This window comes from Actinokineospora sp. PR83, from assembly GCF_021056305.1.
In the GTDB taxonomy this organism is placed as follows: Bacteria; Actinomycetota; Actinomycetes; order Mycobacteriales; family Pseudonocardiaceae; genus Actinokineospora; species Actinokineospora spheciospongiae.
The window spans coordinates 1-55,440 of sequence record NZ_JAJCXD010000032.1; the positions used below are offsets into that span (position 1 = coordinate 1).

Consider the following 55,440-nt stretch of genomic DNA (forward strand, 5'->3'; position numbering starts at 1 on the left):
CCCCCCGCACCGCTGTCCAGTTCCGCGCGCAGGAAGGCCGCTTGCCGCTGCACACCGGGCGGTTCGCCGGTCGCACCGGCCGTGGCGGGCACGAGCAGGCGGACCACCCCGAGCAGAGCGCAGGCGGTCACCAGGGCAGCGGCCGACCAGCGCGACCACCGCAGCACTCGACGCCCCGTGGGCGGTCGCTCGGACACGCGTTGATCATAACGAGCCCGCGGGTGCGCTCAGCGCGGTGCGGCGAAGGCGGTGATCGCCTCGGCGGTGGCTTCCGGGTCGCTGAGCTGCGGGCAGTGCCCGACCGCGTCGAGGGTGACGAGGGTGCTGCCCGGGATGCGGGACTGGACGTACGCGCCCACCCCCGTCGGCGCGATGGCGTCGCGGGCGCACTCGACCACCAGGGTCGGCACGGTCACCGTCGCCAGGTCCTCGCGGTTGTCCGAGAGGAAGGTGACGCGGGCGAACACCGAGGCGATGTGCGGGTCGGTGCTGCAGAACAGGTCGGTCAGCTCCGCGCCCAGTTCGGGGCGGTCGGGGTTGTCCATGATGACCGGGGCCATCGCCGCCGACCAGCCGAGGTAGTTGCTGTCGAGCGAGGTGAGCAGTTCGTCGATGTCCTCCGCGCTGAACCCGCCCCGGTAGTCGCCGTCGTCGAGGTAGTGGGGCGACGGGGTCAGCAGCACCAGCTTGGCGAAGCGCTCCGGCTCCGCGGCGACGGCCAGCACCCCCATCATCGCGCTGACCGAGTGGCCCACGAACACGACGTCGCGCAGGTCGAGTTCGCGCAGCAGGGTGAGCACGTCGTCGGCGTAGCCGCGCAGCGACGAGTAGCGCTCCCGCGTCCACGCCGACAGGTCGGAGCGCCCGGCGCCGACGTGGTCGAACAGCACCACCCGGAACCGCTCGGCGAGCAGCGGCACCACCAGGCGCCACAGGTTCTGGTCGCAGCCGTAGCCGTGGGCCAGCACCAGCACCGGGCCGTCCTCGTTGCCGGTGATCACGACGTTGTTCCTGCTCCGCACGTCCACGCGCACAGCATCCCAGGCGGCCGATCCACCCGTACAGGTACCAGCCGTTGCGCGACGGGTGGTCAGGGCGTGTGCGTGGGTCTCGCAAATGAACAGGCGCCGACCACTCCGCCCTCACCGTCACCACGATCCTCACCCCCACCCACCGCTGCTACCGTCGGCCCCCGTCAACCCGGCCCACCACTGGTGGGAACTCCCCGGCGGCGGCATCGACCCCGAGGAAACCCCCGAACACGCCGCCCCCGCGCGAACTCACCGAGGAAACAGGGCTCACCACCATCACCCTCGGCCACCACCTCTACACCCGCGAATCCCGCTTCCACTACCGCGGCACCGACCACCACCGCACCGATCACGTCTACCTCGCCCACACCCACACCACCACCCTTGCCCCCCCCAACACACCGCCAACGAAAAAGCCGGGCTCATCGAACACCGCTGGTGGCACCCACACGACCTCACCGCCACCACCGACAAACTCCTTCCACCCACGCTCCCCAGCACCCTCGACGACCTCCATCGCGCTTCCGAAGGCCCGGTCACCTGCTTGAGACGCGCCGGTAGCGGGCCACCGACAGCGACATGAACAGGGCGACCAACCCGACCGACCAGAGGGCGGCGTAGAGCGCCGCGTGTTGGGCGGGCCACGCCTGCGGTTGCAGCAGCCCGGCCGGGGTGGGGTTGGCGAACAGCGACCGCGCGGCGTTGGCCAGTGCGGTGATCGGGTTCCACTCCGCGACGGTGGCCAGCGGCTCGGGCATCGCGGCGACGGAGACGAAGCCGGAGGAGATGAACGTGGCCGGGAACAGCCAGATCAGCCCGAGGCTCTGGGCGACCTCGACGCTGCGGGCGGTGAGGCCGATGAAGGCGCCGACCCAGGACATGGCGAAGGCGAACAGCAGGATGAGCAGGTACGCGAGCACGGCGTCGAGCACGCTGCCGCGGATGCGCCAGCCGATCGCGAGGCCGCACAGGCTGGTCACGGTCAGGCTCACCACGCTGGTGGTCAGGTCGGAGGTGGTGCGGCCGAGCATGACCGCGACCCGCGACATGGGCAGCGCCCGGAACCGGTCGACGATGCCCCGTTGCAGGTCGTTGGCCAGGCCGATGGTGGTGAACGAGGCGTTGAAGGTGACCGTCTGGGCGAAGATCCCGCCCATGATGAACTCGCGGTAGGCGTCGCCGCCGAGGCTGCCGCCGAAGACGTAGCCCAGCAGCAGCACGAACATGATGGGTTGCAGCACGCTGGCGAAGATCGACCCGGGGGTGCGGCGGATGTTGAGCAGGTTGCGCCAGGCGACCGTGCCGCTGTCGCGCGCGACCCTGGTGAGGACCGTCATGCGCCCACCCCGCCCCGGTTGAGGTGGCCGTGGTGGCGGGGCCACTCCAGGACCTCCGGCAGGACCGCGGTCTCCTCCGCGGCGCCGGAGTCCATGACCTCGCCGGTCAGGGCGAGGAAGACGTCGTCCAGGGTGGAGCGGCGCAGGCCCATGTCCAGGACCCGCACGCCCTCGGCGGTGAGCCGGTTCGCGGCGGCGGCCAGCGCGCGCTGACCCGCCGTGCCCGCGCCCACCGCGACCTCGATCCGGCGGGCCCGCCGGTCGACCGCGGGGGTGCCGGAGCCGACGGTGGCGAGCACCCGGTGTGCGGTGGCGAGTTCACCGGGGGTCGCGGTGACGACCTCCAGCCGTTCCCCGCCGGTGGCCGCCTTCAGCTCGTCGCTGGTGCCCTCGGCGATCACCTTGCCCTTGGCGATCACCGCGATCCGGTCAGCCAGTTGGTCGGCTTCCTCCAGGTACTGGGTGGTGAGCAGCACCGTGGTGCCCTGGCCGACCAGTTCGCCGACGACGTCCCAGGTGTCGAGCCTGCTCTGCGGGTCCAGTCCGGTGGTGGGTTCGTCGAGCACGACCACCGGCGGCGCGGCGACCAGGGCGCCCGCCAGGTCGAGCCTGCGGCGCATGCCGCCCGAGTACGTCCCGGCGGCCCGGTCGGCGGCGTCCTCCAGGTGGAACCGCGCGAGCAGGTCCCGCGCGGTGCCCGCCGCGACCCGGCGGCGCATGCCGTAGAGCTTGGCGACCAGGTACAGGTTCTCGTAGCCGGTCAGCTTGTCGTCGACCGCGGCGTACTGCCCGGACAGCCCGATCCTGCGGCGGACCCGGTCGGGCTCGCGCACCACGTCCTCGCCCGCCACCAGCGCCCGCCCGCGGTCGGGGCGCAGCAGGGTGCTGATGATCCGCACGGTGGTGGTCTTCCCGGCGCCGTTGGGTCCCAGCAGGCCGAACACCTGACCGGCGGGCACCTGCAGGTCGACGCCGTCGAGCGCCTTCTTCGCGCCGAAGGACTTGCCGAGACCTTCGAGGACGATGGCCGCCCCGGTCATCGCGGTGCCTGCCCGTCCCTGGCGCTGGCGGGGGTGATGTCGGTCCAGTTCCGCTCGATGTGGTCGAGGCAGGCGGTGCGCTCGTCGGGGCCGAAGGTCACCGCCCAGCCCGCCGGGACCCTGGCGAAGAAGGGCCACAGGGAGTGCTGGTTCTCGTGGTTGACCAGGACCAGGTACTGCTCGTCTTGGGCGTCGAACGGGTTGGTCATCCTCGGTCTCCTGCTCCGGTTCGGGTCTGCTGGGCGCGGTCCTGGCTGTCCGCGAGCCTGCGGGACAGGATCGGGCCGATGACGTCCAGCGCGTGGGGTTGGGTGAGTTCGACGTGGGTCGCGTCGACGCCGTGGACCTCGACGTCGCCGGTGAGGTAGGGCGACCAGTCGGCCACCTCGGGGCCGTCGGGCGCTCGGTTCTCCGTGGCGGAGAAGAACAGCACGTCCGCCTCGACCACGTGCGGGACGAAGTCGGGCATGAGCACGGCCTGGCTGACGAAGGCGCCGACCATCCCGCCGAGCGCGTCCTCGGTCAGGCTGCCCATCGGGCTGTCGGTCTCCCGGAAGACTTCGAGCACGGCGGCGCGGTCGAGGACTGCGCCGGGCTCGACGGGGTGGCCCAGGTTGTCCAGCAGCGCGGCGAAGATGTCGGCTTCGCTCGCAGCTTCCAGCCCGTCGCGCGGGGCCTGGGGGAAGGCGTCGAGCACGGTCAGCAGCCCGACCCGCTCCCCCACCGCCTCGAACTGGGCCGCCACCTCGTGCACGAGGTTGCCGCCGAAGGACCAGCCCAGGAGGTGGTAGGGGCCGTGCGGCTGCACCGAGCGGATGTGCTCGACGTAGTCGGCGGCCACCTCCTCGATGCTGGCGGGCGCGTACCCCGGTTGCGTCAGCTTCCGCGACTGGAGCCCGTAGAGCGGCTGGTCGGGTTCGAGGTGGCGCAGGAGACCGGAGTAGGTCCACGACAGGCCGCTGGCGGGGTGCACGCAGAACAGCGGCGGCCGGTCGCCCGTGGTGCGCAGGGGCAGCAGCACGTCCAGATCGCTCCCGGAACCGCCCGCGTCCAGCCGCTCGGCCAGCCCGGCCACGGTCGGGGCCTCGAACAGCCTGCGGATCGGCAGGTCGACGCCGAGGGCGGTGCGGATGCGCGACATCAGGGCGTTGGCGAGCAGCGAGTGGCCGCCCAGGTCGAAGAAGCTGTCGTCGATCCCCACCCGCGGCAGGCCCAGCGTCTCCGCGAACAGCGTGCAGAGCAGGTCTTCGCGCGGTGACCGGGGACCGCGGTGGGCGGTCCCGGTCTGGGGGCCGGGCAGCGGCAGTGCCCGCTGGTCGAGCTTCCCGTTGGGGGTCAGCGGCATCCGGTCCAGCACGACGAAGGCCGAGGGGACCATGTGGTCGGGGAGCTTCGCGACCAGCGCCGAGCGCAGCGCGTCGGCCCGGGGCTCGGTCTCGCCCGCCACCACGTAGGCCACCAGGGCCGTGTTGTCCACCCCGGTCTCCCGCAGGACGACCGCCGCCTCGGCCACGGAGGGGTCGTCCTCCAGCGCGGCGATGACCTCGGCCGGTTCGACCCGGAAGCCGCGCACCTTCACCTGGTCGTCGCCCCGGCGGAGGAATTGCAGGGTGGCGTCGGAGCGCCAGCGCACGAGGTCGCCGGTGCGGTACATGCGGTCGCCGCTGTCGCCGAAGGGGTCGGCGACGAAGCGCTCGGCGGTGAGCCCGGTGCGGTTGAGGTACCCGCGGGCGACCCCGGCCCCGGACAGGTACAGCTCCCCCGCCACGCCGGGCGGGACGGGCCGCAGCCGGGTGTCGAGGACGTAGGCGCGGGTGTTGCGCACCGGTTTGCCGATCGCGGGCCGCTCGGTGTCGTCGACGTCGGCGATCACCGAGTCCACAGTGGACTCTGTGGGCCCGTAGAAGTTGTACGCGGTGACCCCCTCGGTGGCCCGTAGCTGCGCCCAGAGGGCTTCGTCGACCTGCTCGCCGCCGAGGGCGAGCACGCGGGGCCGGTGCCCGTCCCCGCTCAGCAGCCCGGTCGTGATGAGCTGCCGCAGGTACGACGGGGTGGTCTCGACGACGTCGATGGCCCGCGTGCGCAGGTGCTCGGCGAGCGCCCCGGCGTCGCGCCGGGTGTTGTCGTCGACGATGTGCAGCTCGTGCCCGGCGACCATCCACAGGAACGGGTCCCAGGAGGCGTCGAAGGCGACGGCGGCGGTCAGCGCGACCCGGAGCCCGCGACCGCCGAGGCGGCGCGCGGCGGGCTCGAACACGTGCTCGCGGTGGTGGCGCAACAGGTTTGCCAGTGAACGGTGTTCGACGACGACGCCCTTCGGGCGCCCGGTGGAGCCCGAGGTGTAGATGACGTACGCGGGCTGCCCGCCGTCGAGCGGGCGCCGCAGCTCCGCGTCCGCCAGGCGGACGGGCGGGGTGGCGGCGAGTTCCGCCTCCACCCGGCTGTCGTCGAGCACGAGGGTGCGGACCCCGGGCAGCCGCGCGGCGACCGCCCCGGTCGTCAGCACCAGCGCCGGGGCGGCGTCGGCCAGCATCAGGCCGATGCGCTCGGCGGGGTAGGCGAGGTCGACCGGCAGGTACGCGGCACCCGCCTTGAGCACGGCGAGCAGGGCCGCGGCCGTCTCGACCGAGCGCGGGACGGCCACCGCGACGATGTCCCCGGCGCCGACGCCGCGCACGCGCAGCAGCCGGGCGAGCCGGTTGGCGTGCGCGTCGAGTTCCCCCGCGGTGAGCGCGCGGCCCGCGGCGACCACGGCGGTGCGGTCCCGGCCGGGCCCACCGGCCCACCGCTCGAACTCCGCCGCCACCGTCTCGGCGGGCAGTTCGCGGTCGGTGTCGTTCCAGGTCTGGAGAACGGTTTCCAGTTCCGCGCCGGAGAGCAGTTCGAGGTCGGCGACGGGCCGGGCCGGGTCGGCGAGGGCGGATTCGAGCAGCCGGGGCAGCCAGCGGGCGAGCCGGTGCGCGGTGCCCGGCTCGAACAGGTCGGCGCTGTACTCCACGGTGCCCGACAGCCCGGCCGGGGCGCCATCGGGTCCGTGGTGCTCGGCCACCGAGAACGAGAGGTCGAACTTCACCGCGGCCACGTCGTCGTCCCCGGCCGCGGTCACCGCCAGCCCGGGCAGCGCGAGGTCCGGCCGGGCGGCGTTCTGCACGGTCAACATCACCTGGAACAGCGGGTGGCGGTTGAGCGTGCGCGGCGGAGACAGTTCCTCCACGACGCGTTCGAAGGGGACGTCCTGGTTGTCGAGCGCGGCCAGGTCGCCCGCCCGCACCCGCCGCACCAGCTCGGCGAAGCCGGGGGCGCCGGACAGGTCGGTCCGCAGCACCAGGGTGTTGACGAAGAAGCCGACCAGTTCCTCCAGCCGTTCGTCGGTGCGGCCCGCGACGGCGGTGCCGATCGCGACGTCCTCCCCCGCCCCGAGCCTGGACAGCAGGGTGGCGAGCCCGGCGTGCAGCACCATGAAGAGGCTGGCGCCGTGCTCGGCGGCGAACTCGGCGACCCGGGCGTGCAGGTCGGCGGGGACGGTGAGCGGCACGGTCCCGCCCGCGTAGGTCGACTCGCGGGGCCGGGGGTGGTCGTGCGGCAGCGACAGCTCGTCGGGCAGCGCGGTCAGCGCCTCGCGCCAGAAGGCGAGCTGCCGGTGCGCGGTGCTGTCCTCGGCGTCCTCGTCACCGAGCAGTTCCTGCTGCCACAGCGAGTAATCGGCGTACTGCACCGGCAGTTCGGGCTGCTCCGGTGCTTCGCCGCGCAGGCGCGCGGTGTAGGCGGTCGCCAGGTCGCGGGCCAGCGGCGCGGTGGACCACCCGTCACTGGCGATGTGGTGGGTCACGACCTGGAGCACGTGCTCCCCGGGGCCCACCCGGACCAGCACGGCGCGCAGCGGCAGCTCCGCGTCGAGGGCGAACGGGCGGGCCGCGTGCTCGGCGAGGACCGCGCGCAGCCGCGCCGGGTCGGCGTCGAGCACCGGCAGCGGGACACCGGCCTGCTCGACGGGGAGCACGAGCTGGTGGGGAACCCCGTCCTCCACGGGGAAGACCGTGCGCAGGACCTCGTGGCGCGCGGTGAGGTCCGCGAGCGCGGCGCGCAGGGCGTCGTGGTCGAGTTCCCCGCTCAGGCGCAGGGCCATCGGGATGTGGTAGCCCGCGCCCGTGCCCTCGAAGCTGGTGAGGAACCACATGCGGCGCTGTGCGTGCGACAGCGGAACCCGGTCGGGCCGCTCCCGCCGGGTGAGGCGGGCGCGGGTGGAGCCGTCGGGGGTGATCCGGGCCGCGAGCGCCGCCGGGGTGGGGGCCTCGAACACGGTGCGGATGGCGACCTCGGCGCCGAGGACCGCGCGCACCCGGCTGGTGAGCCGCGTGACGAGCAGCGAGTGCCCGCCGAGGTCGAAGAAGTCGTCGTCCACCCCGACCCCGGGCAACCCGAGGACTTGGGCGAACAGCGCGCACAGCTCCGCCTCGACCCGGGTCCCGGGTGCCCGGCCCGCGGGTGCGGCGGCGAGGTCGGGTTCGGGCAGCCGGGTCCGGTCCAGCTTGCCGTTGACGGTCAGCGGCAGCTCGGGGACCACCACGACCACCTGCGGCACCATGTAGTCCGGCAGCAGCCGCGCGGCGTGCTCGCGCACGGCGAGCGGGTCGGGGTCGGCTCCGGTCACGTAGGCCACGAGCCGGTCGATCCCCCCGGGGCCGCGGTGCACGAGCACCGCCGCCGCGGTGACCCGTTCGGCACCGGTGAGCGCCGCCTGCACCTCCCCCGGCTCCACGCGGAACCCGCGGATCTTCACCTGGTCGTCGACGCGGCCGACGAACTCCAGGACACCGGAGGGGGTCCGGCGCACGAGGTCGCCGGTCCGGTACATCCGCGCCCCGTCGTCGAACGGGCAGGCCACGAAGCGCTCGGCGGTCAACCCGGGGCGGCCGTGGTAACCGCGGGCCAACCCGGCCCCGGTCAGGTACAGCTCCCCGGTGACACCGGGCGGCACCGGTCGCAGACCGGGGTCGAGCACGTGGGCGCCCACGTTGGCGATCGCCGTTCCCACCGCCGGGCGGTCGTGGTCGTCGAGCCGGGCGACGACGGAGTCCACTGTGGACTCGGTCGGGCCGTAGAAGTTGAAGGCCAGCACGCCGGGCACCCCGGACAGTTCCCGCCACAGGGCGGGGTCCACCGCTTCCCCGCCGAGCGCGACGAGCAGGGGGCGGTGCCGGTCCGCGGCGAGCAGGCCCATGGGCAGCAGGTGGCGGACGTAGGAGGGGGTGGTCTCCACGACGTCGATGCGGTGTTCGGCGACGTGGTCCAGGAGGGCTTCGGGGTCGCGGCGGACGGCGTCGGCGAGCAGGTGCAGCTCGTGGCCGTCGGCGAGCCAGAGGATCGGGTCCCAGGACGCGTCGAAGGACACCCCGGCGGTGTGCGCGACGCGCAGCACGTCACGACCGGCGGCGGCGGTCGCCGGGGCGAAGACCTGTTCCCGGTGGCTGGCGAGCAGGTTCACCAGGCTGCGGTGTTCCACCGCCACGCCCTTGGGGCGCCCGGTGGAACCCGAGGTGTAGAGCAGGTACGCGAGGTCGTTGGGACGGGGCGGGGCGAGCGGCTGCCCGGTACCCGAGTGCGGCGGGAGGTCGTCGAGGAGCACCACCGCAACGCCGGTGCCACAGCGGCTCGCGGTCCCCGAGGTGCTCAGCACCAGGGCCGGGGCGGCGTCCTCGATGAGGTGGGCGATCCGGTCGTCCGGGTACTCCAGGTCCACCGGCAGGTAGACCGCCCCGGCGCGCAGGACGCCCAGCAGCGCCACCACCGTGCCGAGGGAGCGCTCCAGCACCACCGCGACGACCTGCCCGCGACCGACACCGCGGGCGGTGATCTCCCGGGCCAAGCAGTCGGCGAGGTGGTCCAGTTCGGCGAAGGTGAGGGTGCCGTCGGCGGCGACCACCGCCGTGCGGTCGGGGTGCAGCCGCGCCCGCCGCCCGAAGACCTCCGGCAGCGTCTCGGCACCGACCTCCCGGCGCGTCCCCGCGCCTCGGGCGATCACCTCGTGCAGTTCGTCGTCGGTGAGCACGTCGGCGGTCCGCAGCGGCTCGTCCGGCCGGGCGAGGACGTTCCCCAGGAGGGTCACCGCGCCGTGGGCCAGGCGCGACGCCGTGGCCCGGTCGAACATCGCCGTGCTGTACTCCAGCTCCCCGGTGATGCCCGCGGGTGCCCCGGTCGGGTCGTACCGCTCGGTCAGGGTGAGGGAGAGGTCGAACTTCGCCGTCGAGGTCCGGGCCGCGGGCCCCGCCTCCACCCGCAGGTCGCCCAGCTCGATGCGCGGCGCCGGGTTGTTCTGCAAGGTGAGCATCACCTGGAACAGCGGGTTGCGCCCGGGTGCGCGCTGCGGGGCCAGTTCCTCGACGACCCGCTCGAACGGCAGGTCCTGGTGCTCGAAGGCGGCCAGGTCGGTCTCCCGCACGCGGCGCAGCAGTTCGGTGAAGCTGGGGTCGCCGCTCAGGTCGGTGCGCAGGACGAGCGTGTTGACGAAGAACCCGATCAGGTCGTCGAGCGCGGGGTCGGTCCGCCCGGCGACGGGGGTGCCGATCGGGATGTCCGCCCCGGCGCCGAACTTGGCCAGGGTGGCCCCGAACAGCGCGTGCAGGGCCATGAACAGGCTGGTGCCGCTCTCGGCGGCCAACCGCGAGAGGGCGGCGTGCGCGGCGGCGGGCACCTCCACCGCGACAGCGGCGCCCTCCCCCGTCGGCCGCGGCGGGCGGGGGCGGTCCACCGGGAGGGTCAGCTCGGTGGGCAGGTCGCGCAACGCGGTGCCCCAGAACGCCACCTGCCTCGCGGCGCGGCTGTCCGCGTTGTCCTCCGCGCCGAGGACCTCGCGCTGCCAGCGGGCGTAGTCGGCGTACTGGACCTCCAGCGGCGGCAGACCGGTCTGCACCCCGTCGACGCGCAGCCGGTAGGCCGAGGCGAGGTCGCGGGCCAGCGGGCCGAAGGACCAGCCGTCACCCGCGATGTGGTGCAGCACCAGCACGAGGAGGGCTTCGGAGTCCGCGACGCGCAGCAGCGTCGCGCGCAGCGGTGCCTCGGCGGCCAGGTCGAACCCGCGCCCGGCCTCGGCGGTCAGCCGCTCGGTGACCCCGGCACGGGGGACGTCCTCGACCGCCAGGGTGATCCCGGTGTGCTCGGGGTCGAGGACGCGCTGGTACGGCTGGCCGTCCGACTCGGCGAAGGTCGTGCGCAGGCTCTCGTGCCGGGTCACCACGTCGGCCAGCGCCGCGCGCAGGGCGGCCTGGTCGAGCGCCCCGGTCAGGCGCAGGACGGCGGGCATGGTGTAGCCCGCGGCGCCGGGGTCGAGCCGGTTGAGGAACCAGAGCCGCTGCTGCGCGGCGGACAGCGGTTCCCGCTCGCACCGCGGCGCGGCGACGAGCCGCGGCCGGTCGGCGTTGCCGCCCGCCTCGACCCGCTCGGCCAGCAGCGCCGGGGTGGGTGCCTCGAACAGGTCGCGGATGGCGATGTCGGCGGCGAGTTCGGCGCGGATGCGGCCCGCCACCCGGGTCGCGACCAGGGAGTGCCCGCCCAGCTCGAAGAAGTCGTCGTCCGGGCCGACCCCGGTGCGGCCCAGGGACTCGGCGAAGATCGCGCACAACCGCGCCTGCAACCAGGTGGCCGGTCCGCGACGGCCCTGCCCCGCGGCCCCGCCCGCCGAAGCGGGGTCGGGCAGGCGGGTGCGGTCGAGCTTGCCGTTCACCGTCAGCGGCAGTTCGGCCAGGGTGAGCACCACCTGGGGGACCATGTGCTCGGGCAGCCGGTCGCGCAGGCGCGTCCGCAGCTCGGCGGGCTCCACCGAGGACACCGCGTAGGCGAGCAGCCGCGCGGATTCCCCGCTCCCGTCGGCGAGCACCGCGGCGTCGTCCACGTCGGGGTAGGCCGCCAGTACGGCTTGGACCTCACCGGGTTCGACGCGGTGGCCGCGGATCTTGACCTGGTCGTCGGCCCGGCCGAGGAACTCCAGCACGCCCTCGCCGGTCCAGCGCGCCAGGTCGCCGGTGCGGTAGAGCCGCTGCCCGGGCCCGCCGAACGGGTCGGCCACGAACCGCGTCGCCGTCAGCGCGGGCCGGTTGTGGTAGCCCCGGGCCAGACCCGCGCCCGCCAGGTACAGCTCACCGCGCGCGCCCGGGGCCACCGGCTCCAGCGCGTGGTCGAGGACGTAGGCGCGCACGTTGTCGACCGGCCTGCCGATGACCGGGGAGCCGTGCCCGGGCATCGCCGTCATCACGGCGTCCACAGTGGACTCGGTCGGTCCGTAGAGGTTCACCCCCAGCACCCGGTCCCCGTCGGTCAGCTCGCGCCACAGCGCGGGGTCCACGGCCTCGCCGCCGAGCGCCACCACCGCCGGGTGCCGCCGGGGTTCGGCGAGCAGGCCCGCGGTGAGCAGTTGCCGCAGGTAGGACGGGGTCGTCTCGACCACGTCGATGCGCCCGTCGCACAGGTGGCGGGCACACGCCTCGGGGTCGCGGCGCACGGCGTCGGGCACGACGTGCAGTTCGTGCCCGGCCACCAGCCACAGCACCGGGTCCCAGGCGGCGTCGAAGGCCATTCCGGAGAGGTGGGCCACGCGCAGCACCGCGCGCCCGGCGGCGGTGCGGCCCGCGGGGAACAGCCTGGTGCTGTGGCTCGCCAGGAGGTTCGCCAGGGCACCGTGCTCCACCGCGACCCCCTTGGGCAGACCGGTGGAGCCCGAGGTGTGGATCACGTACGCGAGGTCGCCCGGCGCGGCGGGGGTCGGGTCGGCCTGCGGGGCCGCCGCGAGGTCGACCTCGTCGAGCACGACGTCCACCGCGGGGAGGAGGTCCCGGGTCGAGGAGTGGGCGATCACCAGGTGGGGTTCGGCGTCGGCGAGCAGGAACGCCAACCGGTCCACCGGGTGGGAGACGTCCAGCGGCAGGTAGGCGGCACCCGCGCGGCCCACCGCGAGCAGTGCGACCACGCTGTCGACCGAGCGCGGCAGCGCGACCGCCACCACGCGGCCCGGACGGGCCCTGCGGGCGGCCAGCACCCGGGCGAGCCGGTCGACGCGCCGGTCCAGTTCGGCGAAGGTGAGCGTCGTCCGCCCGTCGCAGACGGCGACCCGCTCGGGGGTCGCGGCGGCCTGGCGGGCGAACGCCTCGGGGACGGTGGTCTTCGGCGTCTCGACGGCGGTCGCGTTCCACCGCTGGAGGACGAGGCAGCGCTCCGGTTCGTCGAGCAGTTCCAGCTCGCCGATGGGGACCATGGGGCGCGCTGTCGCGGCGCGGAGCAGCCGGACCAGGCGCTCGTGGTGCCCGGCCAGCTCTTCTTCGCTGTAGCGCAGGGGGTTCGCGGTCACGTCGACGCGCAGCCCGTGCTCGGCCGAGATGCCCTGGACCACGATGGACAGGTCGTCGACCGGTCCGACCGACAGGTTGTGCAGCGACGCCTCGTGCGAGCCGAACTCGATCTCGGGGGCGAACGGGAGGATGTTCACCGTGGGCCCGTGCAGGCGCCGGGACCGGGGCAGCGCGAGGTCCCGGCGGAGGTCTTCGGCGCGGTGGCGCTGGTGCTTGAGGGCGTCGCGCACCTGGCGGGAGGTCTGCGCCACCAGGTCGGCGGTCGTGGTGGCCGGGGTGACCCGCAGCCGCAGCGGGACCACGTTGGACAGCATCGCCGGGGTGGCGCGCTGCGCGGCGGTGCGCCGGGCGGTGACCGGCAGGCCGAGGACCACGTCCCGGGCACCGGTGCTGCGGTGCAGGTAGGCGGCGGCGACCGCGATCACCACCGGCGACCAGTCGGTCCGCAGCGACCGGGCGAGGGCGCGCAGCCGCTCGGCTTCCCCGGGGCCGACAGCGGCGCAGCGGTGCAGCGACCACGTGGCCAGGCTCGCGGCCGAGTCCGTGAGCTGGGTGGGCTCGGGCAGGTCCGCGAACCGCGTCCGCCAGTACTCCGCGTCGACACCGCGGCGCTCCGAGGTCGCGTACGCGCCGTCCTCGGCGATCACCTCGGCGAAGGACCCGAACCCGGGGTCCGCCACGGGCTCACCCCGCTGGAGGGCCCGGTAGTCCTCGGCGATGCGGCGGAGCACGAGCACGGCCCCGTAGCCGTCGAGGAGCAGGTGGTGGGCGCGCTGGTAGAAGAAGAACTCCTCCGGTGCGAGCCGGATCAGCGCGGCGTGGAACAGCCTGTCGCCGAAGACGTCCGGCGGTGTCGCCAGGTCCCGGCGCATCCAGGACCGGGCGGCTTCCTCCGGGTGCGGCTCCTCCGCCAGGTCGACCACGGGCAGTTCCCAGTGGCCCGGCTCGGCGATGAACTGCATCGGCTCGCCGTCGTGCTCGACGAAGCGCAGGCGCAGGGCTTCCGTGGCGCCCAGCACCCCCCGGACCGCCCCTTCGAGCGCGGCGACGTCCAGGGCACCGCGCAGATGGAGGTATTGGGAAACGGTGAACACGGGATTGCCCGCGTCGAGACGCTGGGCGAACCAGATCCCCCGCTGCGCCTTGGACAGGTTCAGCACGTCGTGCTGTTCGGCAACCATTCCCGCTCCTTGCTCCGTGAGCCCCGAGTGACCGGGCGCACAGCCCGAAATCCCACCCTCCGCGTGGAGGTCGATCTCCCGTGCGCGGTGATACGCCGCGTCACTTAATCAGGCATTCGGGGTAACCCGACACACCGGACGGGTGAAAGTGACGTGTAACACTGCGGAAATTTTCTCGAATTGCTCCACCGCAGGTGGAGAGCCGTCCACACATCAAGAACACGAAAAAACCACGGCCACCTGAGCCCAGGTGGCCGTGGTCGGTTCCGACGGTCGATCAGGCCGAAGCCCGCCGAACCCGGAAAGGGTTTCAGAAAATGTTGATGTCACCGATGGTGAGGAACAGGGTCACGATCGACTGGATGAAGTTCATGGTGTCTACACTCCGATTTTACCTGGTGGGGGACGTTTCCCGCGAGTGCGCCTCCCTCTGCGGGAGGTTCAACAGGCGGGGGAAAGGTTCGTTCGCCGCAGCGGAGTCCCCGGTCACCCGGGCGCCCGACACAAACCGGCAGAACCATACATCCGACCACACCATCCCACCCGACGGGGTTCCACAATGGTCGTTTCAGACCATCCGGGCGCCCGCGCTCATTTTGGGCAAACAACCGGTTCTCCGATTGTTCCACGCGCCCCCGGGCGTATACACCACCAATACCGGTTCGACCACAGGATCCTGCTTCCGCACTTTGACTTCCCCCTCACACCGCGCCTGCTACCACCGCAGGAGGCAAATCAGTGGAGCGCCAACTCACCGGAATGCCGCTGCGGTGGATCAAGAAACCCCCGGGGCGCCGAACAAAAGACCACCGGCCGGAAAGTGATGCTTGGTCGAGTTGTTCCGACCAAGTTCCGAGGTAGGCCGGGAGGCCGGGATTTCGGCTTCAGCGAGTGGCCGTGGATCCGGCTGCCGGAGCCCCACCCGGACACCCGGTCCCAGCCCAGTGGTTGTGTTGGAGTCCAGTTGGGAATACTCCGCCTGCGGCCGCCCCGGGCGGGGATGCGCGAACAGGGGGATGCGGTGGCCTTCCAGGCGGACGACGGCGTCACGGTCGGGATCGAAGAGGAGTTCCTCCTGCTCGACGAGGCGACCGGGCTCCCCGCGCCCCGGTCGGCCGAGGTGTTGGGGCGGGCGCGGTTGACCCGCGGCGCGCTGCACGCGGAGCTGATGCAGAGCCAGGTGGAGACGGCCAGCGGCGTGTGCCGGACGCTCACCGAAGTGGGGTCCCAGGTCTGCGAGGCGCGACGAGCACTCACCGCGACCGCTGCCGAGCTGGGGATGCGCCTGGCGGCGTGCGGCGTGCCGGTCGTCGAGAGCCCCGCACCGGCGCGCTCGGTCGGGCCGCGGTTCGCGGAGATCTTCGAGCGGTTCGGGCCGGTGTTCGGCGACTACCAGGTGTCCGGGTGCCACGTGCACGTCGGGGTCGGCGACCGGGACACGGCGGTCGCCGTGCTCAACCACGTCTCCCCCTGGCTGCCGACGCTGCTGGCCCTGTCGGCGAACTCCGCGGTGCGGTACGGGCGGGACCACCGGCAGGCCAGCCTCCGCGTGCTCGACCAGGCCCGGCTACCCGGTTTCGGGCTGCCGCCCTGGTTCGCCTCGGCCGCCGACCACGACCGGCAGGTCGACCGCCTGGTCGACCTGGGGGTGCTCGTGGACGACCGGATGACCTTCTGGATGGTCCGGCCTTCCGCGCACCTCCCCACGGTGGAACTGCGGGCAGCGGACACCGTGGTCGAGCCCTGGGAGGCGGTGGTCCAGGTCGCCTTGTCGCGCGCCCTGGTCCGCACGGCGTTGACCGAGCTGGCGGCGGGCCGCGAAGGACCCCGGCTCGACCCGCAGGTGGCCGCGGCGTCGGTCTGGGCGGCGGCCCGGCACGGGTTGACCGGGCCCGCCATCGACCCGGTGCGCGAAACCCCCAGCACCGGGCGGCAGCGAGTGGCCGACCTGCTGGACCGGGTCGGCCCCGCCCTGGAGGACATGGGCGACTTGGCCTTCACCACGGCCGCGGCCGACGTGCTCGTCCGCGGCGGTTCCGGCGCCGACCGGCAGCGGGCCGCGTTGACCGCGGGGGGCGTCGATCGCGTGGTCGACTCCGTCATCGCGGGGCTGGAAGACCCGAGCGCCGCCATCGCCCGACTCGGTGCGGCCGTGGCCACGTGAGCTGAGCGCCACGGTGATCACAGCCGTGGCCGCTCTGCCTCAGGTGGAGCGATCGGGTTCCAGACCGCTGCGGTATTCGAGGAGTCCTTCGACCCCGCGCAGGAACGTCGCGCAGATGGGTTCCGGGTCGGTCAGGCAGCCCGCGGCCATGGCGCCGTCGCGCAGCATCACGAAGTGCCGGGCGGCGGGTTCCGCATCGGGTTTCCCGGTGTCGGAGAAGAGTTCGGCCGTCGTGGCCAGGAACCACTGCCGGTGCCTGAGCACCGCCCGGTGGACCGGGTGGGCCGGGTCGGGGTACTCGGCGGCGGCGTTGAGGAACGCGCAGCCCCGGAAGCCGGGGCCGCGGATGTCGTCGGCGATGGACTGCCCGACGGCCCGGATGACGTCGTCGGGGGACGCGTCCCGCGCCCGCGCGGCGTCCACGCGCGCGCGGATCGCCTCGTCGGCCAGGGTCAGGTAGGCGACGACGAGGTCGTCCTTGCTCGGGAAGTGCCGGTACAGCGTTGCCCGGGTCACCCCGGCGGTGGCGATGATGCGGTCGATGCCCACGGAGTGGAGCCCTTCGGCGTAGAACAGCCCGCTGGCCGTGCCGAGCAGGCGCGCTCGCGCTTCCGACATGCACCTCTCCCTCCGAGATCCCGCCACGACGTTAGCAGACAGAACGATCGGTCTTGACAGCGTCGCCACCGTGCCCCAAGGTTTAGTAGACCGATCGTTCTATCCACCTGATGTGGCCGAAAGAGGACTCCGATGTCGAGCACCACCCACACCGATGCCCCCGTGACCGATGCCGCAGGCACGACCACGGGTTTGCGAAACCTGTACTACGCCCGATTCGGCTTCGCCGTCGTCTGGGCGGCTCTGGTGGCGCTGACCGCTTCGGCACTCACCCCGCTCAGCACCGCCCTGCTGGTGGTCTACCCGCTGTTCGACGTCGCCGCGGCCGTGGTCGACTTCCGCTCCTCGGGCACCGCGCGACCGCGGGCACCGCTGTACGCCACCATGGCGCTGAGCCTGCTCGCCGCCATCGGGTTGGCCGTCGCCGTCACCTCCGGCATCCCGGACGTGCTGCGGGTGTGGGGTGCCTGGGCGATCACCGCGGGCGTCGTGCAGCTCATCGTCGCGGTCCTGCGCCGCGGGCTCGGCGGCCAGTGGGCGATGATCCTCAGCGGCGGCATCTCCGCCGTCGCGGGTACGAGCTTCATCCTCCAGGCCGCCGGGGCGGACGCGTCGCTCACGACCCTTGCCGGGTACGCGACGCTGGGCGGCGTCTTCTTCCTGGTCTCGGCGATCCGCCTGCACCGCCGCGGCTGAGGTCCGGTCGCCCCCGGTCAGCTTGTCAGGATCTGCGGCGAGAGCACCTTGAGCGTGGCGTTGGTCCACTTGAGTTGGCGCAGGGTGTCCGGGTGGCAGCGCTGGGCCAGTGCGAGCAGGTCCGGTTCGCGCGCCGCCTGGGCGGCTTGGGCGAGCAGTTCCCAGTCGACCGACAGGCCCGCGGTCGCGCGGTGCAGGGCGCGGAGGTCGCGCAGCAGGAGCAGGCCCGGCTCGGGGCGGTGGACGGCGAGTTCGCTGATGGTGGTGCGCAGCGGGGCCGGCAGCCCGGGGTGGTCGGCGGTGTGGGCGTCGAGGCTCAGGCCGTGGCCGCGGGCGGTGGCGGCGAGGTCGCGGACGTGCCGCGCGGACCACTCGGCGAGGTCGAGGGCGACGTGGTGGACCTCGTGCTCCACCTTGTGCCGCTCGGCCGCCCGGCGGAGGTTGCGGGCCAGCGCGGTCTCGGCGCGGTGCAGTTCCCGCAGGACGAGGTTCAGCTTCACCGGGCACCGCCGGTGGGCTGCTCCGCGGAGTGGGTTTCCTGGACCGTGGCGGCCGAGCCGCCCGTGGTGGCGGGAACGGTCGGGTCGAGCGGTGTGGCCGCGCCGGTGGTGGGGGCGGCTGAGGGGTGATCACCCGCAGCGATCCGGGTCAGCGCGGCGGCGGCGGTCTTGAAGAGGGGCTGTTTCGACACCGGGTCCCAATCGGTCATGGTCAGCTCGTTGGCCGCGCGGTGGTGCTCGCGGTCGCCTTCCGGTGGTGCTTCGGTGTCCCAGTAGCCGTAGTGGAAGGGAAGGAACAGCACGCCGGGCCGGATGGCGGACACGCGGGCGTGGGCGCGGACCGAGCCGCGCGGGGTGCTCACCTCGACCAGATCGCCCTCAACGATGCCGTGGGCCTCGGCGTCGGGGGCGGAGACCTCCACCCACACCTCGGGAGCGGCGTCGCGCAGCTGGGGGGTGCGACCGGTCTTGGTGCGGGTGTGGAAGTGGTAGACGGTGCGACCGGTGATCAGCGACAGCGGGAACTCCTCGCCGGGGCGCTCGTGCGGTGGGACGTAGTCGGCCGCCTTGAGCATGGCCTTGCCGTCGGGGTTCATGGCCCGGTACTCGGTGGCCTCCACCGGGGCGCCGGTCACCAGGTCGCGCCCGTAGCTCTCGCAGTAGTCGGGGTCGGCGAAGAACGTGCCGTCCGCGTAGAGGCGTTCGGTGCCGTCCGGGTGTTCGGCGTTGCACGGCCACTGCACGCCGCTGCGTTCGGCGAGCATGTCGTAGTCCAGCCCGGAGTAGTCGCACGGCCTGCCCGCGCTCGCCCGCTGCCAGGCGGCGAACGCCGACTCCGGGTCGTGCCACGGCGGGAACTGTGCGCCGTCGCGGTCGCGGAAGTCCATGCGGCGGGCGTAGTCGAGGAAGATGTCCAGGTCGGGGCGGGCCTGCCCGGGTGGGTCGACGGCCCGGCGGGACAGGTGCACGGTGCGGTCGGCGTTGGTGAAGGTGCCGGTCTTCTCCCCCCACGCCGCGGCGGGCAGCACGACGTCGGCCAGCTCGGCGGTCTCGGTGCGGAAGATGTCCTGCACGACCAGGAACAGCCGGTCCTGGCCGAGGATCGACCGGACCCGGCTCAGCTCGGGCAGGGACACGGCGGGGTTGGTGGCGCTGACCCACAGCATCCGCAGGGAGCCGTTCTCCGCGTAGCGCAGCATCTGCATGAGGTGCGTCGGCGGGGAGTGGTGCGGGATGCGGTCCACGTCGAGGTTCCACAGCTCGGCCAGGTCGGCCACGTGCGCGTCGTTGTGCCAGTTGCGGAAGCCCACCAGGTCGCCGTCGGCGCCGCACTCGCGGGTGTTCTCGGCGGTGGGCTGCCCGTTCATCTGGAGCACGCCCGCGCCCGGCTTGCCGATCATGCCGCGCAGCAGGTGCAGGTTGTTGACCTGCACCGCGGCGGCCGTGGCCTGGTTGGACTGGTAGAAGCCCTGCAGGACGGTGGACAGCAGGCGCCGGGCGCCGCCGAGGACGCGGGCGGCGTCCCGGATCTGCTCGGCGGGCACCCCGCAGGTCGCCGCGGCCCGCTCGGGCGGCCACTGCCGGACCTGGTCGGCGAGGTCGGCGAAGCCCACGGTGGACCGTTCGAGGAAGTCGTGGTCGACCCAGCCGTGTGCGATGACCTCGTGCAGCAGCCCGTTCATCAGGGCGACGTTCGTGCCGGGCAGCGGGGCGAGGTGGACGGTGGCGGCGCGGGCGACGGCGGTGGTGCGCGGGTCGACGCAGACCAGCAGCGGCGGGTTCGGCCCGGCCAGCCGGTCGAGTATCCGGGACCACAGCACGGTCTGCGTCTCGGCGACGTTGTGGCCGAACAGGGCGATGACGTCGGCGTGGTCGACGTCGGTGTAGGAGCCGGGCTGGCCGTCGCAGCCGAAGGACTCCTTGAGGGCAGCCGCGGCGGTGGCGGTGCACAGCCGGGTGTTGCCGTCGACGTGGTTGGTGCCGATCGCCCCGTGGGCGACGGCGGCGAGGGTGTAGTACTCCTCGGCGAAGAGCTGGCCGCTGGTGTGGAAGCCGATCGAGCCGGGGCCGCGGTCGCGCAGCAGCGCCCGGCTGTGCTCGACGACGCGCCCCATGGCCTCGTCCCAGCTCGCCTCGACCAGCCTGCCGCCGTCGCGGACCAGGGGTGTGGTGAGCCGGTCGGCGGAGCGGTTGGCCTGCCAGGCGAACAGGTCCTTGGGGTCGAGCCTGCCGTGGTTGACCCGGTCGTCGGCCCGGCCGCGGACCCCGACCACCCGGCCGTCCTTGACCGCGAGGTGCAGGCCGTCGCCGTTGGAGTGCAGCACCGAGGCCGTGGGCACCCAGTCGTCGACGTCGTCGGCGCTCACCCCGTCGGCGAGCCGGGTGTCCACCCGCGTCGGCCACCGCTCCCCCGGCCCGTAGGGCGTCCTGGTGCCCCACGGCTCGGCGATCCCGTCGCGGCTGGGCATGGCGCCTCCTCGTCCGGTGATCCGACCCGGTGGCGGTACCCGGCGCGGCGCGGGTCAAACGCAGCCCGGCCGCACGGTCGGATGACCTCCGCAGCCGGGGCGGGTTGGCCGGGTCGGGAACGGGTAAGTCGGGGCCATGGCGATTCGTGATCTGCTGTCCTCCGTGGAATCGGTGCGGGCCCTCGACCGCACGGCCGACCTGCTCGGCCGGGTTCGGCTGCCCGAGGCGGTGGAGGGGGTGCTGCGCGGGCGGTTCCTCGGACACCCGGTCCACCCGATCCTCATCACGCTGCCGGTGGGCACGTGGACGGCCGCGGCGGTCGCCGACTTCCTGCTGCACGACGACGACACGGCCCGCACGCTGGTGGGCATCGGGCTCGCGGCCACCCCCGTCGCCGTGCTGACCGGGCTGGTGGAACTGGCCACGGTCACCGACCCGCGCGGCAGGCGGGTGGGGGCGCTGCACGCGCTGACCAACGCGACGGCCACCGCGTGCTTCCTGGCGTCGTACCGGGCGCGGCGGCGCGGTGCCCGCAAGGCCGGGGTGACCTGGTCGGTGCTGGGCCTGACCGCGATGAGCGCAGGCGGCGCCCTCGGCGGGCACCTGGCCTACGTGCTGGGGGCGGGCGTCCGCCGGGAGAGCTGATAACACGCCCGGCCACGGCCTGCACGGCGGGACGAGTGGGCTTCCCCACGTTGCGCGCGAGCCGGTTCCGGTGTCCGGACCTCGATTGTCCTTTGTGGAATTCGCCCCGCCTGGCCTTCTCGTTGAGAGAGGTGTTACGCGGGTGTTTCTCCACGCCGCCGCGGGGTAAACAGCGCCGGGCGACGAAATAGGAGACGGCCATGACCACAATGGATCTCACCCCCGACGAGCTCGAGCCGGAGGGTCTTCCCACGGCGGTGCTGCGACTGCCCGGCGTGTACCGGCCGCAGGAGGACACCAGGTTGTTGACCCGCGCGATCGCCGCCGCGGGGGTGCGCCGCGGCGCACGGGTCCTGGACCTGTGCACCGGGACCGGCGCGCAGGCCGTGGCCGCCGCCAAGGCGGGCGCGGGGTCGGTCACCGCCGTGGACCTCTCCCGGCGCGCGCTGGCCGCGGCCTGGCTCAACGGCGTGCTGAACCGCGCCCCGGTGCGGGTGCGCCGCGGCGGCGTGTCCAGCGTGGTCGGATCGGGCCCCTACGACGTGGTGGTGGCCAACCCGCCCTACGTGCCTTGCCCGAGGCCCACCACGCCGTCCACCCGGGCCTGGGACGCGGGCCCGGACGGGCGGGCGGTGCTCGACGAGCTGTGCCCCGCCGCGGCCGGGCTGCTGCGGCCGGGCGGTTTCCTGCTGCTGGTCCACTCCGAGGTCGCCGACGTGCCCCGCTCGCTCAGCCAGCTCCAGGCGGGTGGGCTGCGCGCGGAGGTCGTGTCCCGGACCAGGGTGCCCTTCGGCCCGGTCATGCGCGAGCGCGCGCCCTACCTGCGCGAGCGCGGCCTGATCGGACCGGACGAGGACACCGAGGTCGTCACGGTGCTGCGCGCCGACCGCGTGGCGTGACCCGATCGGGCGGGCCCCGGACCCCAACGGGTAGATGAGCACCCCAACGGGTCGATGATCGGCGCCACGCCCGGGATGTTGTCGTTTGCCCCATCCCCGCTGGGTATACCGGGGCATGGGTTCACGGACCGAGCGCACCCCGGGTGCGCCGCACCGCGACACGCGCGCGGGCGGCGACCCGGGGTGCGGCGCACCGGCGCGGCGGAACGAGCTGAGTTGGCTGGGGCCGCACGGTGATCGCGAGGAGCACGCCCGGGCCCACCACGGCCGCTTCGAGTTGGTCCCGACGACGGCTTTCGGGCGCGCGCTGGGGCTGTACGGGCGGGTGGAGGTGGACGACCGCCGTGTCCTGGTGCGGCTGGGCCCGTGGCGGCTGAGCAGGCCGTGCGACCTGCTGGCCGAGGTGGGCGGGCGCCCGCGCGGCCTCGCCGCCGTGGCCGCCGCGCTGCTCGCCGCGGTGTGTGGCCGGGACCACGTGGTGTGCGTGCGCTTCCGACACGGCGTGCGGGGAGGGCGCGGACCCCGCACGATTGTGGTCGGGGTCGACGACCCGAGGGGGTTGACCCGGATGCTCCGCCAGCACATCGAAGCGCGCGAGGTCGGCACCGGGGCGGGCACCGGCACCAGGTCATGACGGAGGTTCTGTGAGGTTCACCGGCGAGGCGGCACCGAGGGCGGTCCGCAGGTCCGCGCACGAGGATTTCCCGGGGTGGCACCGCCGGGTCCGGGCGGAGGCCGCCGACCACGTCCGCGACTTCGTCGTCCGCCGGGCCGCCGAGCACCTCACCCGGGAGACCGAGGTGATCGGCCGGGTGCTGACCGACTTCGTCGGCCGGGGCAAGTACCTGCGGTCGACGTTCGTGCTGGCGGGCTGGCTGTGCGGGGCCGCGGAGACCCCGGCCGCGCTGCGCGCCGCGGCCAGCGCCGAACTGCTGCACTGCTTCGCGCTGATCCAGGACGACGTCATGGACGAGTCGGCCACCCGCCGGGGCAGGCCCGCCGCGCACGTGCGCTTCGCCGACTGGCACCGCCGCTGCGGGCTGGCCGGGTCGGCGGAGCGGTTCGGCGAGTCGGCCGCGGTGCTGGCGGCGGACCTGTGCCTGGTGTGGGCGGCGCAGATGCTGCGCGAGAGCGGGCTGCCCGCCGACGCGGTCACCAGGGCGCTGCCCCGCTACGACTGGCTGCGCGCGGAGCTGGCCGTGGGCCAGTTCCGGGACCTGGTGAACCAGGTGGCCGAGGAGCCGTCGCTCGGCGAGGTGCTGGCCGTGGCGCGGGCCAAGTCCGGGCACTACACGGTGCGCAGGCCGCTGGAGCTGGGCGCGGAGCTGGCGGGCTGCGACCAGGAGGTCATCGGCGCGCTGGGCGAGTACGGCGACGCGATCGGCGAGGCGTTCCAGCTCCGCGACGACCTGCTCGGCGTGTTCGGCGACCCGGCCACCACCGGCAAGCCCCTCGGCGACGACCTGCGGGCGGGCAAGGCCACCAGCGTGGTCGTCGTGGCCCGCGACCTGGCGACCCCCGCGCAGCGCCGCGAGCTGGACGGGCTGCGCGGCGGCGCCTCTGCCGACGAGGCCGAGCTGCGGCGCTGGGTGCGGCTGATCGAGGGCACCGGGGCCCGCGCGGAGGTCGAGCGGCTCATCGACGAGCGGCTGCACCGGGGGGTGGCCGCGCTGGCGCCCGCCCCGATCCCGGCGGTGGCCCGCGACCACCTGACCGGTCTGGCGCTCGCGTGCGGCGAGCGCGGCCGGTGAGGACAATCGACCGGACCGGCACGGGTCCGACCGGCACGGCGGGGAACAAGGCGATGGGGGACGGCACATGCGCGTGGTGAACGGCAAGACCGATCGGGTGGTGGTGGTCGGGGCCGGCCTCTCCGGGCTGTCGGCCGCGCTGCACCTGGCCGGGCGCGGTCGGGAAGTGACGGTGCTCGAACGCGACCGGGTGCCCGGCGGTCTGGCCGGGCGGCACGACGTGGACGGGTACCGGGTGGACACCGGGCCCACCGTGCTGACGATGCCCGACATCCTCGACGAGACGTTCGCGGCGGTGGGCGAGTCGGTGCGCGACCGGCTCGACCTGCTGCCGCTGACCCCGGCCTACCGGGCGCACTTCGCCGACGGTTCGCGGCTGGACGTGCACAGCGACGAGGCCGCCATGACCGAGGCGGTGCGCTCCTTCGCCGGTCCCGGGGAGGCGGTGGGGTACCTGCGGCTGCGGCGGTGGCTGCGCAGGCTCTACGAGGTGGAGTACGAGCGCTTCATCGCGGCCAACTTCGACTCGCCGCTGTCGCTGCTCACCCCGACGCTGGCCCGGCTGGTGGCCATGGGCGGGTTCGGCAGCCTGGAACGGGCGGTCGGGCGGTTCCTGGCCGACGAGCGGCTGCGGCGGGTGTTCAGCTTCCAGTCCCTCTACGCGGGCGAGTCCCCGCACCGCGCGCTCGGCGTCTACGGGGTCATCGCCTACATGGACACCGTCGCGGGTGTGCACTTCCCGCGCGGTGGGATGCGGGCGGTCCCGGACGCGCTGGCCGCCGCCGGGGTGAGCGCCGGGGTGGAGTACCGCTACGGCAGCGAGGTCGACCACCTGGAGCGGCGCGGCGGCCGGGTCACCGCGGTGCGGACCGCGGCCGGTGAGCGGTTCGAGTGCGACGCGGTGGTGCTGGCGACCGAGCCGAACACCGCCTACCGGCTGCTCGGCCGGGCACCGCGCAGGCCGACCCGGCTGCGGTCGTCGCCGTCGGCGGTGGTGGTGCACCTGGGGACCACGGCGCGCTGGCCGGACACCGCGCACCACTCGCTGTCCTTCGGCGGGGCCTGGCGCGGCACCTTCGACGAGATCATCCGCCGGGGCACCACCATGAGCGACCCGTCGCTGCTGATCACCCGGCCGACCGCGTCCGACCCCGGGCTGGCGCCCCCGGACCGCGACCTGCTGTACCTGCTGGCGCCGGTGCCGAACCTGGAGGTGGGACGGGTGGACTGGGAACGCGACGGCAAGGCCTACGTCGAGGAGGTGGTGTCCGTGGCCGAGCGCAGGCTCTTCCCCGGGCTGGCCGCCTCGGTGGAGGCGGTGCACACGGTGACGCCCACCGACTGGGCGGCCAGGGGCCTGACCGCGGGCACGCCGTTCAGCTACGCCCACTCGCTGACCCAGACCGGGCCGTTCCGCCCGTCGAACTTCCCCCGCTACAGCGAGAACGCGGTGCTCGCCGGGTCGGGGACGGTGCCGGGGGTGGGCGTGCCCACAGCCCTGGTGTCGGGGAGGCTGGCCGCCGACCGGGTCACCGGTTCCCGATGAGCGCGCGCGAACTCGACGCCGCGGGCATCACCGACGAGTCGCTGCGCCTGGCCTACCGGCGCTGCCGGGCGCTCAACGCCCGCCACGGGCGCACCTACTTCCTGGCCACCCGGCTGCTGCCGCGCGACCGGCGCTCGGCGGTGCACGCCCTCTACGGCTTCGCCAGGTGGACCGACGACCTGGTGGACGAACCCGGCCCCGGCCCGGTGGACCCGGCCCGCGACCTCGACGCCGCCGCCGACCTGATCACCGAGGGGTTGGCGAGCGGCACCTCGGCGCACCCGGTGGTGGCCGCGGTGGCCGACACCGCCCGCCGGTACCGGCTGGAACCAGAGCTGTTCACCGCGTTCCTGCACTCCATGCGGATGGACCTGCACGTCACCGACTACCCGAACCGGGCTGCGCTGGCCGAGTACGTGCACGGCTCTGCGGAGGTCATCGGGTTGCAGGTGCTGCCGGTGCTGGGCACGGTCGTCCCCCGCGAGGAGGCCGCCCCGCACGCGGCGGCCCTGGGCGAGGCGTTCCAGCTCACCAACTTCCTGCGCGACGTCAGCGAGGACCTCGACCGCGGCCGGGTGTACCTGCCCGCCGACGAACTGGAGTCGTTCGGCGTGGACCGCGACCGGTTGCAGTGGTGCCGCGACCGGGGCCGCACCGACGACGCGGTCCGCCGCGCGGTCATCCACCAGGCGGCGGTGATCCGCGGCGTCTACCGGGTGGCCGCGGCGGGCATCCCGATGCTGGACCCGGTGTCGCGGCCGTGCGTGGACACCGCGCTGGTGCTCTACTCCGGCATCCTCGACCGCATCGCCGAGCAGGACCACGACGTCTTCGCCGCCCGCGCCACCGTGCCGGGGCCGCAGCGGGCCCGGGTGGCGGGCACCGCGCTGGCCCGGGCCTGGTGGGCCCGCCAGGGCGCGGGCCGGCCTGGCGTGTCACCACGGCTGGACACGGCCTGATGGCGCACCACCGAACCGAGAACCAGGAGCTGTAGATGAGCCGCTCGCGCAGTCCGCTGACCCACGCCGAGGTACCGGGGGCGTTCGACGCCGCCGCGGGCACCTACGACCGGCTCGTGGGCAGCAACCCCGGCTACCACGAACACCTGCTGGCCTCCGCCGAGGCACTGGGCCTGCCCGACGGCGGCGCGGGCCTGCGCGTCCTCGACGTCGGCTGCGGCACCGGCGCCTCCACCGCGGCACTGCTGCGGGTCGCCCCCCAAGCGGAGATCGTCGGCGTCGACGCGTCCGGCGAGATGCTGGCCGAGGCGCGGAAGAAGGACTGGCCGGACACGGTGAACTTCGTGCACTCCAGCGTCGAGGACCTGCCGGACGCGCCGATCTCGGGGACGTTCGACGCGGTGTTCGCGGCCTACCTGCTGCGCAACCTGGCCGACCCGGACGCGGCGCTGGTGACGTTGCGCGGGCTGCTGCACGCCGGGGGTGTGCTCGGGGTGCACGAGTACGTGCGCGGGGCGGACGCGGCGGCCCGGGTGCGGTGGAACGCGGTGTGCTGGTCGGTGATCATCCCGATGGGACGGGTGCGCGGGGGTGACGCGACGCTGTACCGGCACCTGTGGCGGAGTGTGAACGAGTTCGACGACGCTGCGGGGCTCAGTGGGCGGTTGCGGCGGGCGGGGTTCGGGGAGGTGCACGCGACCAGCGCCGGGGGGTGGCAGAAGGGGATCGAGTACACCTTCATCGCTCGGCCTTGAGCGTCCGGCTGCTTGGCCGTGTCTTCGAAGCCGGGGCTTGGTGTGAAAGCCGGTCGTTTGGTGTGGGTGCCCGGCTGGGTGGATGTGTTTGGGTGGGGCCCCTATGGCGATCATGTGCCCAGTGCGACCGAGTGGGGCTGAAGGGATGCCCCACAGCCCAGGCAGGCTTGCACATGATCGCCACCCCCACCCAAACACATCCACCCACCCGGGCAGTTGGGCAGCCGGGCCTGCGGTTTCGGGGGCGGCTGGCTGTCGCTGCGCCGGTGAGGTCCTGGGTGGCTGGTTGTCGCTGCGCCAGCGAGGTCTTAGGTCGGCTGCTTGTGGCTGCGCCGGTGAGGTTCGGGGTGGCTGGTTGTTGCTGCGCCGGTGAGGTTTGGCGTGGCTGGTGATCGGGTGGCTAGTGGTCTTCGGGGGTGGGCGATTTCGCCTTCGGCCAAGGGGGTTTGCCTACCCGGCCGGGTGGCCGGGTAGGCGGTCGGATCAGCCGTGGTGTGGGGTCAGTTGGGGTGCTGGTTCGGTTGTGGTGCGCAGGGCGTAGCGGCGCTCGGCGTAGGCGAGGTCGTCGCGCCAGAGGCGGGCGGCGCCCCAGCGCATCAGGGGGCGCAGGAGTGGGGCCACGCGGGTGGCGGTGGTGAAGCCGGGGCGGTCGGAGGTGGCGATGACCGCCTCGATGACCGAGGTCCGGGCGCGGCCGTCGGGGCCGTCGGGCAGTGGGGTGGCGTGGGTTTCGACCACGCTGCCGATGCCTTCCCCGGCGGTGATGCGCATGACGACCGTGCGGGGTTCCGGGCAGTGGAACTCCGCGCGGACCGGGACGCCCAGGCGGGCGCCGAGCAGGTAGGTGACGTCCACCAGGAACCGGTCGTCGGCTTCTTCGACCACGTCCGGGCCGGGGGCGTGTTCGACGGTGAGGCGGGCGAAGGCGTACGGGTGGAACCAGGAGCCGTGCCAGGGGTCGAGCCGGTTGGCGATGATGTCGCCGGGTTCGCAGGTGCCCGTGGCGGTGGCCACTGCGGCGATGGCGACGGCGGGGTCGGGGCGTTCGGGCAGGACCGGGGCGGGCAGCGGGGTTTCCCCGCCCAGCCGGTCGAGGCGGACCCAGACCAGGACGCCGTCGTCGTGGGCGGGTAGGGGGCTCCAGCCGAAGCCGCCCTCTCGGTCCAGGGGCATGCCGTGCCAGCGGCAGCGCAGGGTGCCGCACTCCACCTTGCCCTCGGCCAGCGGTGCCCCCAGGTGCGGGCAGGCGCCCGGGCCGACCACCAACCCACCTCCGGCGTCGCGCCAGGCGACCAGCTCGACCGGTCCGACGTGCGTTCCGAAGGGACGGTCGGGGCGGATGTCGGTGCTGGCGGCGAAGACGAACCAGTTGCCCGACGGGCGGGCGGCGGCGCGGGCGGCGGCGGCGTCGATCAGGGCGGGCTTGGCCTCCCGGAACGTCGGGTGCTGCCGGGACCAGGACCGCCGGGCCAGCGGGCGCACCGGCACCGCGTCCGGCCACCGGTCGCGCAGCGCGTCGAGCATGGACATCCTCTGTTCCTCCTCCGTCGAACCTCGCGGTCCCGCCGACCTCACTGCGCCGCCTGCCGCGTGGCCTGCACGCTGAGGGCGACCCGGTAGCCCAGGAGCACCAGCACGTGCAGCAGGTACAGCCACAGCGCCAGGGCCACCGCCTCCCCCGCCGTGGCGATGCCCCCGAAGGGCACCGACCAGTCGAGCGGGAAGCTCAGGAACAGCAGGAAGCCGTGCAGGAAACCCGACACCACCGCCCCCGTCGCGAACCCGCAGGCGAGCGCGGTCAGCGCGGGGAGTTCCGCAGGCGAGTGCACCACATACACGACCGACAGGCACACCGAGACCACCAACCAGTCCACGTGGAAGGTCGCGATCACCCCCCACACCGGGCCCGCGCCGCCCCCGGTGTACAGCGGGGCGACGGCCGGGGCGGTGACCAGCAGCAGCACCACCAGCACCGGGCTCAGCACCACGATCGGCAGGAAGCCGAACCGCCCCTTCCACCCCACGAGCGCCCCCGGCGGGGAGTGGGCGACCTGCCGCATGGCTCGGCGCAGCCCCTCGCCGTAGAAGGTGGCGGGCGGCAGCGCGACGAGCAGCACCCACCACGGGCTGCCCAGCGCCGCCGCCACCAGCTCCCGCAACCCCTCCCGACCGTCGTGGGCGTCGGGCAGCGCCTCGACCAGCGCGGAGACACCATCCACGGTGAACCGGTCGGAGGTCAGCAGGGCCGCGCCGCGCAGGGCGAGCAGCAGCACCGGTATCGCGGCGATGCAGGCGAAGAACGTCAACCCGGCGGTCCACAGCGACAGGTCCCGCCCGCGCAGGGCACGCAGGGCGTGGCGGACGACGCGGCGCGACCGGTCGAGCACTCGGGTGGTGGGGAACACCGGGGCGGTCATGGGCGGTGCGTACCCGTTCTCAGCGCGCCCCCACCACCACGCCGTACGGTGATGCGGTCTCGGTGGGGAGGAACACGGGTGGACGAGCGCGAGGAAGCGGTCGCTGGTTGGTCTCGGTTGCACGGTACTGACGTGTCCGGGAACGCCTTGGCGGTCGGCTGGCTGCGGCTGGTGCACCGCTGTGCCCACCCGCTGCGGCGGGTGTCACCGGACGCGCTGTCCGCGCTGGGCGTGCTGACCGCCTGGGGCGCTGTCGCGGTGGCGGCCCTGGGTGGGCGGTGGCCGCTGGTGGCGGTGCTGCTGGTGGTCCTCACCGGCCTGCTCGACGGCCTCGACGGGGCGGTGGCGCTGATCACCGGCCGGGCCCGGCCGCTGGGGGCGGTGGTGGACGCCGTGGCGGACCGCTTGGGGGACCTGGGTTTTGTGGCGGTCCTGCTGGCGCTGGGCGCCGACCCGCTGTGGTGCGCGGTGATCGCGGCGGCGGTGTTCGTGCACGAGTACGCCAGGGCGCGCGCCCAGGGGGTGGGCATGACCGGCGCGGGCGTGGTGACGGTGGCCGAGCGGCCGACGCGCGTCATCGTGACGGCGGTGATCGCGGCGGGGGCCGGTGCGTTCCCCGGTGGGGCGCCGGGGTCGGGGTGGTCGTGGGCGGTGGTGGGCGTGGTGCTGTGGCTCGGTGTCTCGGTCGTGGGTTTGGTCCAGTTGGCGATCGGCATCACCGCCGCCCTCCGCGGACTCCCCTGGCCCGAACAGGATTCGCCTCCCGCCCGGACCGGCGAGTCGCGCTGAGCACGCGGCACGGCGGTGCGGCCCGGCGCCCACCCGACCCGGCGCACCTCGGCCGTGGACCCGGTGAGAGCGGCAGCCGGGTTCGGGCGAGGGGGACGGCCGCTCACCGCGCCGCCAGTCGTCGGCCGGTGATCGGGCGGCCCTTCCACTCCAGGGTTCCCGCGCGCCTGCCGCGCCAGGTGCGGTGCAGGAGGACCAGCACCACCCCCGCCGAGGCCGGGTGGGCCCAGGCGTCCGGCCACACCCGGCCGCCGGTGCGGCGGGCGGCGACGGCGCGGCTGGCCACGGCAGCCAGGTAGCCCACCAGCCCGGCGCGGGAACCGAAGAGCGCGGCGACCGGGGGCAGCAGGTACAGCCAGCCGAACACCAGGGCGAACACCGCGGCGGCCAGTGGTGACCCGGTGGCCGACCACAGGGACTTGGTGTAGCCGTCGCGGAGCTGGGCCCAGTCCTCGTACATCCGGCACTCGGCGACGGCGCTGCCGTCGACCGCCGCGGTGCGACCGCCGCTGAGTCGCACTCGGCGGGCCAAGGCCATGTCGTCGAGGACGGCGTCGGCCACCGAGGCCCAGCCACCGCAGCGGCGGAGGGCGGCGGCGTCGACCACGAGGAATTGGCCGTTGGCCGCCGCCAGGGAGGGGCGGGTGGACCTCTCGGCCACGCGCATGGGCAGCGACACCACCAGCGACCACGGCAACAGCGGCTGCGCCAGCCTCGGTCCCCAGCCGTCGGCGAGTTGGCGCGGGAACGGGGAGACCAGGTCCAGGTCGGCCGAGCGCAGGGACCACACCGCGGACGCGACCGCCTGCTCGGCGAAGACCACGTCGGCGTCGACGAAGACCAGCACGTCCCCGGTGGCCTCGGCGGCGAGCTGGGCGCAGGCGTTCGGCTTGCCCAGCACGCCGTCGGGTGGCGGGGTGCCGGTCAGCAGGCGCACCCGGGGGTCGGCCCCGCAGACCGCGCGGACCACGTCGGCGGTGCCGTCGGTGGAGCCGTCGTCCAGGACCAGCAGTTCCAGGTCGGCGACCCCGCGCTGGGCCAGCAGGGAGCGCAGCGTCGGCTCGACCCGGTGGGCCTCGTCGCGCACCGGGAGCAGCACCGACACGCGCTCGGTGCAGGGTGGCGGGTCGGTGGGCGCGGAGCGCATCAGCCTGGCGTTGACCACCGAGTGCACGGCGCTGCCCACGGCCACGGCGGCGGCCGCGGTGGTCCACGGTGCCCTCACCGGCGCCGCCGGGCGGCCGCGAGCGCGACCCCCTGCCGCCACACCGACCGGGCGAACGGGAGCGCGACCGCGCCCATCAGCACCCCGCCGACCAGGGCGACCCACGGCCTGCCGAAGAAGAACGCGTGCGCCCAGACCGAGGACCCGTAGGTCCACAGGTACAGCAGCGGCGCGGGCCCCACCCGCAGGTCGACGTCGGTCGGGCGCTGCGGCAGCGACCGGTGCAGCAGGGCGACCATGGTGACCGCGACCACCAGCCACCCGGCGAAGTTGGTCAGCGGGATGCCATCGACCCCCGGCAGCGCGGGCGTCGGCGAGGCCCAGGACCAGTGCCCGGCGTCGACCATCTGCGGGTCGAGGAACACGTCCCAGGACGCCAGCGCCCAGCCGCCCACCAGCGCCACCGCCCACCACCGGCGGCCCCCGACCAGGGTTCGGCCGACCAGCAGGGCGGGCCAGGCCATCATCACCCAGGCCAGCGGCACCACCAGCGGCACGCCCGCCACCGACCACCCGAGGTCGCCGCGGTAGGCGTACTCGCCGAACGGGAACCCGGTGTGGCTGCCCAGGACCTCCACGGCGAGGCCGCCGACCCCGGCGAAGCCGAGCAGCGCCAGCACCCCCCGAACGCCCTGGCGGGCGGCGGCGTCGAGGGCGGAGGCGGCGGCGAAGGCCACCACCGTGAGGATCGTCCACGGGATGCGCTGGCCGGGGTCGGTCCGGGAGTAGAGGATCTGGCACAGCACCGACGCCGCGCCCAGCACCGCCGCCGCCACGGGCAGGACCCGCGCGCGGACGGGGGTGGGCGGCCGGCCGGTGCCGCGCGAGACGAACATGGCGTCGAGCCTAGGGGGCCGACCGCCGCGCGGCACGGTGACCGACCGACCGCCGGTTCATCCGGCAGGGGGTGCGCGGCTGCGCCAGACTCTGGGGCATGCTGCCGTTGTGGTCCTCGTCGTCGACCCCGGGGCGGGACCGTTCCGCCACAAGGATTCCCGGTCCCGCGGGCAGGCCGGACACCGGCCACCTCGACCGGCGGCCCAGGGTCGCGGTCGTCGGCGGCGGGATCGCCGGGGTCAGCGCCGCGGTGGGCCTGGCCGAGCGCGGGGTGGCGGTGACCCTGCTGGAGCGCGAGCCGGACCTCGGCGGTCGCGTCACCGGGTGGACCGGCACCCACGCCGACGGCTCCCCCGCCACCATGACCCGCGGTTTCCACGCCTTCTTCCGCCAGTACTACAACCTGCGCGCGCTCCTGCGCCGGGTGGACCCGGACCTGGCCGTGCTGCGCCCGGTCGCCGACTACCCGCTGCGCCACGACAACGGGACCGCGGAGAGCTTCGCCGGGCTGCCGCTGACCCCGCCGTGGAACGTGGCGTCGTTCGTGCTGCGCAGCGAGACCTTCACCGCGCGCGACCTGGTGCGGATGAACCCGGCCGCGGCGGCGCAGTTGTTCGACGTGTCGGTGCCGGGGATCTACGACGCGCTGGACGCCGTCGACGCGGACACGTTCCTGCGCGACATCGCCTTCCCGGAGGCGGCGCGGCACCTGGCGTTCGAGGTGTTCTCCCGCAGCTTCTTCGCCCACCCCGGCGCCCTGTCGGCGGCGGAGCTGGCCACCATGTTCCACATCTACTTCCTGGGCTCCAGCGAGGGCCTGCTGTTCGACGTGCCCAGCGACCCGTACCCGACCACGCTGTGGGGCCCGCTGCGCGCGTACCTGACCGGGTTGGGGGCCACCGTGTGCACGGGGGTCGAGGTGGAGTCGGTGGGGCGCGGCCGGGAGCGCCGCCACCGGGTGCGGGCGTCGACCGCGCTCGACGGCGAGTTCGACGCGGTGGTGCTGGCCGCCGACACCGCCGGGCTGCGCGGGCTGGTCGAGCGGTCCACCGACCTGGGCGACCCGGGGTGGCGGCAGCGGATCGCCGGGTTGCGCACGGCGCCGCCGTTCCTGGTGAGCCGGTTCTGGCTCGACCGCCCGGCCCGCCAGGACCGCGCGGCGTTCCTGGGCACCAGCGGGTACCGCTACCTGGACAACATCAGCGTGCTCGACTGCTTCGAGGGAGAGTCGGCCGCGTGGCGGGAGCGGACCGGTGGCTCGGTGGTCGAGCTGCACGCCTACGCGCTCGAACAGGACGCGGATCTCGACCAGGTGGTTCCCGCGCTGCTCGCCGAGGCTGAGGCGGTGTACCCGGAGTTGCGCGGTGCCACGGCGCTGCACACCGAGCACGTGCTGCGGGACGACTGCCCGCTGTTCGCCCCGGGGACCTTCGCCGATCGGCCTGCCGTGTCCACATCGGACCCCACGGTGGTGCTCGCTGGTGACCTGGTGCGGGTGGAGCTGCCGGTGGCGTTGATGGAACGGGCCGCCACCACCGGGTTCCTGGCCGCGAACGCGCTGCTCGGCGGGTGGGGGGTCCAGGGGCACGACCTGTGGACGGTGCCCAACCGGGGCCGTTCCTCGGTGTTGCGCCAGGGGGCTCGCCGGGCGCGCAGGACGGAGGCGCCCCGGGTCGAGGTGCACGCAGACCCCGGGGTGGCCACGGCCTGATCAGCCCTGGATCCCCGCACGCCCCGGATGCCGGGAGCGGTTGACCTGGGGCTGGGGTGAGAGGTGCAGCTCGCTCCCCTGCTCCCGCACGACCAACCCGGTGTCGGGCGGCGGGTTGGTGCCCGCGCGGAGGAACACGACGTCGGGCGGGACCTCGGTCTCCGCTGCCATCGCCGCCAGGGCTGCCGGGTCGGGTTGCCTGCCGGTGCCGTGGTGGGGGTCCGGGACGGCGGTCAGGTCCACGGGTGTGAGTTCGGGCAGGGGGGCCGGGGTGATCCAGGCGGCGCGACCGGGCAGGCACAACCCGGCCAGCAGGGCGACTGACCGCCTGCGCGCCGGGTCGTTCCCGCCCAGCACCACCGCTTCCCCCTCCTGCACCCGCCACAGGAGGTCCGCCTCGGCCGGGTCGGGGTCGATCCCGAGCAGGTCGGACGCCGCGAGGGTGGTGAGGGGATCGCCGTGGCCGCGCCGCACCGGCCAGCGCGGGTAGGCGGGCAGCGGCCAACTGTAGGGCAGGTCGTCGGGCACGTCGTCGCCGAACAGCGGCCGGTAGTGCGCCGGGTCCTTGCGCAGCAGGGCGGACTGGTGGCTGAGGTGCAGGTCGGGGTTGCCCAGCCACGGGGGGAGTTGGCCCGTGGCTGCCAGGTCGTGCGGGTCGGGCACCTCGCCGCCGGTGAAGGCGAGCAACTGGGCGGAGACGGAATCGGCGTGGCCCAGCGCAGTCCACCGCTCGCAGACGGCCAGGCCGTAGAGCGTCAGGGCGGGGGTGAAGCCGCGCCACATGGCCACGGCCGGGTGGTTCTTCCAGCCGTAGACCGGCCACACGAGGGCGCGCAGGATCTGCACCGTCTCCACCCGCTGCTTGCCGAGCCTGCCCCGGTCGAGGGTGGCGGCGCTGGCGGTGAAGTCGGGGTGCGGGAGGAACGTCTGCACGGGCGGTCAGGTCCGAGCGACCCGGCTGGGGCGGGGTGGGAGTGGTGGCGCGGTGGGGCGCACTGCGTGGTCCTCTCGTTCTCGGTGCGGTGGTCCGCACCGGGGGTGGGCTCGATGCGGACCGTCTTCGCGCGATCAGCCCTCGGCGGTGCGCTTCAGCCAGTCGTAGAGCAGGTGCAGCAGGTCCGCGCCGGTGACGACCGTCAGGCCGACCGCGACGAGGCGGGCGCTCCTGGGGGCGACGACCAGCCCGCCCAGCAGGGCGGTGCTCGCCCAGACGGCGGCGCAGAACGGGCAGGTCAACAGCTCGCCGAGGGCGTGGCTGTGGCCTTCTGCGGTGACGCTCTCGTTCACCTCACCCGCCCCGGCCGACCCCTCGAAGCTCGTCAGCGGCGCCCGCAGCGGGCTCGTGATGGCGTCCTTGGTGAGCATCCTGCTGGCCTTGTGCGCGGCGATGGCGGACAGGGCGATGTCCTTCACGGCGTAGCGCTCCGGCAGGCGGGCGCCCGTCCCCCGTCCGATCAAGACAAGTCCCCCGACCGTGGCGGCGTAGGTGCCCATGGCGGACAGGTAGCCCGCCAACGGGCGATCCCCGCTGACGTCGTAGCGCGCGCGGATCGTCAGCGCTTTTGTCTTGATGGAGTCGGTGATGCTCACCCGGCCGGTATGCCCACTTTCGCCCGCGCCGACACCAAGCGCGCGTTGCTCGTGCCCGGAAGCGTGGTGTTCTGAGCACCGACAGCAAGACCCGATCAGCGGTCCACCCAACAGGTCACCCGGAAGAGTGGTCTCACATCGCCAAGGCCCGACCACTTTCACGTGGTCGGGCCTTGGCGAAAGCTCAAGCACCACCGGCGAACCGGATCGCGGTGGGCGCCGGGGGTCAGCCGCCGGTCGCGGCCTGCCGCACACCGGACTTGGCGTCCGCCGCGCTGGACTGGGCCGTCTCGCGCACGTCCTGCGCCGCCTCGGTCGCGGTGCCCTTGACCTGCTCCACCGCCTGCTGCGCGGAGTCGCGCAGGTCGCCGCCGACGTTCTTGGCGACCTCGGTTGCGGTCTGGCGCAGCGGCTCCACCAGGTCCTGGGTCTGCTCGCGGACCTGGACGGCCGCGCGCTTCTCCACCTTGGTCGCGGGGGCCAGCGAAGCAGCGATCAGGCCCACGCCGAAGGCGACCAGGCCCGCGGCGAGCGGGCTGCCCTGGGTCTGGCGCTTGATGGCGTCCGGTGTGGCCTTGACCGCCTCGGCGGTCTGGTGGGCGGCGTGCTGGGTCGACTCCGCGACCTGGTGGGCCTGGTCGCGCACGACGTCCACCGTGCCGCCGGGGCCATCCCCCGGGGTGTACTCGTCCGCCACGCCCATCACCCTGTCCTTCATCCGGCGCAGTCCGCCGCGGGCGCGGTCCACCCGGCGGTTGACGATGCGGCCCGGGCTCGTGCGGTCCACCAGGCGGTCGACGTCGTGGGTCAGCTCCGCCCTGGTCTGCTCGATGCCCTGCCTCAGCTGGTCGGGTGTCGTACCCATGCCGCGTCCTCCTTGAGGGTTTCGATCGTCTGCTCGGGTTTGGGGTTGACCTCGCGCATGGCGGAGCGACCGCGCAGGAACAGCAGCGCCCCCGCGATCCCCCACACCACGGCCACCAGCAGGGTGGCCCAGCCGAGGTCCATCACGTTGGACAGTCCGTAGGCGACGGCGAAGCTGAGCAGCAGCGCCACCATGTACCCGGCGAAGCCCGCGCCGCCGAGCATCCCGGCCGCCCGGCCCGCCTTGCGCGCCTCGGCCTTCATCTCCACCTTGGCCAGCTCGATCTCCTGGCGCAGCAGGCGGGTCATGTCCGAGGTGATCTCGCTGATCAGTTCACCGAGGCTCGGCTCGGCGCCGGGCCCGGCCGGGTCGGCGCCCACCGCGTGGGCGCCGGTCCGCGCGTACGGGTCGGTCACTGCCGCCTCCCCTCGGTCCCGGCGGGCGGCATGGAGTAGCCGGTGCCCGGCGTGGAGTACCCGGGGTCGGGGGTGCCGTAGCCGGTGGTGGGCGCGGCGTACTGCGGGCTGCCGGGAACGCCCATGGGCGGGGTGTTCACGTCGTACGGCGACGGGGCGCCGGGCTGCGGCGGCACGTAGGCGCTCTGCTCGTACGGCTGCGCGCCGTACTCCGGCGCGGCGGCGTGGCGGGCCCCGGTGGGCTGCGCGGCGGGAGTGCTCGGGGTGACCCTGTCGGAGCCGTTGTCACTGGTGGCGCTGAGCCCCTTGGCGAGCCTGCCGACGGCGAACCCGGCGAGGGCCGTGCCGAACAGGAACGCCACCGGCCTGCGGCGGGCGAAGGCGCGGACCTCGTTGAGCAGTTCGTCCGGGCTGCCGTTCTCCAGCCGGTCGGCCAACTGCTTGCCCTGCTGGGAAACCTGCATCACCAGGGACTTGGCCGGGGAGTCCGAATCGGACCGCTCGGCCATCGCGGACAGGTCGTCGACCCAGGTCCGCAGGACCTCGCCCGCCCGACCGGTCTGCTTGCGGGCCTCCTCGTTGAGGCGCTGCTGCGCCTCGCTGATCAGGTTGCCCGCCTGGTCCCTGGTCTCGGACACGACGTCGCCGAGCCGGTCCTTGGCGGTGCCCGCGACCTGCGCGCCGGATTCCCTGACCGTGGACGCCGCGTCGGCGGCCCGTTCGGACACACCGCCCGCGCCGTCGGTCGACCGACCGTCCTGTCCGTAACCGGACTGCGCTGGGTACTGGTCCACTGGCTTCCTCCTCGATTTCACGGGTGCAGCCCACACTGCGGTCGAAACGCGCCGATGCGGGGAGCCGTCCGGCTCGCTCCCCGGTCGGGGCCGCGCCCTCGTGGATGGGATGCGGTGTGCGAAGTGCTGGGGTGATTCCCGCTGGTGCGGCTTTCATGCATTTCTCCCCCGATCGATTGGGGTCGGGTGAGCCCCGCGGGCCGATGGTTGACCCGGGCGCCGCCTGGTTATCCCGGTGCCAAACCGAGGAGGAGCACAGGGAACATGGCACAGGACCAGTACGCACAGCAGGACCCGCGCACCCAGTACCCCCGACCGGACGAGCAGCGGGGGCAGGAGCAGGAGCACCCCGGCAGCGGGGCGGGCATGTCGCCGAAGCCGGACCACGGGGAGGAGTCCTACCGCGGCAGCGGCAGGCTCACCGGCCGCCGGGCGATCATCACCGGCGGGGACTCCGGCATCGGCCGGGCTGTGGCGATCGCCTTCGCCAGGGAGGGCGCCGACGTCCTGCTGTCCTACCTGCCCGAGGAGCAGCGCGACGCCGAGGCGACCGCGGAGCTGGTCCGGGCCGCGGGCCGCAAGGCGGTGCTGGCCCCCGGTGACGTCCGCGAGGAGGAGCAGTGCGGGCGGATCGTGGCGGAGGCGGTGCGCGAACTGGGCGGGATCGACGTGCTGGTGAACAACGCCGCCTACCAGATGGCCCAGGAGGGCGGCCTGCTCGACATCACCACCGAGCAGTTCGACCGGGTCCTCAAGACCAACCTGTACGCCATGTTCTGGCTGTGCAAGGCCGCCGTGCCGCACCTGCGCCCGGGGTCGAGCATCATCACCACGTCCTCGATCCAGGCGTTCCAGCCGTCGCCGGAGCTGCTGGACTACGCCACGACCAAGGGCGCGATCGTCAACTTCACCAAGGGCCTGGCCCAGGACCTCGCGGGCAAGGGGATCAGGGTCAACAGCGTCGCGCCCGGACCGGTCTGGACACCGCTGATCCCGGCCACCATGCCCGCGGAGAAGGTGTCCTCCTTCGGCGGTCAGACGCCCCTGGGCCGCGCGGCCCAGCCCGCCGAGCTGGCGCCGCCGTTCGTGTTCTTCGCCTCGCAGGAGTCGAGCTACGTCACCGGTGAGGTACTCGCGGTGACCGGCGGCCAGCCGATCACCTGAGCCAGTGGTCCGATCGGGGGTGGGGGAATACGCGTGTCGGGTGCTTTCCCACCTCCGATGAACCGCCTCACTCCCCCGAGGGCTTGACGTCCACCATTCGGGGGTACATACCCCTGCGTGGTACCAGTTGATACCGAGAGACCGGCGGCGCGTGGTCGCGCCCGCAAGAGCACCGTCGGCATGCCCAGCGCCCGAGCGGTGACCGCGCGTGCGGCACTGTCCCCGTGCGAGGACGCCGCAGCGGCCCGGGTGGTCGCGTACCGCCCGGACATCGGCGTAGTCCTGCTCCGGGGCGACCTGGACCTGACCGCCGAGCAGCTCCTCCGGGACGTCCTCGGCGACGTGGCCGAGCCGACCGTGATCCTCGACCTGACCTCGGTCGACCTGCTCTCGGCGGCCTGCCTGGGCCTGGTCGTGCGCGAGGCCGGGGAGCGGCAGCGCCGCGGTCACGCGCTGGCGCTGGTGGCGGGTGACGGGCTCGCCCTGCGCGTCCTGCGGATCAGCGGCGCCGACACCTGGATCCCGGTGTTCCACTCCCTGTCCGACGCGGTCCGGGAGGTGGACTCGTGGTCGTCCGGCCGAGCAGCGGCCACCCCACCGCCCGCCACCCGCTCCCGGACCTGAGTCGGGGCCGGGGACACCGGGCGCGACCCTTCACCCCGTGCGGCGCGCGACGTCGGCGACGAACTGCTCGGCGACGTCGCGCAGCTTCACGTTCTCCTGCTGGGATCGCGCAACCAGGAGCCGGAACGCTTCCTCCGCGCTGACGCTCCGGATGGCCATCAGCATCCCCTTGGCCTGGTCGATGACCGACCGGGAGTCCAGCGCGACGCGGAGCTGGTCGACGGCCCGCTGGGCGGACAGGTACCGCTGGTGCCCGCGCAGCGCGGCCTCGACGGCTGTCGTGTAGAGGTCGAGCAGCCGCTCGTCGAGTTCGGCGAAGCCGTGGCCGTGGGCGCTGTAGCAGTTGATCCCGCCCGCGTGGCCGTCGCCGAGGGCCAGGGGCGCGGAGAGGAAGCTGCCCATGCCCGCCCGGCGTGCCTCGTCGGCGAACTCCGGCCACGACCGGGTGGCGTCCCGGAGGGTCGCCCGGATCACCACGCCCTCCTCGGCCGCCGTCAGGCACGGTCCGGCGCCCAGGTCGTACTGGCGCAGGTCGAGCCGGGTGGCCACCTCGCCGGTCGAGGCCGCGGTGTGCGGTGTGCCGTCGCGCAGCAGGGTGACGGTGGCGGCGTCGACCCCGGGCACCGCCCTGGTCACCTGGTCGCACACCCGCCCCAGCAGGTCGTACAGGTCCTCCTGGGTGTCCAGGCACTCGGTCAGCGCCGCCAGTGCCCCGGTGACCTCGTCGAGCACCGCGGGCCACGCCCGCGAGGGGTCGAACGGAGGATCGGGGTGCTCCATCACAACTCCCAGCGCCGGGACGCGCCGGGTGCACCGGTCGGCCGGGGTCCGCGCGCGTCAACCTCCTCTCCGACTTACCCCCTCGCGGTGGCTCTCAGTCATCACCGCGTCGAACACGCAGGGTTCAACTCCCGCCCGGGTGGGTAAACACGTGCGTGTCCGGGGTCGCTGTGCGCGACGACCGGTGCGGGGTCCGGGGAGCCCGGGGTTCCAGTGGGTGGTGAAAGAGGGAAGGTATGGACGCGAAGCTGCCGCTCGCCGACGAACTGGCGGCCGTGTCCCTGCGGATGTCGGGGCTGCTGCTGTCCCGGGAGACGGTCGGCTCGGTGCTCGACCTGATCACGTCGCTGGCCAGGGACACCATCGCGGGCAGCACCGGCTCGGGCACGACGCTGATCGACCCCGACGGGAGCCGGACCAGCGCCTCGGCCACCGATCCGCTGGTGGAGGCGGTGGACGGGTTGCAGTACGACAGCGGCGAGGGCCCCTGCCTCACGGCGTGGGCGCGGCGGACGACCATCCGCGTCGACGACCTCGACGACCCCGCCGTGGCGGCCAGGTGGCCCCGCTGGACCGAGGCGGCCCGACCGCTCGGCGTCGCCGCGGTCCTCAGCTCGCCGCTGGTGGCCGGGGGCGAGGCGCTGGGGGCGATGAAGGTGTACGCGGACCGCCCGAACACCTTCGGCCCGCAGGACGAGCACCTGATGGAGCGGTTCGCCGCCCAGGCCGCGATCCTGCTGGCCAACGTGCGCACGGTCGTGCAGGCGCAGCGGCTGAGCACCGACCTCGTCGACACCATGCGCACGCGGGACGTGGTGAACATCGCCAAGGGGATGGTCATGGCCGAGGACGGGGTGGACGAGGACGCGGCGTTCACCGCGCTGGCCCGTTCCGCGCGGCAGCAGCAGCGCCCGCTGGGGGACCTGGCCCGGTCACTGGTCGAGGCCGAGCGGGCATAGGGGTGGATCGGATGGACGCGTTCCCGGAGCCCGGCCCCGACGAGCAGTGGCGGCACGTGTCCGCCGCGTTCGAGCAGACCAGCCTGCCGCTGGAGCAGTTGTGGCTGCGGTACTTCTCCATCGGCGGCACGATGGGGCTGATGGAGGTGGAGGCGTACCTGCACGGGTTGATGCCGATGCCCGTGCCGCAGCGGGACATGCTGGCCCACGCCATCAACGAGCGGCTCAACGAGATCGACGTCCCGCAGAGCGCGCCCTACAGCCTCGACCCCGTGCCGGACAACCCGGTCGCGGACCCGCTGACCGCGCTGGTGCGGCTCTTGGAGGGCGCGCACCGCACACCGCCGGAGGCCATCCCCGCGGTCGCGGCGTCCGCCGCCGAAGCCCTGGGGCTGGGGTTGACCATCTACTTGGTCGACCGCGAGCAGCACGCGCTGCACCCCTTCGTCGGCGCCCTCGAACGGCGCCGGGTGCCGCTGCCGCTGGACACCGGGGCGGCGGGCACCGCGTTCCGGCAGGTGCGCTCCACGTACGCGCGCAACGCCGTCCACTCCCCCCTGTGGATGCCGCTGCTCGACGGCGCCGACCGGCTGGGCGTGCTCAAGGTGACCGCCCACGACGGGGCCGACCTCGAAGACCCGCAGCTACGCGTCCAGTGCCAGTGGTTGTCCGTCCTGATCGGACACGTCATCGCGGCCGCCGAGCGCTACGGCGACGGCGTGCGGCGGGCCCGACACCCCACGGCCCCGGGTTCACTGCTCGTCAGGGAGCTGCTGCCCCCGCTGACGGCGGGCACCGAGGAACTGGTGCTCACCGGCATGGTGGAGACCTGCGGCGACCTGGCGTGCGACGCCTTCGACCACAACGTCTCGAACGGCACGGCCTCGGTGGCGATCTTCGACGCCGGGGTCGGCGACGGCCGCGGCGGGCTGCTCGTCGCCACCGCGGTGGCCGCCTACCGCGGCGCCCGCCGGGCCGGGCTGGACCTGCCAGGGCAGGCCCACGCCATCACCGGCGCGCTCACCGCCACCTTCCCGACCGGGGCAGCGGTCTCCGGTGTGCTGGCCGAGGTGGACCTGGGATCGGGTGCACTGCGCTACCTCAACGCGGGCCACAGCGACCCCCTGATCATGCGCTCCGACGGCGCGGCGGACGAACTGCCACGCGGTCGAGGCCCCGCGTTCGGCCTGGGGCCCGCCCCGACACCCGCCACCGGCCTGCTCAACCCGGGCGACTGCCTACTGCTGCACACCGACGGCGTGACCGACGGCCGCGACGCCGCCGGGCGGCAGTTCGGCCGAAACCGGATGTCGCAGTGCCTGCGCGACGGCGTGCTGGCCCGGGACCCGGCCCCGGAAACCGCTCGTCGCATCGTCCACGCCGCACTGGCCCACCAGGGCGGCAGGCCCGCGGACGACGCCGCAGTGGTCCTGGCCCACCGCACCGAAGCAGCCCCCCGGCGAACGGCCTAACCCCCGGACCTCACCGGTGCAGCCACAACCAACCACCCAAGACCTCGCTGGCGCAGCCACAACCGGCCACCCCGAACCCCCGCAGGCGCAGCGACACCCGACCACCTGAAAACCGCAGGCCCGGCTGCCCAACTGCCCGGGTGGGTGGATGTGTTTGGTCGGGGGTGGCGATCATGTGCAAGCCTGCCTGGGCTGTGGGGCATCCCTTCAGCCCCACTCGGTCACACTGGGCACATGATCGCCATAGGGGCCCCACCCAAACACATCCACCCAGCCGGGCACCCACACCAAACCACCGGGCAAAGCACGCCCTAGCTGACCAACCTCGCGCTGCCCACAACGGAAGGCCGCTCAGCAACCAGGTGATCCACCAGGCCGCTGATGGCAGGCGAAGGATCCAGCCCCAGTTCACGGCGGACGAGCGCCCGGTAGTGGTGGAACTGCCGCACCGCCTCCGCCGGGTTCCCATCAGCCAGGTGCAACTCCACCAATGCCCGGTGCGCGCTCTCCCGCAGCGGATCAACCCGCACAGCAGCCACAGCGGTCTTGTGCGCCAGGTAGAGATCCCCAGCACGGCGGTACCGCTCGCTGAGCATCTCCAGCGTCCGCAGCCGCACCTGTCGGAACCACTCCCGCTCCTGCGCCACCCACGGCTCGTCCCACCCCGGCAGCAACTCCCCGCCGAGCAGGCCGGAGGGCACCTCCTGCGGACCGGGGGCGCCGGGGTCACCCGGGTCGTGGGCCAGGGCGCGGACCGCCCACACGTCGACCGACACCGCGCGGTGGGCGGCGAGGGTGTCCCCGGCGGTGGTGACCAGCGGGAGCTGCCACTTCATCAGCCGCCACAGCGTCGAGCGCAGGCAGGCCGAGGCGCGGGCCGGGGTGGCGCCGGGCCACAGGCTCCGCGCGGCGGCGGCCCGGCTCACCGGTTCGGCGTGCAGGACGAGGTAGGCGAGCAACCGCTGGGCCCCCGGCACGACCGGCACCGCGGTCTCCCCGACCGTCAACCCGAAGCCGCCCAGCAGACGCAGCCGAGGACAGTCTTCGCAGCCGTCCGGGGATTGCGTGGTGACCATCGCTACCTCACCTCACGTGGAGCCCGTCACGTCCCGGGTGCCCACAAATCCGGTCGCCCAACGCGTGGCGCACTTATTTTTCCGGTGCCCGGAGCAGCGGGGAGAACGACGCGGTGACGCACCGGTGTCGTCGTCGCGGCGGTGCGGCGACACGGCGTTCCTAGCGTCGGGTCCGACCACTTCCCGTCGGCGGTCCCGCGACCGCCGGGCAGAGCAGAGCAGGAGTGCGCATGTTCACCCACACTTCCCGACTTCAGTTCGAGGCGAAGCCGCAGGCACCGGACCCCGTCTTCGCCCGCAAGCTCCAGGAGCTGATCGGCGGTGCCTACGGCGAGATGACCGTGACGATGCAGTACCTGTTCCAGGGCTGGAACTGCCGGATGGAGGGCAAGTACAAGGACCTGATCATGGACGTGGCCACCGAGGAGATCGGCCACGTGGAGATGCTGGCCACGATGGTGGCCCGGCTGCTGGAGGGCGCCCCCGCCGAGACCACGGCGGCCATGGTGGGCGACGACCCGGTGCTGGCCGCGATCGTCGGCGGCATGGACCCGCAGCAGGCGATCGTCAGCGGCGGCGGGCCGACGCTGTCGGACAGCAACGGCGTGCCGTGGAACGGCCGCTTCATCGTCGCCAGCGGCAACCTGATGGCCGACTTCCGGGCGAACGTGGCCGCCGAGGCCCAGGGCAGGCTCCAGACCGCCCGGCTCTACAACATGACCGACGACCCGGGCGTCAAGGAGATGCTGCGGTTCAACCTCGCCCGCGACACCGCCCACCAGAACATGTGGCTCGCCGCGATCGAGGAGTTGCAGGAGGACGGCCTGGAGGGGCCGATCACCCCCAGCGCCCTGTTCGACGAGGAGAACCAGGAGCACGCGGGCACCATCTGGCACCTGTCCGACGGCACCCACGGCGCCGAGGGCCGGTGGGCGAGCGGGCCCGCGCCGGACGGGGTGCACGAGTTCTCCTACCTCCAGGAGGCTCCCCCGCTCGGTGACAAGGCGTCCGCGCCCAAGCCCGACCCGCTGCTGTACGCGACCAGCCCGGCGAACCTGGGCCTGATCGAGAAGGCCATCCGCAAGCTCACCCCGTGAGGTCGCCCGCGCGGCCGTGCCACCGGCGGTGGCACGGCCGCGCGACCGCACCCGGTTCGCGCCACCAGGAGAAACCGATGGTCGATTCCGTCCTCAACCACCCGTCCCTCCCCCTCGGTGCCCGCGCCAGGGAGCCCGTCCGCGCCCGGCTGAGGTCGGTGGGGGCGCTGATGGGCCCGGCGTTCGTGGTGGCCGTGGCCTACGTGGACCCGGGCAACTTCGCCACCAACATGGCCGGTGGGGCGCAGTACGGGCACCTGCTGCTGTGGGTCATCGTGTCCGCCGGCGCCACCGCCGTGTTCGTGCAGTACCTCTCGGCGAAGCTCGGCGTGGCCACCGGGCGCAACCTGCCCGAGCTGTGCCGCGAGCACTACCCCCGGCCGGTGGTGCGCGGGCTGTGGGTGCAGGCGGAGCTGGTCACGATGGCCACCGACCTGGCCGAGTTCGTCGGCGCCGCGGTCGCCCTGAACCTGCTCTTCGGCATCCCGCTGCTGCCCGCCGCGGTCCTCACGGCCGTGGTGTCGCTGGCGATCCTGGGCCTGGCCCCGCTGCGGCGCAGGCGGTTCGAGAAGGTCATCGTGACCCTGCTGGGCATCGTCCTGGCCGGTTTCGCCTACCAGGCGCTGCAACTGGGGCCGCTCACCGACGCCGGGGCGGGGCTGGTGCCCGGGTTCGCGGGGGTGGACAGCGTGCTGCTCGCCACCGGGATGCTCGGCGCCACGGTGATGCCGCACGCGATCTACCTGCACTCGGCGCTGACCCAGCACCGGTCCGACCCCGACCCGGCGCAGCGCAGGCGCACCCTGCGCGCCACCGTCGTCGACCTGGGGGCCGCGCTGGGGATCGCGGGCCTGGTCAACGTCAGCATGCTGCTCATCGCCGCGGACGCGCTGCACGGCAGCGCCCTGCCGTCGGACACGCTGGAGGACATGCACGGCAGCCTCGGCACCGCCCTGGGCCCGGCGGCCGGGGTGGCCTTCGCGGTGGCCCTGCTCGCCTCGGGCCTCGCCGCCTCCAGCGTCGGCACCTACTCCGGCGAGGTGGTGATGGCGGGTTTCCTGCGCAGGCGGTTCCCACTGCTGCTGCGCCGGGTGGTCACCATGGCCCCCGCGCTGGCCGTGCTGGCCGCCGGGGTCGACCCGATGCGCGCGCTGGTGCTCAGCCAGGTGGTCCTCTCCTTCGGCATCCCGTTCGCCCTCTTCCCGCTGGTCGCCCTGAGCAGGCGCCGCGACGTCATGGGCGAGCTGGTGAACCGCCGCTGGACCACCGCGGCGGGGGTGGCGGCGGCCCTGCTGATCTCGGGACTGAACCTCTTCCTGCTCCACCGCACCCTGTTCGCCTGAACCGGCCTCGGTGGGCTCAGCCGACGACGGGGACGGTCAGGGCGACGGTCTGGCCGCGCTCCACCCGGCGCAGGTGCCCCGGTGGCTGCCTGCGGTCGAACTCGTCGGTGAACTCCGACAGCGGGGACTTCATGATCGTGTAGTCGTTGAAGTGCACCGGGACGACCTGCCGGGGTCGCAGCATCTGGACCAGGTCGACGCCCTGCTTGCCGTCCATGGTCAGCAGCAGTCCCGGGAAGCGGGTCCCACCCAGGTGCACGACCGCGACAGGTCACCCAGGTGCGCAGCGGGACCGGTTCGCGGAAACCCGAGCGGCCGAGCCTGCGGGCGGCGTGCTCGGTGGTCAGGATCGGCAGGTCGCGGGCGAGCGAGCAGTCGGACCGCGGTGGGGGTGTCGTCATTGCCGTGGGATTTCCCGGATCGCACCGGTCAACCGCGATGCTCTGCCCGCGACCTCACCCGGAGCAACATGTCATCCATCAGGTGACAGTGTCGATGTCATCACATGGATGACACTTGTTATCATCCGACCATGACCGTTGACACCGTGGAGTCCACCGGCATCGTGCCGCTGCGCACCGGCTTCGACGTCGTCCTGCGCGGGTTCGACCGCCACCAGGTCCAGTCCTACGTCGAGGCTGCGGAAGCCGATCTGCGCCTGGTCTCCGAGGACCGCGACGCGGCCGTGGCGCAGGTGCAGCACCTGGCGGAGGTGCTGGAGCAGACCAGGGCCGAGGTCAGCGAACTCACCGAGCGCCTCGACCGGGTCTGCCGCACCCCCATCGATGCCGACGGGCTCGGCGACCGGCTGCGCCGCCTGGCCGAGCTGGCGCACGCCGAGGCCGAGGAGATCACCTCGCGCGCCCGCGCCGCCGCCGAGCAGCAGTGGTCCACCGCGCGGGAGGCCACCCGGCGGCTGCGCGAGCGGCACGAGCAGCTCATCGCCGACCTCGACCGGCGGCGGGCGGAGATGGAGACCGAGCACCGCGACCTGATGCGGCGGGCGCACGCCGACATCGAGGAGACGACCCGCCGGGCGGAGGTGGCGCGGCGCGGTCTCGACGAGCGGGCGGCCCGACTGCGGGCGCGGGCCGACGCGGACTTCGAGACCGCGCTGGCGGCCCGCAGGCGGGAGGCGGACCGGGAGATCGCCGAGCGGCTCACCGGGGCCCGGTCCGAGGCGGCGCGGATCGTGGCCACCGCCAGGACCGAGGCCGGGCACCTGCTCGACGAGGCACGCGCGGAGGCCGCCCTGGTGCGGGCGCACCGCGATCGGGTCGCCCGCTCACTGCGCGAGGCCAGGGCACTGCTCACCGCGGCCGAACCACTGCTGGCCGACCCAGCCGAGCAGCGGCCCGACCCGACCGGGAACCAGCTCGACCCACCCGAGCAGCGGTCCAGCGCCACCGAGAACCAGCTCGGCCCCACCGGGGCCCGGCCCCACCCACCCAGGGACCGGCACGGCCCCGCCGAGGAACGGCCCCACCCAGCCGCGCCACCCGGGGAACAGCGCGGCCCGGCCGGGGACCGGCCCCAGCCGGTCGAGGATCGGCGCGGCCCATCCGCGGACCGGCCTGAACCGTCCGGGGACCGGTTCGCCCCGCCTCGGCAGACCGGGAAGCCGTCCCGGACCCCGGCGTTGGCCGGGGCTCCCGGCGCGTTGGCGAGCTGACCCGACCCGGGCACGCGCGTTTGATCGACACCGCACCGGGCAACCGGAGTACCGAGACCGGCGAAAGGACGGATCACGATGACTGCTGGAGACGTGGCGGCGACGGTGACGACGGTTGTGGTGCTCGACCCGGCGGACACCAAGCCGCACAGCGACCTGCCCGGGACCTGGCGGGAGTTCGCCGAGCAGCGCAACGTGGTGTGGATCGGCGGGGAGACCGACCCGCTGCACCGCTGGGACGCCGTGCTGGCGGACGTCACGGGTCCGTACGCGGTGGTGGCGGGCGGCCCGGAGGCGGAGGTCGCGCTGGCGGTCGCCGAGCGGAGCGGTCGCCCGCCCGCGGTGGTGCTGCTGGTCGACCCGGGCGCGGACGACGCGGCGCCGGGGAGCCCGGCGTTGGCGGCGAACGAGGCGTGGCTGCGGCGCACCACCCGGCGCCGCGAGGACCTGATCTCGGCGGGCACCGACGTGCGCCTGGTCGCGGCAAGCACCGGTGGTGCGCAGGACCGCGTCAACGCGCCGCTGCCGCTGGGGCACCCGGACGTCGTGGCCGCCGTCGAGACGGCGCTCGGTGCGGCCCCCGTCCTCACCCCGGCCGCCGAGGGCGAGCCCGACATCGACTCCTACGACGACCCGGAGGACTTCGCCGACGCGGTGGGGGTCGACCCGACGCCGGAGCAGGTCGACGAGTACCGCGAGCACGTCGAGCAGCGGCCCGGGAGCGCCTGAGCGCCCCGTCAGGTCACCGGGAGGCGAGCAGGCCTGCGACGGTGTCCGCACTGTCGGGTCGGCGGTCGAACAGCGGCAGCAGGCCGGTGAGCTCCAGCAGGCGGAGCATCATCGGCCTGCACCCCGTCAGCACCAGGGGGAAGTCCAGCTTCATGGCGTTGTCCCTGGCCTCCATGAGCCAGGCGAGGCCCGCCGACCCGCAGAACTCGACCCCGGCCAGGTCGATCACCAGGCCCGGCGTCGTGGCGTTGAACAGGGGTGCGGCGGCCTCGTCCAGCAGCGGCACGGTGACCACGTCGAGGTCACCGCCCAAGACCGCGACGGGCACGTCCCCCACGTGGTCGACGCGGATGGTGAACGATGGCTGTCCCGCGTTCTCGCTGTTCATGGCACCCGGTTTCGTCAGGGCACGCTTCGCAGGCCACGAGCTGTGGGCTCAACACGCGACGCACAATCCACATACCGCATTGCCGCCTTGCCCCTCAAACGCTAACCGCAGGCGCTGGGCAAGGCAAAGGACACTGCCGCCACGCGCGTTCCTTCACCCATTCGGCCTACTGACACGGGCCGAAGGGCGTACCCCCGTTCACGATGGGGGCCGGACCGGGTGCGCTGGGTGATGCCCGCCGCCACGAGCCGGGCTCCGGACGTCGCCGCGATTGGCGGGCGGCGCGACTGGGTAGACCGGCCGCGTGATCACCCCGGAGGAACGCAGGGAACCGCCGCGGCGCCGCGAACCGGAGAGCGCGGGGCGCCGGGGGTGGGCGTCGTGGGTGCGCGGCGGCTTCGCGGTCCTGGGTCGGGCGCGGTCGGCACCCGCGTTCCACCCCTCGGGCCGGGTGCTGACCGGTGAGGTCCACGCGGTCGACGGGTGCCCGCCCTGGTTCCCCCTGCCGGTGGAACCGACCCCGGCCCTGGTCCGCGTGTCCAAGGGCGTCGGTCTCCCCGGCGGCGCACCGGACATCCTCGGCCTCGGCATCCGGACGACCGTGGACGGCCTGCCGTGGGACCTGCTGCTGTCGAGCTGCGGGCCGGGGCCGCTGCGCGGGCTGCCGTCCCCCGGGCTCGGCTGGGACCGGGCTCTCTACAGCAGCATCGTCGCACTGGTGGGTGACGGCGGCCGGGGCGTGCTGCGTGCCGTACCGCGTGGGCTGCCCTCCGGGACCCGGCTCGACGCGCTCGTGCCCGCCCTCCCCTTCGGCTGGGACCTGCGGTTGAACGGAGCGCGGGTCGGGCTGCTCGACGTCACCGCGGTGGTCGAGCAGGAGGTCGGCTTCGACCCCCTGGGCAACGCGGCGGGGTTGCGGACGTCGCCGCGGTGGCTCGCCGCCCTCCGCGAGCCCGCCTACGTGGGGAGCCGGACAGGACGCCACGCCTCCACCCACCGCTGAGGCGGCGGCCGGTTCAGGGGGTGCGGCGGAAGACCGCGGTGAAGGTGGCGGGGCTGCCCTCGGTGAGCGTCACCCGGTCGGCGAAATCGCGGACGATCATCCACTCCCGGGCGTCCGGCCCGCGGCCCCGCAGGGTCTCCCCGGTCCACGAGAAGTGGTCGACCGCGGTCAGCACCACGGAGTCGTCGTCGACGTGCAGCGCCACCTCCGCCTCCAGGGTCGCCAGCCGGTTCTCCCTGCGGCGCCACCCGATCGCGCTGCTCAATGCCGTGTCGAGCACCCAGACCACGGCGTCGCTCAGCTCCTGCGGCACCGCGAACCCGCCGAGCACCGACCGCACCCGCGCCCGGGTCGAACGCAGTATCGAAACCATGAGCGGCACCCGCATCGCGTACAGCAAGATGTCTTTCTGGGACATGGGTGGCGGGTTCCCCGGACGGGTCGGTTGACACCTCGATTTTCCCAGCCGAACGGGGAAGGAACCCGGCGTGTCAGTGCGGAGACCGGTGGTACCCGGCCGCCGTGACGGGGCAACGGGAACACCTCGACCTCCTGCGGCGCACCGCCGAGGCCGAGTTCGGCTGGACCAGCCTGACCGCGGAGCAGCTCACCGCGATGGCGGCGGTGATGGGCGGTGAGGACGTGCTGGTGGTGCTGCCCACGGGGGCCGGGAAGTCGGCGGTCTACCAGGTCCCCGCCCTGCTGCTGCCGGGGGTGACCGTGGTGGTGTCGCCGCTGATCGCCTTGCAGCAGGACCAGATCGAGGGACTCGGCGCTGGTTCGGCGGCGGTGGCGGTGAACTCGACGCGCTCGGCCGAGGAGAACCGCGCGGCGTGGCGGGCGGTGCGCGACGGCGCGGTGCGGTACCTGTTCCTGGCACCGGAGCAACTGTCCAGGGAGGACGTGCTCGACGAGTTGGCCGGGTCCGAGGTGGCCCTGTTCGTCGTCGACGAGGCGCACTGCGTTTCCGCCTGGGGCCACGACTTCCGGCCCGACTACCTGCGGCTGCACCAGGCGGTCGAGCGGCTGGGGCACCCCACGACCGTGGCGCTGACGGCCACCGCGGCGCCGCCGGTGCGCGACGACATCGTCGAGCGGCTGCACATGCGCGAGCCCAGGCTCGTCGTCGCGGGCTTCGACCGGCCCAACCTGCACCTGACCGTGCACACCCACACCGACGACACCGAGCGCCGCACCGCGGTGGTGCACCGGGTGCGCGAGCTGGCCGCCGACGCGGCGACCAGGCCCGGCCTGCTCTACACCGCCAGCAGGCGCGACTGCGAGGACCACCGCGACGCCCTCGCCGCGGCCGGGGTCCGCGTCGCGGGCTACCACGCGGGGATGCGCAAGGCCGACCGCGAGCAGGTGCACCGCGACTTCCTCGCCGGTGACCTCGACGTCGTGGTGGCGACCTCCGCGTTCGGCATGGGCATCGACAAGCCGGACGTGCGCTTCGTCGTGCACGCCGCCGCCCCGGAGTCGCTGGACTCCTACTACCAGCAGATCGGCCGCGCGGGCCGCGACGGCGAACCGGCCGCGGTGGAGTTGTTCTACCGGGCCGAGGACATGGCGTTGCAGCGCTTCCTCACCGGGTCGCGCGTGCCGGAGGACACCATCGCGGAGGTGGTGTCGGCGGTGCGGGCCCACGGCGGGCACCTGACCCGCGCCGAGTTCACCGAGGAGGTGTCCGCCGCCCCGGCACGCCGCACCCGGGCGCTCAACCACCTCGACCAGGCTGGTGTGGTGGACGTGTCACCGTCGGGGGACCTGGACTACCGCGATCCGGAGGTCGGGCCCCGACGGGCGATCGAGCTGGCGACCGAGGCGGCCGAGGGGCATCGGCGGGTGGTCAGCTCGCGCCTGCACATGATGCGCGCCTACGCGGAGACCACGGGCTGCCGCAGGCAGCACCTGCTGGGCTACTTCGGCGAGGTGCTCGACCACCCGTGCGGGGCGTGCGACACCTGCGCGGCGGGAACGGCGAGCACCCTGACCAGGGAGGCGGCGGGCTTCGCCGTGCAGCAGGGGGTGCGGCACGCCGAGTGGGGCGCGGGCACGGTGATGTCCGTGGCGGACGACCGGCTGACCGTGCTGTTCGAGGAGCAGGGCTACCGGACGCTGTCCCTGGAGGCGGTGCTGGAGAACGACCTGCTCACCCCTGTGGGTTGACGCTGTCGACCGGGGGCCGACATCCCTCGTGGAACGGGATGGCGACCCCCGGTCGGAGTACTCAGTCGATCCACACGACACTGATGGTCAGTCGGCGTGGCGCGGGATGTCCTTGTTGGTGCCCCGGTCCGCGCGGTCACCGGCGTAGTCGCCGTCGGCGCGGCCTTCCAGCCAGGCGATCGCGATGGAGGCGAGCAGGCCAACACCGTGCACGACGAGGATGGGCGTGTGCACCCCGGCCGGTTCACCGGGGGCGTTGTCGATGAGCGCGACGATGTCGTAGGCCAGCAGCGCGGTGAAGACCAGGCAGCCGAACAGGCCCGCGAGGCGGGCGGCCTTGCGCAGTGCGGCGAGCAGCGCCAGCAGCCCCAGTCCGATGTGCACCAGGTTGAGCAGCGTCGAACCACCCAAACCGCCCACGGTGCCCTCGGTCGTGGCCGCCGGTGTGCTGGCGAAGCCGTCGAGTCCGCTCTGGACCAGACCCACCACGCCCAGCACGAGCAGGACCGCGCCCAGCGCCGCGCACAACCACCGCGCGGGTGTGCGCGGTGCCGCCGCGCGCTCGTGCCGACCGTCGCCCTGTCGTTCGTTCATCGTCCGCCCCGCTCGTTGTCATCGGTCTTCCGGTTCGGTGGGCGGCGCCCCACGGCGCGCTCTCGTCCTTTCCGGTCCGCACCCGGTCTACCCCGCGGGCGGCGTCCGAACCCACCCGGAGCGGTGCGCTGCACGACAACGGGCAGCGTCCACCGGCCACGAACGGGTGGTCAGAGCCACAGGTGACGATCACCAAAACCGGTTCCCGGCGGTTTCGACGCGCCCGGGACGGGTAGACGCCCCCATGGACGAATCGCTCGCTGTGCTGACGAAGGGTTACGCCTGGCTCCCGGATCGGCTGCGCGCCGAGAACGCCCCCGTCGTGCGGACGCGGCTGATGGGTCAGCGCGCGGTCTGCATCCACGGTGAGGACGCCGCGCGGCTGTTCTACGACGAGCGCAACGTGCACCGCCACGGTGCCCTGCCGGAGCCGGTCAAGAGCACCCTGTTCGGCCACGGTGCCGTGCACACGCTCGACGCCGCCGACCACCGGCGCCGCAAGTCCCTGTTCACCGGTCTGCTGATGAACCGGGAGGGCATCACCGACCTGGTCGACCGGACCACCGCGGCCTGGGACGCGACCGTGGCGAACTGGGTCGTCGACCGGCCGGTGACGCTGTTCGAGGAGGCGAGCCGGGTGCTGACCGAGGCGGTGTTCGCCTGGGTCGGGTTGCCGCTGCCGCCCGCGGAGGTCGCCCCGGTCGCGGCGGACCTGGTCACGATGGTCGACGGGTTCGCCACCCCGGCGCCCCGGCACTTCAAGGCCCGCGCCGCTCGCGGTCGCCTGGAGAAGCGCATCGCCGACACCATCACCGGTATTCGCGACGGCTCGGTGGACGTGGCCCCCGACAGCGCGGTCCGGGCGGTCGCCTCCCACGTCGACGAGGGCGGGGACCTGCTCGAACCCCGGGTCGCGGCGGTGGAGGTGCTCAACATCGTCCGCCCCACCGTGGCCATCTCCTGGTTCTTGACCTTCAGCGCCCACGCCCTGCACCGCTGGCCGGAGACCCGGGCCCGGCTGGCGGGCGGCGACCGGGAGTACGCGGTGGCCTTCGCCCACGAGGTCCGCCGCTTCTACCCCTTCGCGCCGTTCCTCGGCGGTCTGGCCGCCCGGGACCTGACCTTCCACGGCCAGGACATCCCGAAGGGCGCGATGGTCCTGCTGGACGTCTACGGCCACAACCACGACCCGGCCCTGTTCCCCGACCCCTACGCCTTCTCCCCCGAGCGCTTCCTCAACCGCGAGATCGGCCCCTTCGAGCTGATTCCCCAGGGCGGCGGCGACCCCCGCACCGGGCACCGCTGCCCCGGCGAGGACATCGTCATCACCATCCTCGCCGCGCTGGCACCGCGCCTTGCCCGGCTCGACCACGCGGTCCCCGAGCAGGACCTCGACATCCCGCTCAACCGCATCCCCACCCTCCCCCGGAGCGGGTTCACCCTCGCGCGCACCGAGCACGCGGAATGGGCACTGGACACCGCGCTGACCCCCGGTGGCTGATCGCGCTTGGTCCGGCACACAACGCCGACCGGGCTCGTGACAACGCGCGGAGGGGAATGACATGCCCGGACCCGGGATCGACGTCTCCACCGAGGGGACGCCGTCGCACCTCGTGGCCCGTCTCGCCGGGGAACTCGACCTGGCGACCGCCCCGGTGGCGCGCGCCGCGCTGGACGACGCCCTCCGGGCGGTGGGTGACCGCCACCTGGTGGTCGACCTGACCGGGCTGACCTTCCTCGGCTCCCCCGGCCTGGGACTGCTGGTCAACGCCTGGGGACGCTGCGCGGGCGGTGGGGCCGCCTTCACCGTGGTGGCCCCACCCGGTAGCGCACCCCACCGCGTCCTGGAGATCACCGGCCTCATCGGTTCGATCACCGTCGTCGATGGGGTGCGGGAGGTCGTCGGCACCGACCTCGGCCCCGAGGTGCCCGACGCCCCCGGCCGGTGAGAGCACCGGATCACCGCACCGGTGGATAAGTGCGCGGTGCACGGGTAGCACCTGGGCATGAGCACCTCCCGCACCACGATCGTCATCGCGACCCGGAACCGGTGCGACGGTCTGCTGCGAACCCTGCGCCACCTCGACGACGGGGCACCCGGCACGCCGGTCGTCGTGGTGGACAACGGGTCCGCCGACGGGACCGCCCAGTGCGTCCGCGCGCGGTTCCCCCACGTCCGGGTGCTGGGGCTGCACCGCAACCTCGGCGCCTCCGCGCGCAACCTCGGGGTCCGCACCGCCCGGACCCCGTACGTCGCCTTCAGCGACGACGACTCGTGGTGGGCGCCTGGGGCGCTGGCGCGGGTGGAGGCGGCCTTCGACGCGCACCCGCGGCTGGGCCTGGTCACCGGGCGGACGCTGGTGGGCGAGCAGCAGCGGCCCGACCCCATCAACCACCTGCTGGCCGACAGCCCGCTGGGGCGCGACCCGGACCTGCCGGGGCCGTCGGTGCTCGGCTTCCTGTGCTGCGCGGCCGTGGTGCGCCGCGAGGCATACCTGGGCGTCGGCGGGATACACCCGCTGCTGTTCTTCCTCGGCGAGGAGCGGCTGCTGGCCTGGGACCTGGCGGCGGGCGGCTGGTCGTGCTGCTACCTCGACACCGCGGTCGCCCACCACCACCCCTCGCCCCGGCGCGGCGGCGCGCACGCCCGGCGCGTGCTGGAGCTGCGCAACGACCTGCTGACGGCGTGGCTGCGCAAACCGGTGCGCGACGGCGTGGCGGCCACCGCGGCGCTGGCCCGGCGGGCCCTGGGCGACCGGGCGGCGCGCACCGCCCTCGGGGAGGCCGTGCGGCGGCT

The 55,440-nt window shown here is 73.8% G+C and carries 48 protein-coding genes; 24 read left to right on the forward strand and 24 right to left on the reverse strand.

All coding sequences use genetic code 11. The features are described 5' to 3' along the window. From L6E12_RS11350 to L6E12_RS11375, 6 genes are all read right to left on the reverse strand, one after another. Positions 1-197 (reverse strand): hypothetical protein (locus L6E12_RS11350; protein ID WP_236227849.1); only part of this gene is annotated, 197 nt, incomplete at its 3' end. Between the two features lie 30 nt (positions 198-227). Further along, on the reverse strand, positions 228-1,028 hold the full coding sequence (locus L6E12_RS11355; RefSeq protein WP_236227850.1) for an alpha/beta fold hydrolase: 801 nt from the start codon (positions 1,026-1,028) through the stop codon (positions 228-230). 539 nt (positions 1,029-1,567) lie between these two features. Next, complete coding sequence (locus tag L6E12_RS11360) at positions 1,568-2,368, reverse strand: ABC transporter permease (RefSeq protein WP_236227851.1); 801 nt, start codon at positions 2,366-2,368, stop codon at positions 1,568-1,570. Further along, entirely contained in the window at positions 2,365-3,408 is a 1,044-nt protein-coding gene (locus tag L6E12_RS11365; protein ID WP_236227852.1) for an ATP-binding cassette domain-containing protein, read from the reverse strand. The genes L6E12_RS11360 and L6E12_RS11365 overlap by 4 nt, the downstream gene beginning before the upstream one ends. Beyond that, on the reverse strand, positions 3,405-3,617 hold the full coding sequence (locus tag L6E12_RS11370; RefSeq protein ID WP_236227853.1) for an MbtH family protein: 213 nt from the start codon (positions 3,615-3,617) through the stop codon (positions 3,405-3,407). Before L6E12_RS11370 ends, L6E12_RS11365 begins: the two co-directional genes overlap by 4 nt. Next, complete coding sequence (locus L6E12_RS11375) at positions 3,614-13,927, reverse strand: non-ribosomal peptide synthetase (protein ID WP_236227854.1); 10,314 nt, start codon at positions 13,925-13,927, stop codon at positions 3,614-3,616. Before L6E12_RS11375 ends, L6E12_RS11370 begins: the two co-directional genes overlap by 4 nt. 964 nt (positions 13,928-14,891) lie before the next feature. On the opposite strand from L6E12_RS11375, the gene L6E12_RS11380 reads away from it, so the two are divergent. Further along, positions 14,892-16,091 carry a YbdK family carboxylate-amine ligase gene (locus tag L6E12_RS11380; RefSeq protein WP_236227855.1) on the forward strand — a complete coding sequence of 400 codons (1,200 nt, stop codon included), beginning with the start codon at positions 14,892-14,894 and terminating at the stop codon, positions 16,089-16,091. A 39-nt stretch (positions 16,092-16,130) separates the two neighbouring features. Here L6E12_RS11380 and L6E12_RS11385 read toward each other — a convergent pair whose 3' ends face one another. Next, on the reverse strand, positions 16,131-16,709 hold the full coding sequence (locus L6E12_RS11385) for a TetR/AcrR family transcriptional regulator (RefSeq protein ID WP_236227856.1): 579 nt from the start codon (positions 16,707-16,709) through the stop codon (positions 16,131-16,133). A gap of 132 nt (positions 16,710-16,841) precedes the next feature. On the opposite strand from L6E12_RS11385, the gene L6E12_RS11390 reads away from it, so the two are divergent. Continuing rightward, positions 16,842-17,405, forward strand: coding sequence for a hypothetical protein (locus L6E12_RS11390; protein WP_236227857.1), 564 nt, complete (start codon positions 16,842-16,844; stop codon positions 17,403-17,405). Positions 17,406-17,422: 17 nt separating this feature from the next. Here the strand turns inward: L6E12_RS11390 and L6E12_RS11395 are convergent, their stop codons facing one another. Next, positions 17,423-17,905: a hypothetical protein gene (locus tag L6E12_RS11395; protein WP_236227858.1), complete on the reverse strand. Its 483-nt coding sequence runs from the start codon at positions 17,903-17,905 to the stop codon at positions 17,423-17,425. Further along, positions 17,902-20,373, reverse strand: a complete 2,472-nt coding sequence (locus tag L6E12_RS11400) for a molybdopterin oxidoreductase family protein (protein WP_236227859.1) — start codon at positions 20,371-20,373, stop codon at positions 17,902-17,904. The genes L6E12_RS11395 and L6E12_RS11400 overlap by 4 nt, the downstream gene beginning before the upstream one ends. A gap of 136 nt (positions 20,374-20,509) precedes the next feature. Here L6E12_RS11400 and L6E12_RS11405 point away from each other — a divergent pair, with 136 nt between their 5' ends. The 7 genes from L6E12_RS11405 (at position 20,510) to L6E12_RS11435 (ending at position 26,929) form a co-directional block, all read left to right on the forward strand. Beyond that, positions 20,510-21,019: a DUF2231 domain-containing protein gene (locus L6E12_RS11405; RefSeq protein ID WP_236227860.1), complete on the forward strand. Its 510-nt coding sequence runs from the start codon at positions 20,510-20,512 to the stop codon at positions 21,017-21,019. 200 nt (positions 21,020-21,219) lie between these two features. Further along, a complete protein-coding gene (locus L6E12_RS11410) occupies positions 21,220-21,918 on the forward strand; it encodes a methyltransferase (protein ID WP_236227861.1) in 699 nt (232 codons plus the stop codon). Between the two features lie 115 nt (positions 21,919-22,033). Then, positions 22,034-22,552, forward strand: coding sequence for a hypothetical protein (locus tag L6E12_RS11415; protein ID WP_236227862.1), 519 nt, complete (start codon positions 22,034-22,036; stop codon positions 22,550-22,552). A 10-nt stretch (positions 22,553-22,562) separates the two neighbouring features. Further along, positions 22,563-23,669, forward strand: coding sequence for a polyprenyl synthetase family protein (locus L6E12_RS11420; protein WP_236227863.1), 1,107 nt, complete (start codon positions 22,563-22,565; stop codon positions 23,667-23,669). 67 nt (positions 23,670-23,736) lie between these two features. Next, a complete protein-coding gene (gene crtI, locus L6E12_RS11425) occupies positions 23,737-25,215 on the forward strand; it encodes a phytoene desaturase family protein (RefSeq protein WP_236227864.1) in 1,479 nt (492 codons plus the stop codon). Further along, entirely contained in the window at positions 25,212-26,174 is a 963-nt protein-coding gene (locus L6E12_RS11430) for a phytoene/squalene synthase family protein (RefSeq protein WP_236227865.1), read from the forward strand. The genes crtI and L6E12_RS11430 overlap by 4 nt, the downstream gene beginning before the upstream one ends. 35 nt (positions 26,175-26,209) lie before the next feature. Then, on the forward strand, positions 26,210-26,929 hold the full coding sequence (locus L6E12_RS11435; RefSeq protein WP_236227866.1) for a class I SAM-dependent methyltransferase: 720 nt from the start codon (positions 26,210-26,212) through the stop codon (positions 26,927-26,929). A gap of 483 nt (positions 26,930-27,412) precedes the next feature. Here L6E12_RS11435 and L6E12_RS11440 read toward each other — a convergent pair whose 3' ends face one another. Next, positions 27,413-28,459, reverse strand: a complete 1,047-nt coding sequence (locus tag L6E12_RS11440; RefSeq protein ID WP_236227867.1) for a DUF5914 domain-containing protein — start codon at positions 28,457-28,459, stop codon at positions 27,413-27,415. Positions 28,460-28,500: 41 nt separating this feature from the next. Beyond that, complete coding sequence (locus tag L6E12_RS11445; RefSeq protein ID WP_236227868.1) at positions 28,501-29,346, reverse strand: YhjD/YihY/BrkB family envelope integrity protein; 846 nt, start codon at positions 29,344-29,346, stop codon at positions 28,501-28,503. 132 nt (positions 29,347-29,478) lie between these two features. On the opposite strand from L6E12_RS11445, the gene L6E12_RS11450 reads away from it, so the two are divergent. Beyond that, positions 29,479-30,135, forward strand: coding sequence for a CDP-alcohol phosphatidyltransferase family protein (locus L6E12_RS11450; RefSeq protein WP_236227869.1), 657 nt, complete (start codon positions 29,479-29,481; stop codon positions 30,133-30,135). Positions 30,136-30,238: 103 nt separating this feature from the next. Here the strand turns inward: L6E12_RS11450 and L6E12_RS11455 are convergent, their stop codons facing one another. Both L6E12_RS11455 and L6E12_RS11460 read right to left on the reverse strand, forming a co-directional pair. Then, entirely contained in the window at positions 30,239-31,360 is a 1,122-nt protein-coding gene (locus tag L6E12_RS11455; protein ID WP_236227870.1) for a glycosyltransferase family 2 protein, read from the reverse strand. Beyond that, positions 31,357-32,196 (reverse strand): carotenoid biosynthesis protein, encoded by an 840-nt coding sequence (locus tag L6E12_RS11460; protein ID WP_236227871.1) that lies wholly within the window; start codon positions 32,194-32,196, stop codon positions 31,357-31,359. The genes L6E12_RS11455 and L6E12_RS11460 overlap by 4 nt, the downstream gene beginning before the upstream one ends. A 98-nt stretch (positions 32,197-32,294) precedes the next feature. Here L6E12_RS11460 and L6E12_RS11465 point away from each other — a divergent pair, with 98 nt between their 5' ends. Beyond that, positions 32,295-33,908: an FAD-dependent oxidoreductase gene (locus L6E12_RS11465; RefSeq protein WP_236227872.1), complete on the forward strand. Its 1,614-nt coding sequence runs from the start codon at positions 32,295-32,297 to the stop codon at positions 33,906-33,908. On the opposite strand, the gene L6E12_RS35360 is transcribed toward L6E12_RS11465, so the two are convergent. From L6E12_RS35360 to L6E12_RS11490, 5 genes are all read right to left on the reverse strand, one after another. After that, on the reverse strand, positions 33,909-34,841 hold the full coding sequence (locus tag L6E12_RS35360; RefSeq protein ID WP_308074698.1) for an MSMEG_6728 family protein: 933 nt from the start codon (positions 34,839-34,841) through the stop codon (positions 33,909-33,911). It abuts the gene before it with no gap. A gap of 135 nt (positions 34,842-34,976) precedes the next feature. Continuing rightward, entirely contained in the window at positions 34,977-35,498 is a 522-nt protein-coding gene (locus tag L6E12_RS11475; protein WP_236227873.1) for a DUF1360 domain-containing protein, read from the reverse strand. A 226-nt stretch (positions 35,499-35,724) separates the two neighbouring features. Further along, complete coding sequence (locus L6E12_RS11480; RefSeq protein WP_236227874.1) at positions 35,725-36,363, reverse strand: DUF3618 domain-containing protein; 639 nt, start codon at positions 36,361-36,363, stop codon at positions 35,725-35,727. Further along, positions 36,339-36,779, reverse strand: coding sequence for a phage holin family protein (locus L6E12_RS11485; RefSeq protein WP_236227875.1), 441 nt, complete (start codon positions 36,777-36,779; stop codon positions 36,339-36,341). Before L6E12_RS11485 ends, L6E12_RS11480 begins: the two co-directional genes overlap by 25 nt. Further along, positions 36,776-37,573: a hypothetical protein gene (locus tag L6E12_RS11490; RefSeq protein WP_236227876.1), complete on the reverse strand. Its 798-nt coding sequence runs from the start codon at positions 37,571-37,573 to the stop codon at positions 36,776-36,778. Before L6E12_RS11490 ends, L6E12_RS11485 begins: the two co-directional genes overlap by 4 nt. A 264-nt stretch (positions 37,574-37,837) precedes the next feature. On the opposite strand from L6E12_RS11490, the gene L6E12_RS11495 reads away from it, so the two are divergent. Both L6E12_RS11495 and L6E12_RS11500 read left to right on the forward strand, forming a co-directional pair. Continuing rightward, positions 37,838-38,737 carry an SDR family oxidoreductase gene (locus L6E12_RS11495; RefSeq protein ID WP_304523871.1) on the forward strand — a complete coding sequence of 300 codons (900 nt, stop codon included), beginning with the start codon at positions 37,838-37,840 and terminating at the stop codon, positions 38,735-38,737. 180 nt (positions 38,738-38,917) lie between these two features. Then, on the forward strand, positions 38,918-39,361 hold the full coding sequence (locus L6E12_RS11500; RefSeq protein WP_236227877.1) for an STAS domain-containing protein: 444 nt from the start codon (positions 38,918-38,920) through the stop codon (positions 39,359-39,361). A gap of 30 nt (positions 39,362-39,391) precedes the next feature. Here the strand turns inward: L6E12_RS11500 and L6E12_RS11505 are convergent, their stop codons facing one another. Further along, complete coding sequence (locus tag L6E12_RS11505; RefSeq protein ID WP_236227878.1) at positions 39,392-40,141, reverse strand: GAF and ANTAR domain-containing protein; 750 nt, start codon at positions 40,139-40,141, stop codon at positions 39,392-39,394. Between the two features lie 236 nt (positions 40,142-40,377). Between L6E12_RS11505 and L6E12_RS11510 the strand changes: the two genes are divergently transcribed. Both L6E12_RS11510 and L6E12_RS11515 read left to right on the forward strand, forming a co-directional pair. Then, positions 40,378-41,100 (forward strand): GAF and ANTAR domain-containing protein, encoded by a 723-nt coding sequence (locus L6E12_RS11510; RefSeq protein WP_236227879.1) that lies wholly within the window; start codon positions 40,378-40,380, stop codon positions 41,098-41,100. A gap of 11 nt (positions 41,101-41,111) precedes the next feature. After that, complete coding sequence (locus L6E12_RS11515) at positions 41,112-42,572, forward strand: PP2C family protein-serine/threonine phosphatase (RefSeq protein WP_236227880.1); 1,461 nt, start codon at positions 41,112-41,114, stop codon at positions 42,570-42,572. Positions 42,573-42,883: 311 nt separating this feature from the next. Here the strand turns inward: L6E12_RS11515 and L6E12_RS11520 are convergent, their stop codons facing one another. After that, on the reverse strand, positions 42,884-43,648 hold the full coding sequence (locus L6E12_RS11520; RefSeq protein WP_236227881.1) for a bacterial transcriptional activator domain-containing protein: 765 nt from the start codon (positions 43,646-43,648) through the stop codon (positions 42,884-42,886). A gap of 230 nt (positions 43,649-43,878) precedes the next feature. Here L6E12_RS11520 and L6E12_RS11525 point away from each other — a divergent pair, with 230 nt between their 5' ends. Beyond that, positions 43,879-44,745 (forward strand): manganese catalase family protein, encoded by an 867-nt coding sequence (locus L6E12_RS11525; protein ID WP_236227882.1) that lies wholly within the window; start codon positions 43,879-43,881, stop codon positions 44,743-44,745. A 77-nt stretch (positions 44,746-44,822) separates the two neighbouring features. Further along, entirely contained in the window at positions 44,823-46,088 is a 1,266-nt protein-coding gene (locus tag L6E12_RS11530; RefSeq protein ID WP_236227883.1) for an Nramp family divalent metal transporter, read from the forward strand. A 16-nt stretch (positions 46,089-46,104) separates the two neighbouring features. Here L6E12_RS11530 and L6E12_RS11535 read toward each other — a convergent pair whose 3' ends face one another. Next, positions 46,105-46,347 carry a hypothetical protein gene (locus tag L6E12_RS11535; RefSeq protein ID WP_236227884.1) on the reverse strand — a complete coding sequence of 81 codons (243 nt, stop codon included), beginning with the start codon at positions 46,345-46,347 and terminating at the stop codon, positions 46,105-46,107. A gap of 273 nt (positions 46,348-46,620) precedes the next feature. Here L6E12_RS11535 and L6E12_RS11540 point away from each other — a divergent pair, with 273 nt between their 5' ends. Together L6E12_RS11540 and L6E12_RS11545 are read left to right on the forward strand one after the other, a co-directional pair. Beyond that, positions 46,621-47,760, forward strand: a complete 1,140-nt coding sequence (locus L6E12_RS11540) for a proline-rich domain-containing protein (protein ID WP_236227885.1) — start codon at positions 46,621-46,623, stop codon at positions 47,758-47,760. Between the two features lie 78 nt (positions 47,761-47,838). Further along, entirely contained in the window at positions 47,839-48,489 is a 651-nt protein-coding gene (locus L6E12_RS11545) for a hypothetical protein (RefSeq protein WP_236227886.1), read from the forward strand. A gap of 13 nt (positions 48,490-48,502) precedes the next feature. On the opposite strand, the gene L6E12_RS11550 is transcribed toward L6E12_RS11545, so the two are convergent. Continuing rightward, complete coding sequence (locus L6E12_RS11550; protein WP_236227887.1) at positions 48,503-48,877, reverse strand: STAS domain-containing protein; 375 nt, start codon at positions 48,875-48,877, stop codon at positions 48,503-48,505. 304 nt (positions 48,878-49,181) lie between these two features. Here L6E12_RS11550 and L6E12_RS11555 point away from each other — a divergent pair, with 304 nt between their 5' ends. Continuing rightward, a complete protein-coding gene (locus L6E12_RS11555; RefSeq protein ID WP_236227888.1) occupies positions 49,182-49,880 on the forward strand; it encodes a hypothetical protein in 699 nt (232 codons plus the stop codon). A gap of 13 nt (positions 49,881-49,893) precedes the next feature. Here L6E12_RS11555 and L6E12_RS11560 read toward each other — a convergent pair whose 3' ends face one another. Beyond that, positions 49,894-50,253 (reverse strand): hypothetical protein, encoded by a 360-nt coding sequence (locus L6E12_RS11560; RefSeq protein WP_236227889.1) that lies wholly within the window; start codon positions 50,251-50,253, stop codon positions 49,894-49,896. Positions 50,254-50,402: 149 nt separating this feature from the next. Here L6E12_RS11560 and L6E12_RS11565 point away from each other — a divergent pair, with 149 nt between their 5' ends. Next, complete coding sequence (locus L6E12_RS11565; protein WP_236227890.1) at positions 50,403-52,049, forward strand: ATP-dependent DNA helicase RecQ; 1,647 nt, start codon at positions 50,403-50,405, stop codon at positions 52,047-52,049. Between the two features lie 87 nt (positions 52,050-52,136). Here L6E12_RS11565 and L6E12_RS11570 read toward each other — a convergent pair whose 3' ends face one another. Continuing rightward, positions 52,137-52,643 (reverse strand): DUF4383 domain-containing protein, encoded by a 507-nt coding sequence (locus L6E12_RS11570; RefSeq protein ID WP_236227891.1) that lies wholly within the window; start codon positions 52,641-52,643, stop codon positions 52,137-52,139. Between the two features lie 244 nt (positions 52,644-52,887). On the opposite strand from L6E12_RS11570, the gene L6E12_RS11575 reads away from it, so the two are divergent. The 3 genes from L6E12_RS11575 to L6E12_RS11585 all read left to right on the forward strand — a co-directional run. After that, positions 52,888-54,144, forward strand: coding sequence for a cytochrome P450 (locus tag L6E12_RS11575; protein WP_236227892.1), 1,257 nt, complete (start codon positions 52,888-52,890; stop codon positions 54,142-54,144). 61 nt (positions 54,145-54,205) lie between these two features. Then, on the forward strand, positions 54,206-54,592 hold the full coding sequence (locus L6E12_RS11580) for an STAS domain-containing protein (RefSeq protein ID WP_236227893.1): 387 nt from the start codon (positions 54,206-54,208) through the stop codon (positions 54,590-54,592). 57 nt (positions 54,593-54,649) lie between these two features. Beyond that, a partial coding sequence (locus L6E12_RS11585; RefSeq protein ID WP_236227894.1) for a glycosyltransferase family 2 protein occupies positions 54,650-55,440 on the forward strand: 791 nt, incomplete at its 3' end.

What these genes read in the sequence shown, in the direction of transcription:
- L6E12_RS11360 (WP_236227851.1), bottom strand. Translation starts at nt 2,368, where the DNA reads ATGACGGTCCTCACCAGGGTCGCGCGCGACAGCGGCACGGTCGCCTGG.
- L6E12_RS11365 (WP_236227852.1), bottom strand. Translation starts at nt 3,408, where the DNA reads ATGACCGGGGCGGCCATCGTCCTCGAAGGTCTCGGCAAGTCCTTCGGC.
- L6E12_RS11370 (WP_236227853.1), bottom strand. Translation starts at nt 3,617, where the DNA reads ATGACCAACCCGTTCGACGCCCAAGACGAGCAGTACCTGGTCCTGGTC.
- L6E12_RS11375 (WP_236227854.1), bottom strand. Translation starts at nt 13,927, where the DNA reads ATGGTTGCCGAACAGCACGACGTGCTGAACCTGTCCAAGGCGCAGCGG.
- L6E12_RS11385 (WP_236227856.1), bottom strand. Translation starts at nt 16,709, where the DNA reads ATGTCGGAAGCGCGAGCGCGCCTGCTCGGCACGGCCAGCGGGCTGTTC.
- L6E12_RS11390 (WP_236227857.1), top strand. Translation starts at nt 16,842, where the DNA reads ATGTCGAGCACCACCCACACCGATGCCCCCGTGACCGATGCCGCAGGC.
- L6E12_RS11400 (WP_236227859.1), bottom strand. Translation starts at nt 20,373, where the DNA reads ATGCCCAGCCGCGACGGGATCGCCGAGCCGTGGGGCACCAGGACGCCC.
- L6E12_RS11405 (WP_236227860.1), top strand. Translation starts at nt 20,510, where the DNA reads ATGGCGATTCGTGATCTGCTGTCCTCCGTGGAATCGGTGCGGGCCCTC.
- L6E12_RS11410 (WP_236227861.1), top strand. Translation starts at nt 21,220, where the DNA reads ATGACCACAATGGATCTCACCCCCGACGAGCTCGAGCCGGAGGGTCTT.
- L6E12_RS11415 (WP_236227862.1), top strand. Translation starts at nt 22,034, where the DNA reads ATGGGTTCACGGACCGAGCGCACCCCGGGTGCGCCGCACCGCGACACG.
- crtI (WP_236227864.1), top strand. Translation starts at nt 23,737, where the DNA reads ATGCGCGTGGTGAACGGCAAGACCGATCGGGTGGTGGTGGTCGGGGCC.
- L6E12_RS11430 (WP_236227865.1), top strand. Translation starts at nt 25,212, where the DNA reads ATGAGCGCGCGCGAACTCGACGCCGCGGGCATCACCGACGAGTCGCTG.
- L6E12_RS11435 (WP_236227866.1), top strand. Translation starts at nt 26,210, where the DNA reads ATGAGCCGCTCGCGCAGTCCGCTGACCCACGCCGAGGTACCGGGGGCG.
- L6E12_RS11440 (WP_236227867.1), bottom strand. Translation starts at nt 28,459, where the DNA reads ATGTCCATGCTCGACGCGCTGCGCGACCGGTGGCCGGACGCGGTGCCG.
- L6E12_RS11445 (WP_236227868.1), bottom strand. Translation starts at nt 29,346, where the DNA reads ATGACCGCCCCGGTGTTCCCCACCACCCGAGTGCTCGACCGGTCGCGC.
- L6E12_RS11460 (WP_236227871.1), bottom strand. Translation starts at nt 32,196, where the DNA reads ATGTTCGTCTCGCGCGGCACCGGCCGGCCGCCCACCCCCGTCCGCGCG.
- L6E12_RS11465 (WP_236227872.1), top strand. Translation starts at nt 32,295, where the DNA reads ATGCTGCCGTTGTGGTCCTCGTCGTCGACCCCGGGGCGGGACCGTTCC.
- L6E12_RS11480 (WP_236227874.1), bottom strand. Translation starts at nt 36,363, where the DNA reads ATGGGTACGACACCCGACCAGCTGAGGCAGGGCATCGAGCAGACCAGG.
- L6E12_RS11495 (WP_304523871.1), top strand. Translation starts at nt 37,838, where the DNA reads ATGGCACAGGACCAGTACGCACAGCAGGACCCGCGCACCCAGTACCCC.
- L6E12_RS11500 (WP_236227877.1), top strand. Translation starts at nt 38,918, where the DNA reads ATGCCCAGCGCCCGAGCGGTGACCGCGCGTGCGGCACTGTCCCCGTGC.
- L6E12_RS11505 (WP_236227878.1), bottom strand. Translation starts at nt 40,141, where the DNA reads ATGGAGCACCCCGATCCTCCGTTCGACCCCTCGCGGGCGTGGCCCGCG.
- L6E12_RS11510 (WP_236227879.1), top strand. Translation starts at nt 40,378, where the DNA reads ATGGACGCGAAGCTGCCGCTCGCCGACGAACTGGCGGCCGTGTCCCTG.
- L6E12_RS11515 (WP_236227880.1), top strand. Translation starts at nt 41,112, where the DNA reads ATGGACGCGTTCCCGGAGCCCGGCCCCGACGAGCAGTGGCGGCACGTG.
- L6E12_RS11520 (WP_236227881.1), bottom strand. Translation starts at nt 43,648, where the DNA reads ATGGTCACCACGCAATCCCCGGACGGCTGCGAAGACTGTCCTCGGCTG.
- L6E12_RS11525 (WP_236227882.1), top strand. Translation starts at nt 43,879, where the DNA reads ATGTTCACCCACACTTCCCGACTTCAGTTCGAGGCGAAGCCGCAGGCA.
- L6E12_RS11530 (WP_236227883.1), top strand. Translation starts at nt 44,823, where the DNA reads ATGGTCGATTCCGTCCTCAACCACCCGTCCCTCCCCCTCGGTGCCCGC.
- L6E12_RS11540 (WP_236227885.1), top strand. Translation starts at nt 46,621, where the DNA reads ATGACCGTTGACACCGTGGAGTCCACCGGCATCGTGCCGCTGCGCACC.
- L6E12_RS11545 (WP_236227886.1), top strand. Translation starts at nt 47,839, where the DNA reads ATGACTGCTGGAGACGTGGCGGCGACGGTGACGACGGTTGTGGTGCTC.
- L6E12_RS11550 (WP_236227887.1), bottom strand. Translation starts at nt 48,877, where the DNA reads ATGAACAGCGAGAACGCGGGACAGCCATCGTTCACCATCCGCGTCGAC.
- L6E12_RS11560 (WP_236227889.1), bottom strand. Translation starts at nt 50,253, where the DNA reads ATGGTTTCGATACTGCGTTCGACCCGGGCGCGGGTGCGGTCGGTGCTC.
- L6E12_RS11570 (WP_236227891.1), bottom strand. Translation starts at nt 52,643, where the DNA reads ATGAACGAACGACAGGGCGACGGTCGGCACGAGCGCGCGGCGGCACCG.
- L6E12_RS11575 (WP_236227892.1), top strand. Translation starts at nt 52,888, where the DNA reads ATGGACGAATCGCTCGCTGTGCTGACGAAGGGTTACGCCTGGCTCCCG.
- L6E12_RS11580 (WP_236227893.1), top strand. Translation starts at nt 54,206, where the DNA reads ATGCCCGGACCCGGGATCGACGTCTCCACCGAGGGGACGCCGTCGCAC.